This is a genomic window from Bacillus sp. EU55 (assembly GCF_038005925.1).
GTDB lineage: Bacteria > Bacillota > Bacilli > Bacillales > Bacillaceae > Bacillus > Bacillus velezensis.
Window position 1 is genome coordinate 4,186,993 of record NZ_JBBOUE010000001.1, and the last position, 57,671, is coordinate 4,244,663.

A 57,671-nucleotide genomic window follows, 5' to 3' on the forward strand; every position below is an offset into this window, starting at 1 on the left:
CCGCCCAAAATAATAAACAGCAGAATGACTAAAATTTTAATACCGGAAAACCAAAATTCCGACTCAGCGAACGCTTTTATGGTAATGGCGTTCAAAAGAAACATCAGTCCGACAAACACGAGGCACCACACCCATACGGGAACATGCGGAAACCAGCGGAGCATCAATTGTCCCGCAGATAAAAACTCAATGGCGCATGTCACCGCCCAGCCGAGCCAGTACAGCCAGCCGAATGCGAAACCGAAAGCGGGGCTGATGAATTTGGTTGCGTACGTCTGAAACGACCCTGATACGGGAAGGGCAACCGCAAGCTCGCCTAAGCAGAGCATTGTCAAAAACATAATAAAACCGCCGACCAGATAAGACAGAACCGCGCCCAGCGGTCCCGCCTGGTTAATTGTAAATCCGGTACTCAGGAAAAACCCGGTGCCGATCACTCCGCCCAAAGAAATCATAAACAAATGGCGTGATTTCATTGTGCGCTGAAGCTGATTCTCTTTTTGATTTGTATTCACTATTCTGCACCCCTTCAGCAACTTGTATTGGAACCAAGCCGGTGCTTTGAAACCGATTTGCTGTCCAAAGAGCCTCTATTTGTATATGAATGTTATATGAAATTCATTTTCGTACATAAAGATACATTATACTAAAATACTGTCGCCGCGCAAATAGAGTGTGCTGAATTTTTTATTTGTAAATTCCATACAAGCCGAGGGAAAGCATTGCCGCATCAAGGTTTTACGCGTTTTGAAGCACGTTTGTGATCTTTTGGATCGCCCAGTCCAAGTCTTCCTCGGAAATCATTAACGGCGGTGCAAAACGGATCACGGTATCATGTGTTTCTTTGCATAAAAGCCCTTCGCCTTTCAGCTTTTCACAATAAGGGCGGGCCGCTTCTGTCAGTTCAACGCCGATAAACAGGCCGCGACCGCGCACGTCTTTTATGATCGGGTTATCAATTTTCTCAAGCTCTTCTTTAAAATAACGGCCAAGCTGAAGGGAACGCTCTGCCAGCCCTTCTTCCTCAAGGACTTCAAGAGATGCGAGCGATACTGCGCAAGCGAGCGGGTTTCCGCCGAATGTCGAGCCGTGGGAACCCGGGTTAAACACGCCGAGAATGTCACGGTTCGCCGCAATGCACGAAATCGGGAAGACGCCCCCGCCGAGCGCTTTGCCTAAGATGAACATATCCGGTACGATATTTTCCCAGTCAACCGCGAATGTTTTCCCTGTGCGGCCGAGTCCCGTCTGAATTTCATCAGCGATCAGAAGTACATTTTCTTCCTTACAAATGGCTGCCGCTTCTTGTAAAAATCCTTCCGGCGGAATGACGATGCCCGCTTCACCCTGAATCGGTTCGAATAAGAAAGCGGCTGTGTTCGGCGTGATCGCCCGGCGCAGCGCTTCTGCGTCTCCGTATGGAATTAATTTTATACCCGGAAGCATAGGTCCGAAACCGCGTTTATACTCATCTTCTGAAGAAAGGGATACCGCAAGCATCGTTCTGCCGTGGAAGTTGCCGATACACGCAATGATTTCCGCCTGATTATCCGCTACTCCTTTGACCTCATATGCCCAGCGTCTCGCCGCTTTGACAGCGGATTCAACGGCTTCCGCCCCCGTATTCATCGGCAGAATCATATCTTTTCCGGTCAGCTTGGCTGTTTTCTCATAAAACGGACCGAGCTGATCATTATGGAACGCGCGTGACGTCAGAGTGATTTTATCCGCCTGATCCTTCAGCGCCTGAATGATCTTCGGATGTCTGTGCCCCTGGTTCACCGCAGAATAAGCACTCAGCATATCCATATATTGATTGCCTTCAGGGTCTTTTACCCAAACACCCTGCGCTTCGGAAATAACAATCGGCAGAGGATGATAGTTGTTCGCGCCGTAATGTGAAGTTTGGCTGATAATTTCTTGAGATTTTGTGAAAGCTGACATAATCTGATTCCCCCTTGTTTTGTAATCATTCAACATTAGATCTTGCTTTCCCTTTTTATAAAGCAAGTTCCGTGCCAATTCGAAAAAACGGGATGTTTCGCCAGCATTCTTTCTTTTCCCGCAAAATTTTCCGGCAGTTTGTGTGCAAACTTCAGCCAAGCGCAAAATTTTTTTGCGTTTCCCGTTCGATTTATTTTAAAATAATGAATGTTAAGACGATTGAGAGGGGGAATTGACCTGCACACAACCAGCGAATTTTACACACTCGTGTTACAAAGCATTCTGGAAGAGATTGATGTCGGGCTGCATGTGGTGGACGAAAAGGGCAGCACCGTCATTTACAATAAGAAAATGATGCAGATTGAAGATATGGATGAACGGGACGTCCTGCATAAAAACCTGACTGATGTATTTATGTTTTCCAATCAGCAGGACAGCACGCTCGTTCAGGCCCTTCAAGAAGGCAAAACGATTAAAAACGTGAAGCAAAGCTATTTCAATAACAAAGGCCAGGAAATCACGACGATCAACCACACCTTCCCGATTGTGCAAAACGGCGAGATCAAGGGAGCCGTGGAAATCGCCAAGGACGTCACCAAGCTCGAACGGCTGATCAGGGAGAACATGCACAGGAAAGAACAGAACAGCTACACGTTTGACAGTATTCTCGGCAACAGCCCGGTCATTCGGGAAGTCATCGAAAACGCGAAACGGGCAACCCGCACATCATCATCGGTGCTGTTGGCCGGCGAGACGGGAACGGGCAAGGAACTGTTCGCCCAAAGCATTCACAACGGCAGCCAGCGCTCAGGCGCCCCGTTCATCTCACAAAACTGCGCCGCCCTGCCGGATAGCCTGGTCGAAAGTATTTTATTCGGCACGAAAAAAGGCGCCTTTACCGGAGCCATCGACCAGCCCGGCTTATTTGAGCAGGCGCAGGGAGGCACCCTGCTCCTTGATGAGATCAACTCGCTCAATCTCAGCCTGCAGGCAAAACTGCTCCGCGCCCTTCAGGAAAAGAAAATCAGGCGCATCGGATCAGCGCAGGACAAACCGATTGACGTCCGCATCATCGCCACGATGAATGAAGACCCGATCACCGCCATTTCAGAAGAGCGGCTGCGCAAAGATTTATACTACCGCTTAAGCGTTGTCACGCTGATCATTCCCCCGCTCCGGGAGCGCAAGGAAGACATTCTGCCTCTGGCCGAAGTGTTTATCCAGAAAAACAACCACCTGTTCCAAATGCATGTCGATTCGATCAGTGACGATGTGCAGCGATTCTTCCTGGAATATGACTGGCCGGGCAACATTCGCGAGCTTGAACATATGATTGAAGGCGCCATGAACTTTATGACGGATGAAACGACGATTACGGCGGCCCACCTGCCTTACCAATACCGGATGAAAATCAAACCCGCTGACACGGAAAGCAAAGCCGCCGCAAGCACCCAGCCCGGCACCGATTTAAAAGACAAAATGGAAAACTTCGAAAAATACATGATCGAAAAAACCCTGAGAAAACACGGCAATAACATATCCAAAACGGCAAACGAGCTCGGAATCAGCAGACAGAGCCTGCAATACCGCCTGAAAAAATTCGGTCTGGACCGGATGAAATGAATCCATACAAAAAAAGGCTGAGATGCTCCTCAGCCTTTTTTCAGGTTATGTCTGATTGGCAAGCCTCTCTCCGGTAAACCAAAAGTTTTCGCTCACTGCCAATGTATGTTCCGTATTCTCGACTTGATGCCACCAATAGCGCGGCGCGTAAATGATTTCTCCCGCCTTTTGTCTGAAGCGGATCGGAGACGCCTTTTGCGCCAGCGGTTTTTGCTCTATATCTTTTTCATCAAAGACATTGATATTTCCTTCGTACAAATACGGAGAGTCGTCCGGATGATAGAAGATCCATTCCTTCTCTCCGAAAATGACGCCGTTCCACGCGTGCGTGCTGTTAAAATCCTGATGCAGCGGCGTGCCTGTCTGCTTAGAACCGAGAAAGAACCATTTCCAGTCCCGTCCCGTTTCTTCGTCCGCTCTCAATGTGTCTTTTGTAAAATACTCGGGTGCGGAATAGACAAGGTCTAAGTCATTTTGGTTCAGCTGCGTAAAATTCCAGTCACAGTACCATTTGTCATCATTCTGATCAATGTACTCGATATAGTTGGAAAGCTTTACTTGTTTAAACGTTTTGACCCCTTCGATATCTGATTTCCGGATGGTGACCATTCTGTCTCCATAGTGTTCGTCAATGTATTCAAGCGTCCACGGCCTGCATTCCCAGTGATCCATTGCCCCCGTCAAAATAAAAGGTTTCTTATCAGCATACTCGTTTACAAAAAGATCGTACGATAACTCATTGATTGTCAGTCTGTCAATGGTCATATCCATTCCCCTTTTATTCGGCAATCTGCCGTTTTTTTTGTTTGGCGTAACTGTATGGACCTGAAAAGATGGTGACGTTTTGATTCTCAAGCCAGAAAATCTTGTTGAACTTCTCCAGCAGGTTTCTGTCGTGAGAAACGCAGATAATGGTGCCTTGAAACTGCATCAGGCTGTTTTCGAGAATTTCCTGAGATTCAATGTCCAAGTGGTTGGTCGGCTCATCCAGGATCAGGACATTCAGTTTTTTTTCCATTAAGATGGACAGCTTCAGCCTGATTCTCTCACCGCCTGACAGGACAGAAAGTTTTTTAAAGACCGACGACCCGTAAAATCCGTACTTGGCCAGCATATTCCGGGCCATGCCCTCTTCAGTCAGCAGATTTTCTTTAAAGAATTGCAGAATCGTCTGGCTCGAATCTCCGACATGGCTCTTTTGATCAATGTAGCCTATCTTAAGATTTTCCCCCAATTTAATGGTGCCGTCCGACAGTTCTCTTTCCCCGATGATACAGCGGATCAGCGTTGTTTTGCCGACGCCGTTTCTGCCGACGACGCCGATTCTGTCTTTATGCTTTATTCGCAGATTCACATTATGATATAAAAGGGAAGATCCGTTGGCCACCTTTCCGTTTTCAATGAACACAATATCTTTTGAACCGGCGCCTGCTTCCTGAAATGCGTTTTTTAATTTTTGCTCCGTCCGGACCGGCTTATTGATCAGCTCGATCCTTTTCAGCGCCTTTTCCATATTATTCGCGCGTCTGTGCAGGCTGACAGACGGCGGATTCGAGCGGTTGGCCCAATCTCTCAGCTGGGCGATGGATTCCTTCATCTTCTGTATTTTTCTCTGCTGTTCTTCATATTTCTCAAACTGGGCGATAATGAATTCTTCCCGCTTTTTCAGGTATTCGCTGAAACCGTAAGGCCAGATCTTCACCTCGGTATCGTCAATCTCGAGCACCTTCATCGCCGTCTGGTCGGCAAACGTTTTATCGTGGGTCGTAAACAGAATGGTTTTGTTCGATTTTTTTATAAACCCTTCAAGCCACTCAATCGCGTGGACATCCAAATGGTTGGTCGGCTCGTCCAGCAGTATAATGTCGTCGTTGCGGATTAAAATTTCGGCAAGGCCGGCTTTTGTTTTTTCGCCGCCGCTCAGCTTTGAGAACGGCTGATCCTTTAATTCGCTGAGGCTGAGCCCGTTGCATACCTCGTCAATCATCGCATGCATCTTGTAGCCGTTGTTCCGCTCAAATGTTTCCGTGTATTGACTGTACTTTTCCAATAAAGCAGTCAGCTCGTCATCACTCATCGGTTCCGAAAGCTTCAGCTCAATGGCCTTCATTTCCTTCTGGATCGCCGCGAGAGCTTCAAACGATTTTTCCAGATATTGATACAACGTCAGATCCTCATGGGGATCAGCGATCTGCTTCAGCAAACCGACCTTCGCCCCTTTGTTGATCGCAATCGTTCCTTCATCCGCCTCAAGCTCTCCTGAAAGCACCCTGAACAGCGTGCTTTTGCCGGAACCGTTCGGCCCGGCCACAAGCACTTTTTCGCCTTCATTGATGAAGAAAGAAACTTGTTTGAAAATGGTATCTCCCGCTAAATTTACCGTAAGATTATGAATATTCAGCAATTCACATCATCCCTTTGTCTTTCTGATTCAAAGCTCGACTTTATTCTGGATGGCGACGCTCGCTTTCAGTTTGTAAAAGCTGAGCATCATAAACAGCGACAATAAGATGGATAATACCCCGATTGCGGTCAGCAGCAAAGCTGAATCAAAATAGTCCGTTAAGAATCCGATAAACGGAAAGGCAATGAACATGAAGAGCGAGGTCATCAAACTGATAATGGACAGCAGCGTGGCTCTCGTTCTTGACGGAATCTCATTATTCACCACCTGACTGGATACGGGTTCTATCACATCATAGAGCGCGTTAATGACGACAAAAGCTGCAATCGTCACGTACAGACTGCCCGAAGGTATAAACAGATAGGCCGCCCCGATGATGCAGAATGTTAGCAGAAGCACGCGCCTCGGCGTGAATTTTTCCGCCGGCTTTGAAGAAAAGATGGAGCACAGCGCCTGCAAGATGGACAGCCCCGCAAAAATAATGGATATATTGCGCACGGACAGCCCTTCCTGACTTAACAAATCTTGTCCGTACATATAAAAAACCGATGTAATCGCAAAGAAAACGGAGAGTGACAGCACCAGATATTTAAAGGCTTTGTTCAGCCTGAAGAAATCTTTGACTTCTTTTAAGATGTCCCCGACCGTCTGCGTTTCGTGTTCACTGTTTTCAAATTTGATTTCCGTCAGCTGTGTAATGACCGCCATCGCAATCAGCTGAGTGACAATCCCGGCGATAAACACATACGACCATGATATTTCCTGCAAGTAGCCGCCGATGCCCATGGCGATCGCAAGACCGAGTATGACAAGTCCGTTATAATTTCCGATGGATTTGCCGTACCATTTTTCTTTCCCTTGTTCTTTCAGTGAATCAAACAAAAAGGCGTGATCCGTTCCTGATATAAACGTCAGCCCGATACCGTATATCATATGGGCGATGAAGAGGGCGATGAAGTTATGGAAGCTCAGGAACATCACCAAATAGACAATGACCATAAAATGGCCAAGCAAGAGCGATTTTTTTCTCCCGATTCTGTCCGAGATGACGCCGCTCGGCACTTCCGCCAGAAACATCGCCAAATTCAGGACCGATTGCAGGATGCCTACAAGAAACAATGAATAATTCATGCTTGTTAAATATAAAATCCAAATTCCCCGTTCGAAAAAGAAGTTTCCGAAAAAACCGGAGAAATAAAGCAAATTTCGATTCCGCAAATGAATACCCCTTTCCAGCTATCTGCATTTAACATCATGAACAGAAAGGAGCCCGTCAGTCTTTACACTAAAACCCTCTATACATGGATCTTGCAGATACAGACTTTTCCCAAAACAAATTGGGTAATAATGAGTTGTATTCTCGAATAACGCAAAAAGTTCCTTCTTTTTTTCAGATCCTGCGGCATCAATGATCGTTTTTTTCTTCCCTGGATCGCTGATGTCGCGGATGAAATATTTGATATAGCTCAGCTCATGCATGTAAGCCGGCAGGAACAAATGGAGCTCAATATCAAACCCGCTTTTATCCATATGGTAATAATCATTGAAATGACTGACGCGGGAGACGGATACGTCCGCTCCGGCCCGCCGAAACAATTCAGCCAGCCTTTCAATGATCTCTCCGTTGGGATAATAATCGGCATAAACGATTCGGATCGGCTCTTCTTTTGTCAAAAGGGGCGGATCTTTCTGCGGTGTCCGCCCGCTTTCCCATATACCGATCAGTGAATCAGTCGGTGTGATGATATGCCCCAAATCCCCGGCCAGTTTTTGTTTATCAAAATAATGCTGAATGAAAGATCTCAGCATGACGTCCTTTACCTTGAAGGTAAATAACATCGGCAAATGATTTTCTTTAAAATCAGCATACTGCCGATACCTCATGTTGGAATGATGAAACTGGGTGTGGCAGGTCACGTCCGTTTGATTCGCTTCGTACAGCCCGATGCTTTTTTCCAGATCATCATTCAAAATAAATTGGATGATCTGAACGGTGCGGTCATCCGCGGGCGTCATTTTATATTGCGGATTCCGCTCAAATTCCAGCCCCTTCTCAAACGTACGCTTAAATCGGTACGGGCCGTTTTCCGGCACATCGCCCTCGGCGGTTCTCGGAATCAGAAAGCTGCTCTGCAAAACGGCTTCTATTTCATCAGATGGCTCGTCCAAGGTGACTTCAAAGCGTTTTTCGCCCGTTACGTTCACCCCGAGCTGATCGGATGAGACGAGGCCTTTTACATACGGAACGGCCTGTTTTATGTTCAGGAAACTGCCGAGATGGGGACTTTGATTTTCTTTCGTCAGATGATAGATGATCGTTTGAACCACACCCTCGGCGTCACCTAAATAGTCCGGGTGAATGTCCACCTGACAGGTGCGGCGATCTTTGCGGATGATTCGGCAGTTATAGCCGTCCTGCAGGCTTTCATACATAATGCTGCAAATCATCTTGCTTGTGTAATCCTGCGTATCTAATGGGTTCAAGCGTATCGGGCTTGTGTCGATTTCTATTTTCAGAGGGTCGCCCGGTTTTCTCGCCGTACGATGCATCGTCTTCATAAAGCGCTTTCCTTTTGAGAAAGCTTCGTTTCTGTAATATGAAGGCCGTCAAAGTCCAAGCCGATGCGGGTATTCAGGGATTTCGGGCTTCCGCCTGCAAGGTATGTGATAATGTCATGAGACATAAACGAGGATATAATACCGTTTGTCGCTCCTAAAGAACCTTTGATCGGTTCATCGGGGTAACAGTTCAGAAGTCCGGCCGGCATGTTTTTTTCATAGGTGACGCCGGATTGATAGGATTCAGGCGTGAGCAGAGGCCCCCATTGGCCGCTGAAGCTGCCGACACCCCCGGTCATAAACGCGATATTCCGCTGCTTACAATACTGATAAACCCATTCAGAAATGTTATGGGGTTTGTCAGCGGCATTTATGACGATATCAATTTCGTACGGATCTAACACACGCAGGTCCTGCGGCTGTGTAATTTCCTGATGGTAAAGTGCTGCGTCCGCATGGGGATTGATACCCGCAATATAATCTCTGCATTCTGAGATCTTTAATTTGCCTACAGAAGATTTATTATAGACGAATTGTCTGTTCAGGTTATGTACTGATACGGCATCGAAATCAATGAGAATAAAATGCTGCATGCCCGCCGCCAGAAGGTTTTGAAGAATGATCGTTCCGACGCCCCCCAGACCCACGATCGCTGCCCTGCTGCCGTCTAATCTGTTTTGGATCAGATTGGGGTTTTGGTTGTATTTCTCAAAATGGTACAGCTGCTTTTCAGTGATGCGGCCTTCACGGCCGTTTTGCCATGGCTCTATTAAAGCATCCAATTTCATTAACGCATCGAAAAACTGGTTTCCCGCTTCCTCTCCCAGAAGATCAGAAAGCTCTTGTTTTTCACAGCCGGTGATCAGCCGTTCAACCGCCTCTTTGATCTCACTCGTATGCGCAAGCTTAATCGCCTTTCGATATTGAATGATAATATGCGCCGTGTAGGTCAGCACCTGCACGCTGTCTTTAAACTTCCAGCGCTTACAGTCAGTTGACATCATGACATACCCCCTGAAAGATAATAACTCCCCAATGAGGGGAGTCACGGCTTTACTAGCAGCGATGCACCAAGCTTGCTGTTTCTGTATCAAGATCAAGTTCTTCAATCTTCATCAGTACACACCCCCTTTACCAATAACTAGATATTATCATCAATATTGGAAAAGGACAAGTTATTTTTTGAAAATTTAGAATTTATATATAAATTGTGATATTTCTTCCTGCTTCCCGGGTTATCCCGGCAGCCGGATGATGAACACGGAGCCTTTTCCCTGCTCACTTTTCACTTCAATTGTTCCGTTATGGCTGTCGATAATGGTTTTAGTAATGGCAAGACCCAGCCCCGCGCCGCCGGATTGACGGGATCGGGAGGTTTCCGCCCTGTAAAACCGGTCAAACAAATGAGGCACATGCTCCGGAGCGATTCCCGTTCCGTTATCCGCAATCATAAGCATGATTCCTCCGTCTTTCTGCAGGGAGACGGTGATGACACCCGTGTCTTCATCCGTATGCTGCACCGCATTGTAAAATAGATTGAGAATGACCTGCTTCATTTTGTCTTTGTCAAAAACGGCTTCTATCTTTTGATCGACAAAGAACTCGAGCTTCCGGTTTCTCGCGAGCAGCTTCAGCTGAGCCTCCATTTCCAAAATGACGTCTCCCAATGCGCCTTTTTTCATTTCAAAGCTCGGCACCCGGTCAATCTTCGCGAGAAACAGAAGATCCTCTATCAGCTTATTCGCCCTGGCGGATTCCGCGTACATGCTTTGAAGCGCTTTTTCTTTCTGCTCCGGCTTCTCCGCCGCTCCGCGCATTAAAATTTCGATAAAGCCGTGAATGGAGGTAAGCGGCGTTCTCAGCTCATGTGATGCGTCTGATACAAACTGCCGGATTCGTTCCTTCGCTTCTTTTTCCGCCTGAAAAGAGGTTTCAATCCGTTCCAGCATCTGATTGATGGAGATGCCCAATGACTCAATTTCGGCCTGCTTCCTATCGATCGGCAGCCGTTTATCGAGACTGCCGGCATTAATGTCACCCATCATACGCACAATGCGGGACAGCGGCTTGAGTGTGAGCCGGATCACCGGCAAGAAAACAAACAGTCCGATGACCAAAGCCGCAAAGGAAAGCACCGCGAAAATGCTGATCTGGCGGAAAAGCGAATCATTCAGAGGCTGCGTCAGCGTGCTCATCTGCACAACTCCCGCCTGCCTTCCGTCAACGGAAATCGCCTGAAACACGACGATGATTTCCTCACCCGCCTTATTGTGAGCCACCTGATAGTGAAGCGCCATTGTATCTGTCAGCGCATCCTGATACACTTTTTTCGGGAAAGAAGGAGCGGCCCCCGCGTGCGGGTCTTCTGATAAAACAGACATCTTGTATGATGGATTGATAAAAGCAACCGTCACCCCGGGGTAAATCAAATTCGGATGAGCCGATGTTTCGGAACGGGCAAGGGTTTTGATTGACCTCCATACGCTTTGATCCATTGAATTGATATAACTCTGAATGCTGATCGCCTGATTTTCATACATCGTCCGTGTCATAAACATGTACTGAGTGCCGCCGATGAAACATAACAGCAAGGCCAAAATCGCCAGTGACCTGAACAGGAGCTGGAATCGCAGGGTTCTGTACAGCCGTTTCATGCCAGATCCACCCTGTACCCGGCGCCCCGAACCGTGCGAATCACCTTGTGTTCTTTGTCCTTCAGCTTTTCGCGCAAAGAACGGATGTACACCTCGACGATATTGTCTTCCCCGTAAAAATCATAGCCCCATACCTGATCGAGAATCCTCGTTTTGCTGAGAACCGTTCCGTGGCGGAGCACTAAACATTTCAGCAGTTCATATTCGGTGGCGGACAGCTTCAAAGGCTGTTCATTGTAAAAAATCTCTCTGCTCCGGTCATCGATTCGGAAGGGGCCGAGCACCACCTCATCGAAAAGATGCGGAAACTGGTTGCGGATTCTTGCGTAAATTCTGGCAAGCAGCTCCTCAAAGCTGAACGGTTTGATCATGTAATCATCAGCGCCTTCAATCAGCGCCTTTACGCGAAACTCTACTTCATCCTTCGCGGTCAGCATGATGATGGCGGTATTGCTTGTTTTCTTAAGCATCCTTGACAGCTCAAGCCCATCCATTCCCGGCATCATCACGTCCAAAACGGCAATATGAGGCTGAAATGTTTTCACAAGATTCATCGCCGACATCCCGTCTGCCGCGGACATCACTTCAAACCCTTCATTGACAAGCCCCATCGTTAAAAAATCAATGATGGCGGGCTCGTCGTCTACAATCAGCACCTTGATGCCTTTCAACTTATCCATGATGCAGTCTCTCCTTAGATGTATCAGCCTGTGTTTATTTTTTTCGCTTCCCCTTCTATTATTCGCTTTTATCTGAAACAAAACTGAATCTAAGCTGAAAATCCGCTGAATTCAGGAAGTTTTCAGCTTAGATTCATGTTGTTTTCAGTTTGGGTCTTTACAATAAGCCTTAGTTGGGAAGCCAACAATGAAATGTTTAAGGAGGAATATATGATGGGAATTACAAAAGTTTTATCAGGAGCTGCACTGGGGACCATACTTTCAATCAGTTCTTTAACTTCAGCGCATGCGGCTGTCATTCATAAGGATGACGCAGCGCAGACGAAAGTGGAAACGAAACAGCAGGCTTCCGTTTCTATCTCTAAAGCGAAAGAGACCGCATTGAAAAACTGCAGCTGCAAAGGCGCCGTTCAATCAGCGCAAATGAAAAAAGTCAACGGCGCTTACGTATATGTTGTCAACGTCCTTGACGTAAAAGGAAAGCAGCACACCGTCAATGTCAACAGCTCCAGCGGAAAAGTCGTGAAACACCAAATTGAAAAGAAACAGCAATTCATCTCAAAATCCGGCGCTGAAAAAATCGCCGTGAAGAATTGCAAAGGAACAGTGAAGTCTTCTGAGCTGAAGACCGAACATAACGCTTTGGTTTACGTGGTTCAGGTGTCAGGACAAGACGGGAAGCTTCACACATTCCATATCAATTGTAAAAACAGCAAAATCGTCAAACATGATATAAAGAATAACCAGCAACACATGACCCGTGCAAAAGCGGAATCGTTCGCACTCAGCCATTGCAAAGGCGCTGTGAAATCCGCTCAAATGAAAAAAGAAAACGGCGTATCAGTCTATGTTGTCAGCATATTCGGCCAGGACGGCAAGCTTCATACGCTCCACATGGACGGCAAAAGCGGAAAAATCCTGAAAGAAGAAGTGCAGAAAAAACAAGTGATGATCGCTTCTAAAAAAGCGCATTCCATCGCGCTCAGCCATTGCAAAGGCGCTGTGAAATCGTCTGAAATGAAGAAAGAAAACGGCGTCTACAAGTACATCGTGAAAATCACTGCCCAAAACCATACGGAACAAACGGTTAAAATAAACGCTCAAAACGGAGCCATCTGTAAATAACAAAAAATAAGCTGCCGGCAGTTTCATCTGCCGCTTCAATTCAGCAGCACCAGTCTGTTTCAATCACAAAGTTCTAAGTTCATGTCTACCTTTTTCTAAATATACCCATTTTTAACTGAACGTGTTGTGACCCACGTTCAGTTCTTTTTTATGGATTCTGAAAAAAGGCATAAAAAAAGCGCCCTGAAAAAGGACGTTTGATATGACATGTTTCATTTTCTTAAATTCTGCATTCTAAAATAATTCTTCCTTCACATTCACCTTCAATTTCATTCAATACGATGATCACATCAGCTGTTTTCATGTGTTTCACCTCCCCGTTTTCATAATAGTATAATATTAACAAATAAATCAATAAAAAACAGCCCGGATGTCGGGACTGACCCCATAAGATGAGACAAACAAAAAACACCTTCAAGTTTGAAAACGGATGATTGTTAGCCGAAATTAGACTTGGAGGTGTTTTTTCTATGGGGACAAGAGTGAGTTATCCGGTTGAAGTGAAACAGAAGGCTGTAGAAATGAGATTGGCAGGCGTGCCTATGAAAGAGATCATGCAGGAATTGAATATTAAGAATAAGACACAGGTTCAGACATGGGTTAGATGGCATAAGACTGGGGATACACATCGATTCGAACAGCCTGTCGGAAAGCAATACACTTACGGAAAAGGCCCGGAGTATTCTTCCGAATTAGAGAAACTGCAGGCAGAAAATCGTTATCTGAGACAACAGAATGAAGTTTTAAAAAAGTGCAACGAATTGGAAAGGAAGCTGATAGCGAAACGCCAGTCGAGCTTGTAGAAGCATTGCGCGGCACAATGACCATACAGGATATCTGTATTCATTTAGGTATCTCACGAGCATCTTATTATCGTTGGAAGAAGAATCTGATGAAAGATAACCCTAAATACCATTTAGAAAAACAAATCGGCACGTTGTGCCGAGAACACAAGTTTCGATATGGCTATCGGAAAATCACAGCCATATTAAAAAAGGGAATGCGTGTGAATCATAAAACGGTTCAGCGCATTATGCAGAAGAATCAGTGGCAATGCCGGGTTAAGGTGAAAAAGCGCAAGAAAGATGGGCAGCCATATGCCGTGGCCGAGAATATATTGGATCGAAACTTTCAGTCTGAACGCCCTCTGGAAAAGCTAGTAACGGATATCACATATTTGCCTTATGGGCAGAAACAATTGTATCTTTCCAGTATATTGGATTTATACAATGGAGAAGTGATTGCTTTTACAATTGGCGATAGACAGGACACAGACTTTGTCTTACACACACTTGATCAGCTGCCCGCACTGCCAGAGAACTGCGTGTTACATAGTGACCAAGGTTCTGTTTATACATCTTATGAGTATCAGAAAGCTGTTAAAACAAAAGGCATTACCATGAGCATGTCCCGCAAAGGGACGCCCGCTGATAATGCCTCCATCGAATCGTTTCATTCCTCACTAAAGTCTGAAACGTTCTATCTTAACAGCATTGATCGAACTACGACGACCATCGTAGAACGCACTGCCATAGAATACATTCATTATTATAACAATATTCGTATTCAAACGAAACTAAACAGCCAATCGCCGATACAATATCGGCAATTGGCTGTATGAAGGTGTTTTGATCCCTGTCTCAAAAACAGGGGTCAGTCCCGTCCGGGCTGTTTTTTTATTTCTGTAATCGATCCGCTTCTGTCAGTTTGACTTCCGCTGTTTTTTTCTTTCCCGAACGGTAGAACGTGATGTTCACACGGTCGCCGATCTTTTTGCGATACAGGCGCTCACGGAGATCCACAACGTCATTGACCTTATGTCCGTCGAACCCGGTAATCACGTCGAGCTTTTTCAAACCCGCTTTTCCGGCCGGTGAAAACGCGTCGACACCCATAATGACCGCCCCGGTTTTAATGCCTTTCGGAAGTTTCAGCGTCTGGCTCCAATGGTAGCTCGCAATATCCGTTAAGGATTTCATCTCAATACCGAGGAAAGGCCGTCTGACTTCTCCGTATTTTTCTAAATCCTGAATAACGGGAATGACAAGCTTTGACGGGATGGACAGGCCGATGCCTTCAACGGCGGATTCAGCGATCTTCATTGAGTTGATGCCGACCACCTTGCCCGATATATCCATCAAAGCGCCTCCGCTGTTGCCGGGATTAATCGCGGCGTCGGTCTGCAGCACTTCCGCATTCCAATCCGGCTGTCCGTCGCCGTTTGAGTCAACGGGCACTGCCCTTTCCGTGCCTGAAATGATCCCCTGTGTCACTGATCCCGCAAATTCAAGCCCGAGCGGATTTCCGATCGCAATGACCGGTTCTCCGACTTTGACTTGATCAGAATTGCCGAACTGGGCGGCCGATTTGATTTTATCAGACTTCACCTTCAGCACGGCGAGATCCATCAGACGGTCGCTCCCGATCAGCTCAGCAGGCACGCGTGAGCCATCCTTCAGGCTGATCTCAATTTCAGTCGCACCTGCAATGACATGGTGATTGGTTACGATATAAGAAGTGTTTCCGTTCTTTTTGTAAATGACGCCCGACCCGCTTCCCGCTTCGCCGCCCTCTCCCCAAATATCGGTCTTTTGGATATTGAGAACGCCGACTACCGAATCTGATACACGGCTGACCATATTCGTGACAGCGTCATTGACATTTACGTTGACTGTTTTCACCTGTTCGCTGCCGAGACGCTGGCTGGTGCTTTTGCTGCTTTCTCCATGGTCTCCGCCTGTCCAGTACGGCAGCAGGAAAGCCATGAGCGCGGCCCCGACGATGACGCCGATCAGACTTGATAGAAAGTACCCTCTCTTGCTGCGGCGGGGCTGTTCGGAGGCGTACTGTTCATCATCGCGATTATAATCCACCCTATCTCAAATCCTTTCAAGAGTACTCGATTTGCTTATAGTGTGGGTCAGATCGCGGATTAATAATCATGATTCATTTGGAAAAATTACACGGCGCACAGCGGCGTCGGGATTTTCGGATCGGTATCAAATAACTGAAACGTTTCCCCGGCGACAAATCCTTTCGCAGCCAATGTCTGCTGCACGGACATTCTCGCCAGTTCCTTCATATTGTTGTCCTGGCTCAGATGCGCCAAATAGATGCGCGATGTGCCGTCGCCGATGACATCAGTCATGGCGAGCGCCGCGTCTTCATTCGAGACGTGGCCGACATCGCTTAAAATCCGCCGCTTAATGCTCCAAGGGTATCTGCCCATTTGCAGCATGCCGACATCATGGTTGCTTTCAAACACAAACACATTGGCCGAACGGATAATGCCTTTCATTCTGTCGCTCACATACCCGGTGTCCGTCATCAGCGCGAGCTTTCTGCCTTGGTAGTGGAAAACATAAAACATCGGCTCGGCCGCGTCATGAGAGACGCCGAATGACTCAACATCAAGCCCGCCGAAGGATTTCACGCTTTCCATCGGGAACAAAAACTTTTGTCCGGTATCCAGCTTGCCGATCTGATTCTCCATCGCTTTCCACGTCTTTTCATTCGCGTAGACGGGAAGACCGTACTTTCTCGCAATGACGCCGAGCCCTTTAATATGGTCGCTGTGCTCGTGAGTGACAAAGATGCCGTCGACGTCGTCTATCTTGCGGCCGATTTTCTCCATCAGCCCGTCCATCGCTTTACCGCTCAGGCCGGCATCCACCAGAAAAGAGTGCTCCTCTGTCTCCAGATAAAACGCGTTTCCGGTACTCCCGCTCGCAAGCACGCTAAATTGCAAGCCCATTGTGTCTCACTCCATTATTTATTTTGATTGTTATCAATGACTGTACTTTCCAATGCGTTCACAGTGTACGTTTGCAGTGTCTTTTTCTTCGTCCCTTTTGACTTATCTTCGATTGTAATTCTCCATACCGGCGCCAGCACCTGCGTACTTGTCAGCGGATATTGGGCAATATAGCCGAACTTAACGCTTTTAACGGCGCAATTCGCTTTTAAGTAATTTTGAGAATACAATAATTCGACCGCATCAAGCTCAGGAATCAGGCTCTCCGTCTGGATTCGTTTGAATGACTCCAGCATGGTCTGCTCGTAAGATACGACCTCATTTTTATCGTTCAGATGCAGAATCACCTGTCCGATCGCATCCGTGGACGAGTCAAAATCCTGATAAATAAACTGGCCGTCATACATCTGGTAAAAAATGATTTGTTTTTTATCCTTGTCGACTTTCCACAGTTTATATTTTTCACCGCCGGTTACTTTAGAGCTGACGAGCGATTCCGCATCCTCCTGCGTTTTTTGCTTCGATAAACCGACCGGATCGGTAAATTTCATTTTCAGCGTCGTAACCTTGTGATCATCCGCCGGCATCTCCATTAAAGGCTTTTGATCTTTCAAAGCATCAATATCTTCGGCGGTAAATACCTTTTGGCCCGCCGTCAGCCGGTAGCCCGTCGCGGAATCAGAAGACAGGTTGCCGAATGTGATATGATCCATTTCCATGTCTTTTTCCACGTTTGAATTTTTAATCACTTCGTATTCACTGCTCGAGCGTTTTTCAAAAAACTGATAGCCGAGAAAAATATCGAGGATGAGGAAGGCAATGATGAAGATCGTTTTTGTCTTATTCCACTCCATTATCGTCCTCCTCCTTCCCCAGCAGATCTTTCGTAATCGGGACGATCTTCCCGTTGATTTTCATACTCCAGACGGGTTCCAGTTCAACGAGATCATTCGTTGATGAAGAAACCATTTGATAGGACAGGAAGATCTGGTCGATTTTATTCACGTCGTATTTATCCTGCTGCTCCAGCAGAGACACAACCTCATTGCCGTTCATCATTTTTACGTCTTTTGTTTTAATCGGATTCGGTCCGAGAACATAGTTCGGCCGCTTGTAGCTGAGAACCTCGTCATTGGCCCATTGCAGGGTCAAAACAGGTCCGGAGCCGAAAGGCTTAGACGTGCTGTTGATCACGGGCATTTGATCTTTAAACATGTAGAAACTCAGCTGCTGGTTATCACTCACATTGAAAAATTGATAATGATCCGTCCAGCTTCCCGTATCCTCTAAATATTTATAACTTTTCTTAATCAGCTCGCCTGTTTGATAAGAAGCGCTTTGTGCCAGGTTCCGATGCTGGAATTGAATCTGCCGCTGTGTCGAATTGATTTCCAGACGGCTGATTCCGTCAGTCAGCACATTCCGATTGTAATTCGGGTCTTCTCTGACCGTGCTCGGATCATTAAAAAGCGTCTGCTTAAACAGGTTCGTCTTAATGGTTTCAGTGATAAATTCTTTTTCCTTCATATTAAACCGCGCATTCGGCATGAGAAATTCTTTGCTTTTTCCGACCGAATAGAGGTGGTATAACGGCATACTCGACTTTTTGCTGTACAGCTCATTCATCAGATTGCGGTAATTCGCCGATTCCACAGTCACTTCCAAAATCAGCTGCTTGCTGTATGAGACCATGTAAATCTTCTTATTTGTCTTATTCTCATTAAACGGAATGACAATATGGTCAAATGAGCTGTATTCCATTGACGGATTCGACCATTTAAACATCGTTTGGAAGAAATCAATCGGAATGGTGTCATTAAATTGCAGATCGAGCTTTGCCGAATTGCCGTTTCTGCCGTAAAGCCAATTTTTAAAACCGAGCTTGTCGTATTGATCGGAAATATCCTTCATCCCTTTTACTTCCCATTGCGGCAAATCCGCCCACAGGTCATTAAAGAGCGTCTCATCATTCACTTTGTAATGAGAGCCGTTTGTATGAATAAACATATCCCGGGGTTTTACCGTTTGCGCTACTTTTTGGCTCGTTTTATCAATTTTATGCTTTTCCCGGACAGTCGATTTGGTTGAGGCCGTGCCTTCTGAAAAATTGGGCTGGAATGTCCAAATTCCCCATGTTAAAACAAGACTAATGACGACCAGCACTGACAGTATGACTGTTTTTATATTTTCACGCCTCATCCCAATCATCCTCTTGCTCTTCTTTATATGGAAGAGTAAATGTAATCTTCGTTCCTTTGCCTTCTACACTGTCGGCCCAAATGTCTCCGCCGTGCGCCTGAACCATCTCTTTTGCAATCGCAAGGCCGAGCCCGGTGCCGCCGAGTTTTCTCGTGCGCGCTTTATCCACTCTGTAGAAACGGTCAAAGACTTTTTCCACATCTTTTTTCGGAATGCCGATACCTTCATCTTTTACGCTGATATAAAGCAGCTCTTCTTTCTCATTCACATCGACTGAGAAAGTGACATGTCCGCCTTCCGGTGAGTATTTCAGTGCGTTAGAAATGATATTATCGAGAACCTGCGTCACTTTATCCTGATCAATCTCCACGTACAGATTTCTGTCCGGAAGCTCGCGGATAAATTCGACATGCTGTTCTTTCGTCATTTCAAAACGATCGATAATCAGTGACATAAAGCGGATCATATGAATCCACTCCCGATTAAACTGATAATCTTTGCTGTCGAATTTAGAAAGCTGAAGCAGGTCGTTCACCAATCTGATCATGCGCTCAGTCTCATTTTGGGTCACCATTAAGAAACGCGGAGCGATATCTTTGTTTTCCCACGCGCCTTCTGCAAGCGCCTCTAAATAGCTTCGCATGGTCGTCAGCGGTGTCCGCAGCTCATGAGACACGTTGGCAACGAACTCTCTGCGCTCCCGATCGAGTTTTTCCTGTTCGGTGACATCATAAAGAACCGCGATTAAACCGTCGATTTTTCCGTGCTCTCTCTGAATAACGGAAAAATTCACCCGCAGTACAGTCGTTTCATCGTCACGTTCGATCTCCAGCAGCATGGAATCCTGCTGTTCTACTAAATCCTCAAATGTAAAGTTCTCTTTTATGCCCAATAAAGACGTAATCGGCATCTCTAAAGCCGTTTCACGTGAAACATTCAGCAGCTCAAGCGCAGGGCTGTTTAAAAGAATAATAGCCCCATTGCGATTCGTAGCAATGACACCGTCCGTCATATACGCGATGACGGAAGAAAGCTTTCTTCTCTCCCCTTCCGTCATGGCTTGGGCATCTTCAAGCTCTCTCGTCAGATGGTTGAATGTCGTTGCGAGCTGACCGATTTCATCATGCCCGTATTTCCGCACCTTTCTGGAGAAATTTCCTTTTGCCAGTTCCATCGCCTGCTTACGCATATCTGACAGCGGATGGGTAATGGTGCGGGCGAGAAAAATACCGAGAAGAGCCGTCAGAACAAGGGCTAAGCCTGTTCCTGAAGCAAGAATCGAGTTGACGGTTTTCATCTGGTTAAAGGTATCTTCCATACTGGCCACGACATAAATCGCGCCGACAACTTCCTGATTCTCTGTGACGACAGGTTTTGCTGAAATCAGCACTCTGTTTTTGCTTTTAGGATCATAATATTTTTTTGAATAGGCCTGTTTTGTTGAGAAAATCCGTTTAAAAATCGGGTCAGTCGTCTGTTTTCCCGCTATTTCCTCGCCATAAGGCCTCGAAGAACCGACGACCTCATAGCTTTTATCAACAAATGTAATCTCCCGTATTTCATTATTTTTCGTAAAATCATTCAAAATCCGTTTGACGTCATCTTTAATGACGGTGCTGTCATTGTCTCCTTTATATTCCTGCTCAATATAATAGGAAAGATTGTCAATCCGCTGATTTAACGATAATTCATAGGACTTGAGAAGAGAATTCTCCACCTGTTTCACAAAGTACACGCCGATAATCTGCATGGCGATGATAATGAGAAGCACATAGATCAGCGTGATCTTAAACTGAATCGACCGAAAAAAACCAACCTTATTCATCGCCGGTTAGTCCTGTTCAGGGTTTCTCAAGTAATAACCGACACCCCGTCTTGTGACGATCCAGTTCGGATGGCTCGGATTATCCTCGATTTTCTCACGAAGGCGGCGCACTGTTACATCCACCGTTCTCACATCACCGAAATAGTCATAGCCCCACACAGTCTGCAGCAGATGCTCACGCGTCATGACCTGTCCGATATGTTTGGCTAAGTAATGAAGCAATTCAAACTCACGATGAGTCAGCTCGATCGTTTCTTCTCTTTTTGATACGACATAAGCGTCAGGGAAGATGACGAGAGAACCGATATGAATGTCATTAGAAGCTGATTCTTCCTCAGCCGGCGCAACCGTAAGCTGGCGGCGCAGGTTCGCTTTGACGCGGGCCAGAAGCTCACGCGTGCTGAAAGGCTTCGTGACATAGTCATCCGCTCCGATTTCAAGCCCGATGACCTTGTCAATCTCCGAGTCTTTTGCCGTCAGCATAATAATCGGCATATCATATTTTTTCCGGACTTCCCGGCACACTTCAACTCCGTCTTTATTCGGAAGCATAATATCTAAAAGAATTAAATCTGGCTGAAGCTCCTCCACCATTTCCACGGCTTCGTTTCCGTCGTACGCACAATGCACGTCATAGCCTTCTTTTCTTAAATTAAACTCTAATATATCTGCAATCGGTTTTTCATCATCGACTACAAGGATTTTCTTATCCATCATCTTGATTTTCCTCCTGCCAGAATGACTTCATTTCATCTATTGATGTTTCATGATGATCACAATTCGGATCGTGAAAAACGTTCCCCGTCTATTATAACGGTTTCAGGTCAAAAGATAAAAAAATTAAAGAGAACAGCGCAAAAACGTATTGAACTGCCATCCTTTTGTCATGTTTTTTATTTTCTTTTAAAAAATAATATTTTTTTGAAACCTCACGAAAAAAAACGCCGTCTAGTGTTTGACGTCTTCTTCTGGGCCGGCTGAAAAGCCGGCTCTCCCTTTTTTTATAACAAAAGAAAAAACGCACCTACTATTGCAGATGCGTTTGGGTAAGTGGCTCGGGACGGAATCGAACCGCCGACACACGGATTTTCAGTCCGTTGCTCTACCAACTGAGCTACCGAGCCAGATGTTTCTTTTCTATACTATAAAGTAAAGTAAAATGGCGGTCCGGACGGGACTCGAACCCGCGACCTCCTGCGTGACAGGCAGGCATTCTAACCAACTGAACTACCGGACCTTACAGTAATTTGTCCGGAGAGCCGTATCGTGGCGGCCCTCCGAGGACAAATAAGGAGTTAGCAATAACGCTAAAGTAAATCAATGACCCGTACGGGATTCGAACCCGTGTTACCGCCGTGAAAGGGCGGTGTCTTAACCGCTTGACCAACGGGCCATAAAAAGTGGTGAGCCATGAAGGACTCGAACCTTCGACCCTCTGATTAAAAGTCAGATGCTCTACCAACTGAGCTAATGGCTCCTGATGTGTCGGATTATGTATCATAGAGCATTCAGACAAAAGCTTTCTTGCAGTACTCTATTGAAGCTGTTCCGTAACAACGAGATTTATAATATCATAGAATATTCGAAAGTGGCAACTACTTTTTTGAAAAAAATCTATTATTTTTTTCCTACATGAAAAAACAAGCCTCCGGTCACGGAGGCTTGTCTGCTGCAAATGCTTAGTTAGCACGGTATACACTGCGAATGACGTTCGTTTGTGAACGGTCAGGACCGACAGAGAAAATAGAAAGCGGAATACCTGTCAGCTGAGACACGCGTTCCAGATAATGGCGCGCGTTTTCAGGAAGGTCGCTTAACGTTTTTGCGCCTGTAATATCTTCCGTCCAGCCAGGCATTTCTTCATAGACCGGTTCACACTCAGCGAGAGCTTTCAGGCTTGCCGGGAATTCTTCAATCACTTCACCTTTATAGCGGTAAGCGACACAGATCTTCAGCGTTTCAATGCCAGTCAGCACATCAATTGAGTTCAGAGAAAGATCTGTGATTCCGCTGACGCGGCGGGCGTGGCGGACAACAACGCTGTCAAACCAGCCGACTCGGCGAGGGCGTCCTGTCGTTGTGCCGTATTCGCGTCCGACTTCACGGATTTGATCTCCGATTTCGTCTTTCAGCTCAGTCGGGAAAGGACCATCACCGACACGGGTTGTGTACGCTTTCGATACACCGACGACGTGCTGAATTTTTGTCGGGCCTACGCCTGAACCGATCGTCACCCCTCCGGCGACCGGGTTAGATGAAGTGACAAACGGGTATGTCCCTTGGTCAATATCAAGCATAACCCCTTGAGCGCCTTCAAATAAGACGCGGCGGCCTTCATCCAGCGCGTCATTTAAGACGACGGATGTATCGCATACATACTTTTTAATCTGCTGGCCGTATTCATAATACTCATCCAGAATATCTTCAATTTTGAAGCCGTCCGTTTCATACATTTTTTCAAGAAGACGGTTCTTCTCTTCAAGGTTCCGCTCAAGCTTTTCTGCAAACACGTCGCGATCTAGCAGGTCTGCGATCCGAATGCCGACACGCGCCGCTTTGTCCATATAAGCAGGTCCGATGCCTTTTTTCGTTGTGCCGATCTTATTGGCCCCTTTGCGTTCTTCCTCTACTTCATCCAGTTTCAGATGATACGGAAGAATCACGTGGGCTCTGTTGCTGATTCTCAAGTTATCCGTGCTCACATTGCGTTCATGAAGATACGCAAGCTCCGTTACGAGCGCTTTCGGATCAACAACCATTCCGTTCCCGATGACACACGCTTTTTCTTTATAAAAAATTCCTGATGGGATTAAATGAAGCTTGTATGTGACGCCATCAAACTTGATGGTATGTCCTGCATTGTTTCCGCCTTGATAACGTGCGATCACTTCTGCATTTTCTGATAGGAAATCTGTAATTTTACCTTTTCCTTCATCGCCCCACTGCGTACCTACTACGACTACTGAAGACATATATCCGTGCACCTCCGTTAACCTTTCAAAACGATATCTCATTCAAACAAATTAAGTGTATCAGTGCCGAAACAGAAAGTCAATCGTAAATCCGAACATTAAAATCTTATCATTCTATATTTGTTCGCCTTAACTATGTTTAAAAGCGTTTTCTCTTTCATTTGTTATCTATTACTCCTGAAACTTTCATACTTTAACATGAAAAAGAACCCGTACCCCGGGTTCTTCAGACAGTCATTTATATGCCGCTTGTATTCATCAGAACGATCCGCCAGCCGTCAGGATCTTCGATGGTCACGCCTTTTTCTTCCCAGTACGGATTTTCGGATTTTTTCTCTTCATATCCCATCTGTTTTAACCTCGTGCTGATGCGAATGACCTCCTGAGAATCCGGGATGTAAAAGACAAGCAGGCTGTCGCCGTGCGGAACGGGCGCCGGCTGAGACGCGCCCGTTTCTTCGGTAAATTCTAAATGATGTTGCGTATGAGGCAGGCCGAACATGACGCCGCTGTAGCCTCTATGTCCGGAAAAGCTGCCGACCCTCTTCAGTCCGAGGCCCTCTTCATAAAACCTGATGATTTCTTTGAGCTGTCCGGTCGGCCGGGCAATCCGGATTTGCGCCGCTTGGAATTGCGGAAATTCAATTGTCATCATCATTCCTCCCTTGATGCCATTATATAAAAGCGCTTTCTTTTTATCGACTGCAGAACGGACGGCATTCTCTCATTCTTTCGGATGAAAAAAAGCCTCAAGACATTGCTTGAGGCTTTACGCACCTGCCGGAACACCGCCGTCATCAAAGCGTCTTTCCAGGTTTACGAACTTATTGTATTCCTTCACAAAAGCCAGTGAGACGGTGCCCACCGGACCGTTACGCTGTTTGGCGATAATGATTTCGATGATGTTTTTGTTTTCCGATTCTTTATCATAGTAATCATCACGATACAGGAAGGCGACGATGTCGGCATCCTGCTCAATACTTCCTGACTCACGGATATCTGACATCATCGGACGTTTATCCTGCCGCTGCTCAACACCCCGGGAGAGCTGAGACAGGGCGATGACCGGAACTTCAAGCTCCCGTGCCAGCGATTTTAGCGCCCGTGAAATTTCCGATACCTCTTGCTGGCGGTTGTCGCTTGAACGGCCGCTTCCCTGAATGAGCTGCAAGTAGTCAATTAAAATCATGCCCAATCCGTTTTCCTGCTTCAGCCGGCGGCATTTTGAACGGATTTCGCTGACGCGGATGCCTGGGGTGTCATCTATAAAGATACCGCTGTTTGACAGGCTTCCCATCGCCATCGTCAGCTTGCCCCAATCTTCTTCCGTCAGATTTCCCGTTCTGAGATTTTGGGCGTTAATATTCCCTTCGGCGCAGAGCATACGCATGACAAGCTGCTCGGCTCCCATCTCAAGACTGAAAATCGCGACGCTCTCATCCGTTTTGGTGGCCACGTTTTGCGCAATATTTAAGGCGAACGCCGTTTTCCCCACGGATGGACGGGCTGCGACAATGATGAGATCATTTCGCTGGAAACCCGCCGTCATCCGGTCAAGCTCAATAAAGCCGGTCGGAATCCCGGTAATATCGCCTTTCCGGTTGTGAAGCTGCTCAATATTGTCATATGTTTGCACAAGCACATCTTTAATATTTTGGAAGGCACCCGAATTTTTTCGCTGCGCGACCTCCATAATCGTTTTTTCCGCATCGCTTAATAGATCTTCAACTTCATCCTCGCGCGTATACCCGTCTTGGGCGATCGAGGTCGCCGTTCTGATTAAACGGCGGAGAATGGATTTTTCCTCAACGATTTTCGCGTAATATTCTATATTAGCCGCTGTCGGAACGGAATTCGCGATATCCGTCAGGTAAGAAACGCCTCCCACCTCTTCTAACAAATCGGTATTCGCAAGCTCTGACGTTACCGTGATCAAATCAACCGGTTCGCCGCGGTCTCCGAGCACGAGCATGGCATTGTAAATTTTTTGATGTGACATTCTGTAGAAATCATCCGGAATCAACACTTCAGAAGCCAGTGTCAACGCAGACGGCTGTAAAAAAACAGCACCTAACACGGCCTGCTCAGCTTCTATGTTTTGCGGCGGCAGCCGATCATTCAGAAGGTCTGTCATGCTAAGCACCGTCCTCTCCTTAAAAAATATCCAAACTCCATTTTACCATTTCTCATGAAAAAGAATAGAAAAATATCACTTTCCCTGTATTTCTCAGGAGAGGGTTATGTGTTTTGCCGTTCCGAATGCCGGGAAACAAATAAACAAACCAAACCCAGGAGGGAAGAAGGATGAAGACATATGCAGTAACACCAAGTATTGATGCAGACGGATGGTTTGTGAAGGCAGAAAATGTGGCGCCGACGGCTCTTTGTACATCAAAGGACGCGGCAATCGAAAAAGCGGAGCAGACGGCGAAAGAGAACAGCCCGGCTAAGCTTGTCATTTATGATCAGCATAAAAACATTGAAGAGGAACGTTCCTTTTAAGAAAAGCCTTCGCCCGCGCGAGGGCTTTTCTTATTCGATGAAGCGGATATGCAGCACCGTCTGCGCCATGAGATCAGCCGTTTTTTGATACAGATCCCATTCTTCACAGGCGGCAAATACTTTCATCATGTCCTGCAATGTCTGTTTAAGTATGATAAATTCGTCAATTGTCCGCAGTTCTGCGGCCTTTTTCTGATAATCAGCCAGCTTCAGCTGTAATAACATCAATGGCGATTGCATAAAAAACCTCCCCCATTCTGTTATAAAGCCAGGCTTATCAAACCTCCATTTCTTTGTCATATCCTCTTACGATAGAATTTTGATTTTAGTACAATAAAGAAACGGAAGGAGTGATCACATGAAACCGCTGCAAATTTCCGCCGAAACGGCGCAAAAACTCGCAGAATCACTGAATATGCCGCTTGAAAGAATCATGCACATGCCTCAGCACATTCTGCTTGCCAAATTAGCTGAAATCCAAAAAGAGAACGATCACAAATAAAGGCTGCTCTCTCATATATATGTGCGGGAGGCGGAAGCGATGGCTTTCCGCCTCTTTTTTTCGTGAAGAAAATTTTGGTAAAACATTCTTTGAATCGTTATCATTTATTCATAACTTTTTCATATTTATTTTTTACAATGGGGTCACAAAAGAGGTGAAACCATTGAAAACAAAACGACTGGACATCGTTCTTATCGGTATTTTATCAGCAGCGGCGGCTTTGAATATGTACGGCATTTGGCAGGATGATGCCGCCAACCAGTATTATTTGGCTGCCGTCAAAAGCATGACGCAAAGCTTTCACAACTTCTTCTACGCATCCTTTGACCCGTCCGGCTTTGTCACGGTAGACAAACCGCCTGTCGCTTTATGGATTCAAACGATTTTCGCTTTGGTCTTCGGCGTACATACATGGAGCGTGATTCTTCCTCAGGCCTTGGCGGGGCTCGGTTCCGTTCTGCTGCTGTATTTCATGATAAAGCCTTCGTTCGGCACGGGCGCGGCCAGAATCGCCGCTTTTGTCATGGCGCTGACGCCGATTGCGGCGGCCGTCAGCCGGACGAATAATCTCGACAGCATGCTCGTCTTTACACTGCTTCTCGGTTCCTGGTGTTTGATGCGCGCGGTGAAACGCGGCAAAATCATTTGGCTCTTATCTGCATTCGCCCTTGTCGGTCTTGCTTTTAATATGAAAATGATGCAGGCCTACATCGTGCTTCCGGCTTTTCTGCTTTTTTATCTCATTGCATCACACACATCCATTAAGAAAAAACTGATCTCACTTCTCGCTTCTTCAGCCGTTCTCCTGGCGCTCTCCGTCTCATGGGCGGCAGCCGTTGATTCCATTTCCGCATCAAGCCGTCCCTATATCGGCAGCAGCCAGACAAACTCCGTGCTGGAGCTGGCATTCGGATATAACGGAACGGCTGCTCGGGCAGACGACGGGCCTTTCTCACGGCAGCATGACCGGCGGAAAAAGCGTGATGCAGGAAGGGATGGGCATGCAGCCTCCGGGAACGAACAGCCCGGCAATGGGCGGCAGCGCTCCTCAGGGAAAAAACGGGCAGGTTCAAATGCCCCGGCAGCCATCCGGACAGAACGCGGCCTTACCGCAAGGAAGCGGAACTCCTCCAGCACAAAACGGCGGCTCACAAGGCCCCGGCGGCGGCAAAAGCATGAGTATGAACATGTACGGCAACGGTACCCCGGGTGCGCTCAGGCTTTTCCAATCTGAATTATCGGGGCAAATCAGCTGGATGCTGCCTTTTGCGCTCACCGGTTTGTTCGGCGCCGTCATCAGCTGGTACAGAAACCGCCGGGAAAAAGCGGAGGAAATGAAAGAAACGATGTTTTGGACAGCATGGCTTGTGCCTGCCGCCGGTTTCTTCAGCATCGCAAGCTTTTTCCATCCGTACTACTTAATCATGCTGGCGCCTCCGATCGCAGCCCTTTCCGGAATCGGCTGGCGGGCCTTATATGATTTATACAAGCATGATAAAGGCTGGACGGGCTGGCTGCTGCCTGCGGGTGTCTTTCTCACCGCCGGTTTTCAAGTCTTCATCGTAAGCGGGTATACAAACCAGATCGGCAGCGCTTGGATGTACATCCTCGGACTGTTGGGGCTCGGCACTGTCATTGCCCTCATTGTGATGAAACACAAGCCGTTCGGCAGACAACTGACCGTGATCACCATGTGTGTGTTGATGCTCACGCCGCTGTACTGGTCAGCCACGCCGATCCTTTACGGCGGAAACAGCGTCATACCTGAATCCGGCCCGCAGCTGAAAAGCTCAAACGGCGTCAATATGTTCACCTCTGAAGTGGATACAGGCCTGCTGTCTTATTTGAAAAAACATCAGACCGGTGAGGAATATCTGTTTGCAACGCTCACCACGGTGACTGCGGCGCCTTATATCATCCATACGAATGAATCAGTCATGGCACTCGGAGGCTTTAACGGAACCGATCCGATTTTAACCGTCTCACAGCTGAAAAAACTTGTTGATGATGGAAAAGTGAAGTATTTCTTATTATCCGGAAACAGTTCAGGCAACACGAAGCTTGTCTCATGGATTAAAAAGAACGGCACAAAAATCTCAGCTGACCAATACAGCACCGGAAAAACAACCTCAGCCCGGCAAGGAATGACAGGCGGCCCGGGCGGACAAAGTCAGCAGACTCTGTATGAGATGAAAAAATAGTTCGCAAAGAGGCTGGATAGTTAAACGCCGGCCTCTTTATTTTGCTCTTGGAAGCACCTGCCATGCGGCGCCGGTATCATTCAGAAAAATGATTGATAAATACTTTCTATTTTTGAAACCATCAGTTCCTGACGCAGATGCCGGCCGGCATAGGAGCGCGCTTCTTTTCCAAGCCGTTCCCTGAGAGACTGATCCGTAATCAGCATTACGAGAGCATCAGCAAGTTCGCGGCTGTTGCCGGGCTGACAGATAAGCCCTGTGTCCTCATGCCGGATCATCTCAGGGATTCCTCCGCAGTCAGTTGCGACAATGGCTTGACCTGAGAACATCGCTTCGATGATCGCTATAGGGAAATTATCATTCAATGTCGGCAGGACAAATATAGATGATTCAGCCAAAAGCGCCGGCACATCACGTCGTTTTCCGAAGAAAAACACATTTGTGAGACCCAGTTTCCGTCTCTTCTCTTCCAGAAACCCTCTCATGTTTCCGTCTCCGATGATCCATATATCAACTCCGGATAAATGGTGCCGGATGCGGGCGAGAGCGTCCAGCATCACATCATGTCCTTTTCGCTCGGTCAGACGGGAAACGCACGCAATCACGAGCTTTTCAGCACGTTTGGACTCAGGGGCATCCTGAATATCAATGCCGGTATGAACAGTCGTCAGCTGAGCCTCCTTCGCTCCGTACTCCAGCAAGGGCTCGTGAAAGGAGTCGCTGATTGTAATGATTTTATCCGAAGCCCGAATACCCTGCCTTTCTATTTCACTGAAATATGCCTCTTCTATTGAACCCTTTTGGATTTTATGAAACTTCATCCGGCTTTTCGTAAAATGTCCGTGCGGCGTGAAAAAAAGAGGACGCTGATACGTTTGATTAAGGTATCCCAGCAAAAATACCGCAAATAAATCCTGCGCGTGAAACAGGTCATATTGTTCTAAGTCTTTCTCCTTCAAAAATCTTTGAAAGACATGTAAATAGCTGAGATTCTTCACAAACTTTTCGTTTGCGGCGCCGTATCTGCCAACAAGAAACGCTCTGATCTCGTCAGCGGCCCGCGGGATATCTTCCTGAAAAAAAGATGGCGGCATTTGGAGCGGCGAGATGACATCCGCCTGATGACCGATGCGCTCAAAACCCGTCTTAATTGATGTGATATAGCTCGCCAACCCTCCGACATTCGGGTAACGGAGAAAGGTTGCGTACAGAATACGCAATGGCTTTTTTCGTTTGGGGGAGCTTTTTCCTTCCGCACAGAACGAATACAGCATCTCTGGCTCACTTTGATGTTCGATCCCGTAAAATTGATCCATGGCGCGCAATAAGGCTAGAGGCACCAGACCGTTCGGCTTGCCGATCTCTTCTTTCACATCCGCTCCCCCTCTCTCAAACTTATAATCCTAATTCCCGTCCCCATTTTGACACTTTGTCAACATGATACGGCAGCAGTTCTCCTCCCCGATTGTCGAAGATTCTCCGCAATTGGGTATGAAGCCCTTTCTCAAGTGTTCTCTGCAAATAAGCCATTTTATAAAGCGTCATAGGAGGGGTCTGAAAATGAATGCCCCGCTTTTTCATTTCTTTCGTATACACTTTTACGCAAGACGTACGAATATCTTCTGCGTGCCGGCTCCAATCTTTTCTGAAGCCAAGCAGAATTTCAACCAGCACCGTCATATCAAACCAAACCGGCGCGTATTTTGCTGATTCCCAATCGATGAATTGAATATCCCACGGTTCATGTCCGGACGCATCGTGGGTGCAGATATTTTGCATATGAAGATCACCGTGTGTGATGGCTGAGCCGTTTTGTATCAATTCAGGGGAAAAATTCGGCTCCTCCTGCTCAAGCAAGTTTGTGATTTGCCGATAATGAGGCTTCACGATATCTTTTGTGCGCTCATCTTTAAGCGCTCTATCCAATAATTCCGCTGTCTTTTTGATCTGCTTTTTACGCCCTTTTCTCATGGTTTCCGATTCATATACCGGCAGCCACGACCGCCATTTACCGTCAGAAATATTCTTGTTTTCAAAGGTGCGGCTGTGCAGTTCTGCGACAGACGGAATAATATACTTGAAATGCTTCGGGTGAAATGTAAGCTGTCCCCTGATCTGGCTGACAAACTCCATAAATATCCACGTTTCATGGTCACTTTCTTCTATAAGATAGATATCCGGCAGCAAATCCCCTAAAACAGAACGGGCTTTCCCGTATATATTAATCTCGATCTTGTTTTTTTCACGGGAAGATTTATACACCTTCAATATCAGCGGAACAGTTCCGGATTTTTTCTTTACAAACAGTTTATAAATGGAGCTTCTGTCTGTTGATTTCAGACAAGTGATGTCATCCGGATTCACCGCAGCCCTTTCACCGAACGAATACGACAGTTTTTCGTCAATTCTCAGTTTTTGAAATGCGCCATACAAAATCTCCTTTTCATACATGCCGATCTTCCTTCCGCTTCCGTTTCCAGCTGTTTTTGAGATGAGACCAAGTGTTTCTGATAAATGGCATCGGGTCATTCCAAGCAAAAAGAGCGTACTCTTTTTTTCCTTTACACCCTTTCCAAAAATCCCGGAACGTCATTTCTCCTCTTTTTCGTTTCTTCAAAAACGTTAAGAAATAACGCACCTCATAAATCCAATTGATTCCGTCTTTTTGTTCGAGCTGGGGCTTCACATGCTGCCCGGTCAAATACAGATAGTACATGTAAACGAAATGAACGCCTGCCGGTTCTGTCAGGCTATGGCTGAGCCAAAAGCGCGGATTAATTTCGATAAACTTGTAAACATTGTCCCGGGGATCCTTTTTAAATTCCGCCATGCCTACTCCCTTCAGCTGAATCGCTTCAAAAAACGGCAGGGTTTTCTCGATTAAATCAGGAAGCCGTTTGCTGACGACGTGGGCCCCCGCGCCAAAATCAGCAGGGAATTGATGGTTCTTTTGCAGAGAGAATAGGCCCATTAATTTCATTTGGTCATCATAAAAAGTGGCGACTTTATAAAAACACTGGTTGTCTCCGGGGATGATCTCCTGCACGAGCAGTTCTCCATTTTCTCTGTAGGAGCTGAACTCCTTGCGCAATTGTGCTGCATCCTTCATTACAATTGCTTTTTTGTTTACTTTTTTTCTGTATTCATGGCCGGCCACCGGTTTTAAAATACACGGGAAGTCAATATTGGCGATGGCTTCTTCCAGCTCATCCTGGTTGTTCGGAAAAAAGGTTTTCGGGCAGGGGATGTGATGCTTGACCGCTAATTCATATGCTTTGCTTTTATCTAAGACCGTTTCTAACAGAGAGTGGCTCGGGAGCAAAAATAAAAAAAAACCGGCTAATGTCTCGCGGAATTTAGATATAAATCCCGCATAATCATCAGATCCTGCGTACAGAACCGGCTTTGCTTGGAATCGCTTCCCGAAATCAGTCAGAAATGTCAGCAGTTCTTCCTCTTGTGTTAAAGGGCTGGGACATATCCCGCAATCTGCCAATCTTGATTTTCCGATACGATAAGGTCCCTCCGTGTCAAACGCGTAAACATCGATTCCTCTTCGGGCCAGACTGCGAATGATCCCAATCCCGTTTGCACTGAAATCAAGTACAACGGCTGCATGTTCATGTTTCATGTTCTCCCTCCGAGCTGTTGGTATTTTGATAAATCGATTCGATATTTTTTATCATCGTCTCACTGCTTAAATATTTCTCCGCGTAGGCCTTTGCGTTTGAAGCAGCCTTCTCCCGCGCAGATTTGTTAGAGATAAAAAACGCTAAAGCCCGGGCAAGAACCTTTGCATTTCCGGGCTCGACAATAAGTCCCGTTTTGTTATGACGGATCAGATCCGGAATACCCCCGCAATCGGTCGCGATGATAGCCGAGCCGCTGAACATCGCTTCAATAATCGAGATGGGCAGACTATCATTAATGGTCGGCAGTACGAATATATCCGTCATATTCAAAATAGCGGGAACATCATCTCTTTTTCCTAAAAAGGAGACCATAGATAGATTCAGTTTTCGAGCCTGTTCCTCTAAGGCGCTCCTCATCTCTCCGTCGCCCGCGATCAGCACTTGAACATGTTCAAGCACATCAGACGGAATTCGTGAAAGTGCGTCAAGCAAATGATTATGTCCTTTTCTCGGGCCTAATCTTGCAATACACGAGATGATGATCTTATTTTTCGGCAGCGGGATTTTTCTTTTCCCGCCTGTTTTTGCATCGTAATCGATTCCTGTGATCACCGTTGTCATGTCTTCCTGTTCGGCTCCGAGCTTCATGAGCGGGCTGCGGAACGTATCGCTGATAATAATCAGGCGATCTGCGTATTCAATGGCTTTCATCTCTAGTTTTTTATAATAAAACTCTTCTACCGATCCTTTTTTAAAGATGTGAAATTTAAGTCTGTTGAAAGTAAACATGCCATGCGGTGTGAAAAATAAAGGTTTCTTATAGATTTGATTGAATCTGCCTAATATATTGGCTGTAAATAAATCTTGAGCATGAAACACATCATATCTTTCCAAATGAATCTTTTGAAGCATTTGCTCGTATATAAACATCAGCCGATTATTTTTCAAAATATGATTGTTATAATCCCCATATCTGTCCTTAAAGAAATCTTTTAATTTCGGAACAACAGCCGCCCGCAGTTCTTTTACCTGTGCGGACGGAAACAGATTAGGGGAGATGACATCCACCTTATGACCCCTCTTCTTCAGGCCTTCACTAAGCGTTTTAATATAGTTTGATAAACCGCCCGTGTGCGGGTAGTCCCAAAACGTGGCAATCAAAATGGATAACTTCTTTTTTTTCCTGTATAACCGCGGAATATGATGTTCATGTTTCAACTGTGTCTTTACTGCCGCCTTTTTTTGCGGGCGCGTTTTGACCCCGTAGTAGCGGTCAAGCGTCTGAACCATATACGGATACGGGACGGAAAATGTCTTGATCATTTCCAGATCCTCCGCACGACTTCAAAAGCTTCAGCGTATTCTACACCCGCCGTCATCCCTCTGACTCTTCCTAAATGTTTAACGCCTTCATATGAACGGGGATGAGGGTAATCCCTCATTTCTACGTCATAGTGGTGAAGCGCCGCGAGTTTGGCATCCATTGTGTCTGTGATGTTAACGAAGTAATTAGGTTTGAAGAGTTTATCAGCCGTATTCCTCTCCCACTCGCTTGAAGATAGCGTTTCGAACGTAAGCAGTTCGATAGGCTTTTGATTCGGAAGCGGTCTGGCGGCTGTTAAAACTGCTTGGAATGTTCTCTGGTGGTCCATATTGATATCGCCGTAATGATGTGTAAAGATTTTATCAGGCTGATAGACGCGAATGAGCTGCTCTAATTCTTTGACAAGCTTATGAAGCGGGATACATTCCAGCTCTAAATTCGTATGCTCCAAAAAGATGACTTTCTCAATTCCAAGCTCTTGATTCGCGCGTTCGCCTAATTGTTTAATATGATGAGCTTCTTCTTTTCTTCCTAATGCCGTAATAATGGAAATCACTTTATATCCTTCATTGATCAGCCGTTTTATGGTGCCCGCTGCTCCCAAAAGTTCATCATCGGGATGAGCGCCGATAACCATAATGTATTCTGCCATTTTTTCCACACTCCACCAAACAAATGTTACAAATATCATATGACGACCCTAAAAAAAGGAAACTTACATATGCGGATTTTCAGAAACTTACATGTGCGGCTGCCATTCCAGGTAACGTGACGGATTTAATTTTTTTATAGTGTTCAAAAACTCATCCGCCAAGCCGTATTTGTCCAGTCCTTTTAATAGTTTTACGGGAAACCGGGTAATGGCGGAAAAAGCTCTTTTATGGTCGATGACCTTAAGATTTCCGTATTCATTGATCAGAATGTGCCTGATTTCGGCATCCCATCTGGTAAAACCGATTCTTTTTAATTCATCCAGCATATTTAAAATATCAGCAGTCAGTTTGACGGACAGGGATTTTTCTTGTTTGATATGGCGGGCAAGAGAGGTGCCTTGGATGTATTCCATCACAATATAACGATCTCCGTATTCATACAGTCTTGGAATCACCGGGGAACCTTGTCCGGTCTTTAAAGCTGCCAATTCCTTCTTGCATGTCCCTTTTTCAAAGAAGTACTTTACGCATTTGTTGTGTGTTAAACGATAGACTTCCCCGTCTTTTCCGTCACCGATCAGCGGATAGTGCTCCAGCGCCTTTTTATTCTCCGGATGATTAAAATATGTTTCAGAAAAAAATCGTTTCATACCGACACATCCTTCGTTATGATGTAATATAATATGCAATCTGGTAACGATCGGAAATGAAACAATCTCATCATTTTCTTGCGCTGCGCCGTCTGCTGACATGAAAAAAACCCGCCGGATCGGCGGGTTTTTCATTGTATTTTACGCTTCTTCTTTTACGTGAACCTTCAGCACAGCCTGAACTTCAGGGTGCAGCTTTACAGGAACGTTTGTATATCCCAGTGTGCGGATACCGTCTTGGAGCTCCAGTTTCCGTTTATCCACTTTAATCTTATGCGTTTTTTGCAGCGCTTCTGCAATCTGTTTGCTTGTGACAGATCCGAATAGACGGCCGCCTTCACCGGATTTGGCACTCAGCTCAACAGTCAGCTGTTCAAGCGTTTCTTTCAAATCTTTCGCTCTTTCAAGCTCGGCAATCGCTTCTTTTTTCTCTTTTTCTTTCTGTCCTTTCAATGCACTGATGTTTGTCGCATTTGCTTCGACAGCGAGGCCTTTTTTAATGAGAAAGTTATGTGCATAACCGTCTGCTACGTTTTTCATTTCGCCTTTTTTTCCTTTACCTTTTACATCTTGTAAGAAAATAACCTTCATCTCTGAACGCCTCCCTCAAAATATTCATCAATGGCTTCCTTCAGCCGGACGAGCGCTTCTGAGACAGAAATGCCCGATAACTGGGTTGCCGCATTGGTTAAATGCCCTCCGCCATCCAGCGCTTCCATAATAATCTGCACATTGACCTCGCCCAGCGATCTCGCACTGATGCACACCGTATGCTCATCCCGTCTGGCTACCGCAAATGAAGCTTCCACTTCACTCATCGATAAGAGGGAATCAGCCGCCTGCGCAATCAGCACCTGGTCAAAGTACTCCTCTTCGTTCTCAGGAAGAGAAGCAATCGCGATATGTTCTTTATAAAGAGACGTATGCTGGATCAGTTTCGCCCGCTTGATATAAGAACCGACGGATTCTTTGAGAACTTTCTGCACCAGAACCGTATCTGCGCCTTTCGCTCTCAAATAAGAAGCGGCGTCGAACGTCCGCGAGCCCGTGCGAAGGGAAAAGCTCTTCGTATCCACTATTATACCAGCTAACAGGGCCGTCGCTTCAATCATATTGATTTTGAGCCGCTTCGGCTGGTATTCAAGCAGCTCCGTCACGAGTTCTGCGGTGGATGAAGCGTATGGCTCCATATAAACGAGCAGCGGATCTTTAATAAATTCCTCGCCTCTGCGGTGGTGGTCAATCACAACGATGTGCTCGATTTTGTTCACGAGACGCTCTTCCATCACAAGGGACGGTTTATGTGTATCAACGACGACAAGCAGCGTGTCATCATTTGAAATTTCCATCGCCTCTTCCGGCGTGATGAACCGCGACCACAGCTCTTCATATTTTTTAATTTCTTCAATCAGGCGCTGAACGCTTGATCCGATCTGGTTCGGATCAATGACGATGTAGCCTTCTTTGCCGTTGGCCTGCGCCACCTTCAATATTCCGATTGCGGCTCCGACCGCGTCCATATCAGGAAATTTGTGCCCCATGATAATGACATTGCTGCTTTCTGAGACAATCTCCTTGAGCGCGTGAGAAATCACCCGGGCGCGCACCCTTGTGCGCTTCTCCATCGGATTTGTTTTGCCGCCGTAAAATTTCACCTTGCCGTTCGGCATTTTGATCGCCACTTGGTCGCCTCCGCGGCCGAGAGCCAAATCGAGGCTGGACTGCGCCAGATCTCCAAGCTCCTTCAAGGAAGAAACCGATGCGCCGATCCCGATGCTGAGGGTCAAAGATACAGTGTGAACGGATGTTTTTTCTCGGATTTCATCCAAAATCGAAAATTTCGCGTTTTCAAGCTCCGTTAAAATGTGTTCATTTAACACCGCGATAAACCGCTCCGAGGACGTCCGTTTCAGGAAAATGCCGTACTCCTGCGCCCACGCATTTAATAATGAGGTGACCTGGCTGTTCATCGTGCTTCTCGTTTGGTCGTCCAGCCCCTGTGTGACGTCATCATAGTTATCTAAGAAGATATATGCCAGCACGGTTCTCTCATTTTCGTACTGCTTTTCAATCTGAATCTGTTCTGTCACATCAAAGAAATAAAGCAGGCGCTCATCTCTTTTAATCACTACTTTAAACTTCCGCTCATTCAAGGTGATCGTTTCCGAATCGACCTCCTGCTTGATCAGCGGCACGACGGCCTCGCATGTGTCATACAGCGAGCGTCCGACGAGCGTGCTTTCATTAAAACAGGAAGACAAAAACGGATTCGCCCACTCAATGTAATATTGGTCATTAAACAGCATAATCCCGATAGGCATTTCCATTAATGCCTCTTCGCCTACTTTTTTCAATCTATACGATAACGTGGAGATATAATCGTCAATTTCTTTTCTGATCAGAGAATCCGCACGCTTAATGAAAAACAAGATCACGGCGAGCAGCACAACGCCGATAGCTCCTATCAGCCAGTTAAAGTAAATGCTGATGAGGATTATGATGATTGACAATGCAATCAATGCATAGATGGGATACCGAAACAACGGTTTTTCATAAAAACTAGGCATTTCTATCAACTCCCCACCTGTAAGTCACACTCAATTTCGCGTCACCTTATTTCTTATGTTAAAGCCTATGTCAATGATGCCTAAGAGGAGATACACGGACAAGATGAGCGGAAAAAGCACCCCCAGCACAATTGCTAATACAGGAACGGCTTTCGGCATCTCCATTTCGCGGCAATAGAAAAAAATAAACGCTAATCCTTGAATACAAATCAGCAAGCTGAGAATAAATCCCCCATTCAATGAAACCGAATACAGCATATGCCCTTTTTCTAAAGGCAGAAACCCTAATATCGTCACAATAAAATACAGAATGACAACGCTTTGCGGGAGTTTGAGCTCTCTAAAAGGCTTCATCTTCGGAAGATCAGGGAAAAATCGCCGTAAAAGCGGCCTTGCCATCGCATAACTGAGGAAAGAAAAAACGATGCCGGTCAATACGAGCACTGTCGGAAAAAGATATTGAACCGTGCTCAGCTGACTTTCCATCAGCTTGATCTGCTTCCCGAACTGGTCTCCGTAACCGAGCTGTTTTGACATGGTTTCTGCTAAAGACAGCGACTCCCGAAGCTGGGACATGGCGGTATCAACCACATTCATATTAAGAAACACGATGCTGACCACAAAAAAAACGACGCCGCACAACACATACGCCATAGCGCCGGCAGCAACCGCATAGCCGGGCTGTTTCTTTTTAAAATAATATCCCATGGCGATTCCCATACAGGCCGCCGTAAAAGCGCCTGTAAGCCCGGTAAACGAACCTACAATAAAGCTGACAGGAAGGCTGGCAAGCCCCATCCATACCCCGGACTTCAGACCGTGCCGAATGGTGTAAAGAATGATCGGCAGCGGCAAAGCAAAGAGAAGAATTGCCCCCAGTAAAGGGAGGTACACGACCAAAAGGGAAATGATTGCAAAAATACTGATCAAAATGGCGCCTTCTATTAGAGCCCTTGTATTTTTCACTTACTCACCTCAAACCTTGTATCATTCGAACATACGAATAGAAAAGAGCAGCTTAGACGACTGCTCTTTTGACGCCGCAATGTCTCTTTCAAGACCTGAATTTTCCATAAACTCTCCAAAATACACGTATATATTTTAACATAAGTCGAAATCGCAAGTAAAATGAGCGCGGACAGCCGCAATGTTCCATGTGAAACATGAAAACAGACAAACGGACATCCCAGTGAAAGAATGCCCGTTGTATCAGTGATCCTGATCATCCATGAAACCAGAAGTATCTCTGTTTTTCTTTTTGGTTTTTCGTACATATAACAAGACGATAACGATAAGTAAGAGAGTGGTCGCCTGCAAAACCCCGCTGCTGAAAAGGAAGAAGTTCTTTATCATGTCCCACATATAGTTTCACCTCTATTTCGTATTTCCTTTACATTGAGTTTCCCTTTCTGGAAACTTCAAAACATCAGGAACAACATCGGGACCGGGGCATATGCTGAAAGTGAAAATGAAGGATAAAGGAGATTCTTACACCATGACTGAGCGGAGAACATTAGCATGGCATGAAACGTTAGAACTGCATGAGTTAGTGGCTTTCCAGGCAAACGGACTTGTGAAATTAAAAAGAACAGAGCGGGACGTAAGCGATGCCAGATTAAAACAGCTTTACAGATTTTCCATCCATTCGCTGGAACAAAATCTGCGTGAACTGCTTCCTTTTTTCCCTGAAGCTCCCGCTTTTCGTGAGGATGAAACAGAAGAGCGCGCTGATTCCTCCTTTTACAGCGGCGGCCTGCTCATTCTGGCCAAAACATCTGTCCGCAATTATGCCGGAGCCATTACAGAGACGGCCACACCTCAATTAAGACACGTCTTCGTCAAGCACTTAAACGCGGCCATCAAGTGGCATCAAATGGTCTTTGAGTATATGGAAGAACGCGGTCAATATCCGGCTTACAACCTGAGCGAATTGCTGAAGAATGACGTGCGCAACGCCAGAAAGGCCATCGCGATGAAATAAAAAAAAGCAGCAAGGAATTTAATCCTTTGCTGCTTCTTATTTTTGAGCGGACTGATCTTGAGGAGACGTTTTTTCCCGGTATGCCTCGAGAAACTCCCTGTTGGCATCTCCCCATTTCTTCATTTGCAAAACGATCGGTTCCAGCGACCTGCCGAATTCGGTAAGAGAATACTCCACCTTTGGAGGCACCTGCTGATATACCTCGCGATGCACGATGCCGTCCGCCTCAAGCTCGCGAAGCTGAAGCGTCAGCATACGCTGCGTAATGCTGGGGCAAATGCGCCGAAACTCATTAAACCGCTTTTTTCCGCCGATCATATGATAAAACAAAATACCCTTCCACTTTCCGCCGATAACGGAAAGCGTCAGTTCAACCGGACAACCTTCTTTATTCGGATATATGTTCATTTTTCATCCTCCATAGTACCTTTTTTGATACTATATGCTGATTAGCATCTGACTTACCCAGTATTTTACTCGCAACCCTCCCCACCTCTCAACAAAAATGCTTCTTTTTCACATCAATTTTTAAGGTTTTGAAGATTACACCCTCCTCAAGACGTGTTAAACTATAAAAAGATTGTTTACACTACAAAAAAGGACAAGGAGTTATCATGGAAAAAATTCTTATTTTCGGACATCAAAACCCAGACACAGATACCATTTGCTCTGCCATTGCCTACGCTGATCTAAAAAATAAACTCGGCTTCAATGCTGAGCCCGTCCGCCTTGGACAAGTCAACGGCGAAACACAATACGCGCTTGATTATTTCAAGCAGGAAAGCCCGCGTTTGGTGGAAACAGCCGCAAACGAAGTAAACGGCGTCATCCTTGTTGACCACAATGAACGCCAGCAAAGCATCAAGGATATCGAAGACGTTCAGGTTCTTGAAGTTATCGACCACCACCGTATCGCCAACTTCGAAACAGCGGAACCTCTTTACTACCGTGCTGAGCCGGTCGGCTGTACGGCTACGATCTTAAACAAAATGTACAAAGAAAATAACGTGAAAATCGAGAAAGAAATTGCAGGCCTCATGCTGTCAGCAATCATTTCCGACTCTCTGTTATTTAAATCTCCGACTTGCACGGAGCAAGATATCGCAGCGGCAAAAGAGCTTGCTGAAATTGCCGGCGTAGATGCGGAAGAGTACGGCTTAAACATGCTGAAAGCGGGCGCCGACTTAAGCAAAAAAACTGTGGAAGAACTGATTTCTCTTGATGCGAAAGAGTTCACGCTCGGCAGCAAAAAAGTCGAAATCGCCCAAGTCAACACAGTTGATATTGAAGATGTTAAAAAGCGTCAGCCGGAATTAGAAGCGGCTCTTTCAAAAGTAATTGCTGAGAAGAACCTTGACCTGTTCCTTCTCGTGATTACGGATATTCTGGAAAACGATTCCCTTGCGCTTGCCATCGGTGATCAAGCGCCAAAAGTGGAAAAAGCATTCAACGTGACTTTAGAAAACAACACGGCTCTTTTAAAAGGCGTCGTATCCAGAAAGAAACAAGTCGTCCCTGTTTTAACAGACGCGATTGCAGAATAACCAACACACCCCGGAAACCCGCCGGGGTGTTTTTTTATTGCTCATTCATCAGATGGCCGTTTCGTAAGCGCTTTTCCCCGAAAATCATTTTGACGGAATTTAATATACAATATATAATATATCACATGGAAGACGTTCATTTTCCTAATTATTGTTAGTTAATATCACAACGTCAGAATCGGGGGTGTCTATCCTGGAAAAACACGCTGCTCTTTCTTATTCACGAACAACAGGCATTTGGCTTGTGCTGACAGGAGCTATCTTATGGGGGGTCTCAGGAACGGTTGCCCAGTATCTGTTCCAGCACCGCCATTTTAATACAGAATGGCTGACTTCGGTGCGCCTTCTGGCGTCAGGGGCGCTTCTGCTCGGCATCGCGTACCGCAAAGAAAAAGGACGGATATGGGCTGTTTGGAAAGACAGACGGGACAGAATTCCCCTTCTTTTATTCGGGGTTTTCGGAATGTTAGGCGTTCAATACACCTACTTCGCGGCAATTGAGTACGGCAACGCGGCCGCTGCTACCGTTCTTCAGTATTTAGGGCCAGCGATCATTACATGCTTTTTAGCGATTCGCGCAAAGAGAATACCTTCAGCAAAAGAGCTTCTCGCCGTCTTATTGGCGGTTGCCGGCACATTCATTTTGGTCACGCACGGGAATGTCGGAAGCCTGTCCATATCCGGTCTGGCTGTCTTTTGGGGCATCAGTTCGGCGTTTGCACTGGCGTTTTACACCCTTCAGCCGCATCGTCTGCTGAAGAAATGGGGATCGGCCATTATTGTCGGATGGGGCATGCTGATCGGCGGAGCCGCCCTCAGCTTGATCCGCCCGCCCTGGAAATTTGAAGGCGAGTGGTCCTTGCCGGCATATGCTGCGATTGTGTTTATCATCATTTTCGGGACGCTCATCGCTTTTTATTGCTACTTGGAAAGCCTGAAATATCTGAGTGCCTCTGAAACCAGCCTGCTCGCCTGTGCGGAGCCGCTGTCGGCAGCTTTTTTAGCTGTTATCTGGCTGCATGTTCCCTTCGGAATATCAGAATGGCTGGGTACTTTGCTGATTTTAGCCACCATCGCTTTATTATCTATCAAGAAAAAATAGCCTCTCTTTTTTAGAGAGGTTTTTTCCTAGGCTCAGAGCACACCTTAGTCTCAATTACCCATAAATTAAAAGGTCTTTTTTCATTTTACTATCATCCAAAAGAGGAAAATAGACCAGTTGTCAATAGAATCAGACTCTAATAGAATGATGTCGACAAGTAAATCATGCAGGATTGTTACTGATAAAGCAGGCAAGACCTAAAATGTGTTAAGGGCAAAGTGTATTCTTTGGCGTCACCCCTTACATATTTTAGGTCTTTTTTCTGTAACAAACCTGCCATCCATGGATGCAGGAGGATCGAATCGGCAGATCGCAAAAAAAGGTACATACAAAAGGAGACATGAACATGAACATCAAAAAATTTGCAAAACAAGCCACAGTTCTAACTTTTACGACTGCACTTCTGGCAGGGGGAGCGACTCAAGCCTTCGCGAAAGAAAATACCCAAAAACCTTACAAAGAAACGTACGGCGTCTCTCATATCACACGCCATGATATGCTGCAGATCCCTAAACAGCAGCAAAGTGAAAAATACCAAGTGCCTCAATTCGACCAATCAACCATTAAAAATATCGAGTCCGCAAAAGGACTGGATGTGTGGGACAGCTGGCCGCTCCAAAACGCTGACGGAACAGTAGCTGAATACAACGGCTATCACGTCGTGTTTGCTTTAGCGGGAAGCCCGAAAGACGCTGATGACACATCCATCTACATGTTTTATCAAAAAGTCGGCGACAACTCGATCGACAGCTGGAAAAACGCGGGCCGTGTCTTTAAAGACAGCGATAAGTTCGACGCCAACGATGAAATCCTGAAAGAACAGACACAAGAATGGTCCGGTTCTGCAACCTTTACATCTGACGGAAAAATCCGTTTATTCTACACTGACTTTTCCGGTACACATTACGGTAAACAAAGCCTGACAACGGCACAGGTAAATGTGTCAAAATCTGATGACACGCTCAAGATCAACGGAGTGGAAGATCATAAAACGATTTTTGACGGCGACGGAAAAACATACCAGAACGTTCAGCAGTTTATCGATGAAGGGAACTATACATCCGGCGACAACCACACGCTGAGAGACCCGCACTACGTTGAAGACAAAGGCCATAAATACCTTGTATTCGAAGCCAACACGGGAACAGATAACGGATACCAAGGCGAAGAATCTTTATTTAACAAAGCGTACTACGGCGGCAGCACAAACTTCTTCCGTAAAGAAAGTCAGAAGCTTCAGCAAAGTGCTAAAAAACGCGATGCTGAATTAGCGAACGGCGCCCTCGGTATCGTAGAGTTAAACGATGACTACACATTGAAAAAAGTCATGAAGCCGCTGATCACTTCAAACACGGTAACTGATGAAATCGAGCGCGCGAATGTTTTCAAAATGAACGGCAAATGGTACCTGTTCACTGATTCACGCGGTTCAAAAATGACGATCGCCGGTATTAACTCAAACGATATTTACATGCTTGGTTATGTATCAAACTCTTTAACAGGTCCTTACAAGCCGCTGAACAAAACTGGTCTTGTACTGCAAATGGGTCTTGATCCTAACGATGTGACGTTCACTTACTCTCACTTCGCAGTGCCGCAAGCCAAAGGCAACAATGTCGTGATCACAAGCTACATGACAAACAGAGGCTTCTTTGAGGATAAAAAGGCAACATTTGCGCCAAGCTTCTTATTGAACATCAAAAACAAGAAAACATCCGTTGTCAAAAACAGCATCCTTGAACAAGGACAGCTTACGGTTAACAACTAATAACAACAAAAAGAAAATGCCGATACTTCATTGGCATTTTCTTTTATTTCTCAACAAGATGGTGAATTCAATCATGGTACGAAAATGGCCCATTGCAATATTGATCTTTTTGGGTGCGTTCCTGTTTGTCGGCTTACTGCCGAACAAAACCCACAATTCCTCTGACACAAACACGGAGCATAAGAAGAATTACCGGGCGGCGTATCATTTTACGACCCCGGACAAATGGAAAAACGACCCTCAAAAGCCCATTTTTTTCGAGGGGAAATATCATTACTACTATCTTTATAATCGGGATTACCCGAACGGCAACGGCACAGAATGGCGGCACGCCGTATCAGAGGACTTGGTGCACTGGACGGACGAAGGCACGGCTATTCCGAAATACACCAACGAAAACGGCGATATATGGTCCGGTTCTGTCGTCATTGACAAGCACAACACGGCGGGCTTCGGCAAAAACGCGCTGGTCGCCGTCACAACGCAGCCGACAGCCAAAACAAAAGCCCAGGAACAATATTTATGGTACAGCACGGATAAAGGAAAAACGTTTACTTCCTATAGTGATCAGCCCGTGATGAAAAACCCGGGAACTAAGGATTTCCGGGACCCGAAAGTGATCTGGGATGAACAGGATGACAAATGGGTGATGGCCATGGCCGAAGGCGAAAAAATCGGTTTTTATGAATCACCCGATTTAAAAAATTGGAAATACACGGGCGGTTTTATCACTCAGCAGATCGGCCTCGTCGAATGCCCCGACCTTTATATGATGCGTGCAGATGACGGAACAGCCAAGTGGGTTCTGGGCGCAAGCGCAAACGGCAAACCCGCAGGCAAACCGAATACGTACGCGTATTGGACCGGAAACTTTGACGGGAAGGAATTTTCCGCCGATCAAGAAGAACCGCAATGGCTCGATTACGGCTTTGACTGGTACGGCGGCGTCACATTTGAGGACGGTAATAGCGAAGATCCGCTGACAAAACGCTATGCGCTGGCATGGATGAACAATTGGGATTATCCGAATGAAACACCGACACTAAAAAACGGCTTTAACGGTACGGATTCTATCGTCCGTGAAATCCGCCTTCAGCAGCAGGATGGCGGCACATACAGCCTTGTGTCAGAACCGGTTGAAGCATTGAACCAATTAACCTCTTCAACTGACAGCATAGAACACAAACAGGTGAACGGTTCAGAAACACTGCCGATCAAAGGTGATACATATCAGCTTGATATGGATATCGCTTGGTCAGATATCAAAAATGCAGGCGTCAGACTCAGAGAATCAGCAGACCAAAGTCGGCATATCGATGTCGGTATTTCGGCAGAAGATGGCTATGCCTATGTGAACAGATCGTTTACAGACCAGCCTGATAAAACCGGTGCATACGCCGAAAGCAAAGCCCCATTTGACGGAAACAAAGGGCGCGTCCATCTGAAAATTCTCGTGGATAAAACAAGTATTGAAGTATTTGCAGACGACGGAAAAACCGTTTTGACAAATGAAGTGTTCCCAAAACATGAAGATCAGGGAATCACGCTCTTTTCTGAAGGCGGATCCGCTGACTTTCAGCATATTGAGATGAAGCATCTCGGTTCGATTCATTCTTAGACGTCCCTCTTCATTTCTAACCAGCGGCCGGACTGTGGTAAAATGCAAATATGTATACTACGATTCATGAGGTGTTCCATTGGATAATCAAAACAAAGAACCTGTGCTGAAAAGAACCATCATGCGGGACGAAGTGTATCGCACACTCAGAAACTGGATCATAACGGGCAAGCTCAAACCGGAAACAAAGTTAAAGGACAAGGATTTGTCGGAAACATTGGGAATCAGCCGCACCCCGATACGGGAAGCCTTATTGCGGCTGGAAGATGACGGCTTGGTGATAACAAAAGCGAACAGATGGACGCTTGTCGCTCCGATTGAGTTAAAAGAAGCGGAAAACTTGTATTCCATCGTCTGGACGCTTGAAAAACTCGCATTGCAGCAAGCTCTCCCGCATGTGGACGATGCCGTGATTCAGGAATTGAAACAGCTGAATGAAAATCTTCTTCAAATGATGAAAGACGGCGATAAACCGGCCATCCTGGAAGCGGACAATGCATTTCACCATCGCATCATTCTGCTTGCGGACAACGCCGAACTTCACAAATTGCTAGTAAGCCTGAAAGTCAAAATTCAGAGAATGGAAATCCGCTATTTCAGTGAAAACGACGCTTTAAACAGATCATATAATGAACACTCTGATATCATTCACGCATTAGAAAAGCAAGATGCCGCCGCTGCTTTTACAGCGCTTGAAGCGAATTGGAAAAACAGTTTAGAACGGCTGCAGAACATGGCATAGCAAACGAAAAAGCCAAATCACTCATATGATTTGGCTTTTTTACTGATATCACAAGACAGCCGCATTGGCTGTCTTGTTTACTTTTTGTTTATATATAAATAAATACCGTAATCCGTCGGCACAGAAGCATACCCCATCTGTCTGAGCATGGCTGTTATATTCCCGCGATGATACGTTCCGTGGTTCACAACATGGAGGATCATATCGGCCGCTGCGGTTTTCATGATGTCACCTGACGGATGCTCTATTTCAAGGGGGAGACTGATATTTTCTTCCTTTTGCAAAAATAATTGATACCGGTCTGATAATTCCGAGAACATATCTTCCAGCTCTTCTATCTCTTTAGACAAGATGTCCTCTTTTTGCTGTTCAGCTGATTTCAGCGTATCCTCCAGACGCTCTCCGGAGAACACATCAAACCACCCCTTATCCGACAGATACACATGAGTCAATACACCGGCTATCGACGGAAAGACACTTTGAATCTCCTTACGGTACACATCCTCCGGAAGCTCTTTAAGCCGGGTGAATATTTGCTGATTTGCCCAAAGATGATAATCATACAATTGCAGTGCCAGATGTCCCACATTACCCTCTCCTCTCTCGATAAAGAACGTACGTTCCTAATTAAACTAAACTACATGCGGCTTTGTACCATCTTCTTCATTCGCAGCTGAGAAAATCCGATAAAAGCCGAAATTAATAAGAGGAGGCCTGCGCCAATATAAATAAACCGCACGCCGAATACATCCGAGATAACCCCCGTTCCGATAATGGAAAACATAAAAATGAACTGAACTAAAGCTGATCTCGCCGCTAATATATTGACCCGTGTCTTTTCGGTCGTGATGTTTTGAAGTAATGTTTCCTGCGTGAGATCTCGTAATACACAAGCCGGCCCCATACACAGCACCAGAAAAAGGGCCGCAACGGCGCTTGTGATCAACCCATAAATAAACGTGAACATTCCATATGCCAACGCTCCCGTCAGCATAAGCGGAATGAGATGATGCTGAAACTTACCGGATAACTTATAGATGATCAGTCCGCCGATCATCGTCCCCGCATAATAGACTCCGTTGACATACCCCCACCAAGCCTCTCCTTTATGAAGGACGTCATGCACATAAGTTAAGGACACAGACCCGATCCATATCATGCCTGCCCACGATTCGATCACATCCATCACAATGAGAACCCTGAGCTGTTTTTGCTGAAATAAATACACCCAGCCGCTTGCCGCATCTGCAAAAAGGGAACGTTCCCTGACTGCTGCCGGCGCACACATGCGTACTTGAAGAAACAGAATGATGCCCAAAACCGAAGAAACCAATAACATGACAGTGACGATCATTGTATCGCTCTCTCCCAAGAACGCTATGATGACGCCGCCGAGAGACCACCCCGCAAACTGAACGGTTTGATCCGCCGCAGATAATAAACCGTTCGCTTTCGCCCTTCGATCAGGAGGAATGATTTCCCCAATCAGCGCGCTTTTTATCGGAGCAAACCATCCGTTGCAAAAAGAAATGCCTCCGATCAGACAAAACAGCAGAAAAAAGAATGCAGATGAACCGGTTTGGATGACAAAAAACAAACAGACTAACAGTGTGATCTGTATCAATTGAGAACTGATTAACAAAGACCGAAGCGTGAACCGGCCGGTGACCAGCGGCAAAACGGCGCTGCCCAATACACGACATACAATGCTGACGAACGTCATAAGAGAGGCCATCGCCGTCGAACCGGTTTTTGTAAACAAAAACAAGATAACAGCCATCGTATAAAGTGAGAACCCCAAGTTGATAGCGGTCTGGCTGTATAAAATAGCATAATATGCCCTCTTCATATTCATCTTCTCACTCCCTGATTATGTAAATCATACCATATTTGCTGATCAGCTCTCTTTTTTTTAAAAAAGATAGGTATGGAGTCAAAGCTGGCTGACATCGAAAATGTCATTAAGATTCCGGACAAAAACAAAAGCCGATGCGCGCAGGCATCGGCTTTCAAATTAACCTAAACATTATTTATCACAAAACGACTCAAGAACAAGCGACACAAAAGCTTCAGCGGCCGGAAGCTGCCATTTTTTCTTTTTGACCAGCATATGAGAATAAAGCCGCTCGAACGGCTCAGACTGCTGAAGAATTTTCAGCTTCCCCGCTTTTACCTCTTCTTTTACCGTAATATAAGGTAAAACGGAGAAACCGAGTCCGCTCATCACCGTCTGCTTAATGGCTTCTATACTCCACAATTCCATTGTTTGTAAATGACTGATATCATGTTTGACGAGAAATCGTTCAAACATAGTCCGATAGCTGCATCCTTCTTCATTTGTAATAAAAAAGTGCTTGCCGCTTTGTTGATAGTCGTCAAAATGTTCCGGTGCGTCACTGCCCGCCACGAGGACGATGCGTTCCTCCAATAAAGAATGATGTATGCATTTTTCCATTTGTATCTCCGGATACACCATAAATGCGATATCCACGCGGCCGCTTACTAATTCCACCTGATTCTGCCCGCATGTTCCGTTGCTCAATATGATATTGACGTTCGGATACTTCATGGAATATTCTCTGATAATCGGCCCCAGTCTGGAAATGGTCAAAGACTCCGGCGCAGCAATTTTTAAAACGCCCTTCACCTCGTGAATGCTTTGCATATTTTTGATCTTGTCATGGGCGGAAAGTAAATCCTCGGCTAACGGTATCAGCTCTCTCCCTAAAGGCGTCAGTTTCAGACGCCTTTTTTCGTACGTAAATAATGCGCCGCCGATCTCCTGTTCAAGCGCCTGAATATGAGTCGTAATCGTCGACTGCGTATATCCCAGCTTCGCCGCGGCCCCTGTATAGCTTCCCTTATCTACAATGGCCTGAAATGTAATAAGATGTCTGATCTCCATATGAATTCACCTCTAAGATGTATCGAAAAAATCAATAATGCGATTTTATTTTTCAATTTTATTTATAACTATTCTTATCATACAATAAAAAACGGTTCCATCACATTAGCAAATGAAGGTGATTTAATGAGTATCATAGCTTTTCTTTCTTATGTCCTGATGACATCTATTACACCCGGACCGAGCAATATTTTAATGATGAATGAAGCGCGCAGAGCCGGCTTTATCGGTTCATGGCGTTTTAACGGCGGCATCCTGACGGGATTTGCAGTGCTCGGCATTCTCAGCGGTCTGTTCACAATGAGTGTTTATCATTGGATTCCCGTCGTGGAACCTTACTTTAAAATTGCCGGAGCCGTCTATTTGCTCTATTTGGCTTGGCAGATCTCGCTGCCCAAAGCATCAAAAGGCGATTCTGAAAAAACCCGATCGTCTTTTCTATCGGGATTTCTGTTTCAAATGATCAATATAAAGAGTATTTTATTCTTTTTAACCTTAATGAGCGCTTTTATATTGCCATTTCAGCACACGTATCCATTGATTGCGTTCTGGCTCGCGTCGGCTATTCTCCTGGGCTGGGCGGCTTTACTGCTGTGGTCGGCGTTCGGCTCTGTTTTTAAACATCTCTTTGAGAAACACGATAAAGCGTTTCGCATCGTGATGTGTCTGCTGCTCATCTATTCTGCGGTAAGCATTTATCTGTAATTCAAAAAAGATAAACGCCTATTGGTGTTTATCTTTTTTTCGTTTCGTCAATAATCCCAGCCAGACTGAAACGGCTGCTGAAACGGCAGAAAGCGCCGTAATCATGACGGCAATGCCGCCCCAGCCGAATTGGTGATAGAAAGCGCCGCTTGCAGTCCCCCCGATGCTCCCTCCCACATAATAGGAAAACAAATATAAGGCCGCGGCCTGTGCCTTATCGCGGACGGCCAGTTCGCCAACCCAGCTGCTGGAGATCGAATGGCCCGCAAAAAAGCCGAATGTGAAAATCGCAACTCCTAAAATCATGATCCCTATATCAGCAGATAAAGTAATGCAGACACCAATCATGACAATCACCAATGAGAATGGCAGGATTTTTCTTTTGCCGTATTTGTCTGCTAACATGCCCATCCACGTTGAACTGAACGTTCCGACAAGGTATACGAGAAAAATAAACCCGACTGCCGTTTGGCCTAGTGAATAAGGCGGCTTCATCAATTGAAAACCGATATAGTTATATAAAGATACAAAGCCGGCTTCCAATAAAAAACCGATGATCAAAAGGCAGCCGAAACCGGGCGTCCTGTATTGACGGTAAAATGAGGTGAAAATGTCGTTTCTTTTATATGTCCGGGGCGTAAAATGAGAAGAGGCAGGAAGGATCGTCCAGAAGATAATGCTTGCCAGCAAACTGATGAGGCCGATCGTCAGCAAAGCCGAATGCCAGCTGAAGGAATCCGTCAGAAAGCCGCTGATGATGCGTCCCGTCATGCCGCCAATCGAGTTTCCGCTGATATAAAGCCCCATTGCCATTCCCAAGCTGTCCGGCTCAATTTCTTCAGCTAAATAAGCCATTGCCGCGGCGGGAAGCCCCGCTAATGCGGCTCCCTGCAGCGCCCTGCAAACGACGAGCAGCTGAAAGTCCGAAACAAACCCTGTGAGAACGGCTAGGATGGATGCAGCAAATAATGACACGCCCATTATCTGCTTCCGCCCGTACATTTCTGATAAAAAACCGGCGAATACCAGACTGATGGCTAAAGCAATCGTTGCCGCTGATTGGCTTAAGCTTGAAACCGCCGGTGACAGGTGAAAATCGTTTGCGATATCAGGCAGCAGCGGCTGCGTTCCCCAAAGGATGGCAAACGTGCAAAATCCGCCAGCAAACAAAGCGAAGTTTACCTTTTTGAATTGAAGTGTGCCGCGGCGAATGTAAGTCATTTATCTTCCCCCTTTTCTGTTAAGCCGGGTTTGAATAAACGCTATAAAATTCTCTGCTGCCGGCGATAAATAGCCGTCTTTCCTCCAAGCCAAACCAATCTCTCTTTCACAGATCGGATTGGTGACACTGAGAAGTTTGACCTTTGTTTTATCAAAAACGTGCAAGTCAGGGATAAGAGACACCCCCAGTTTAGCGCCGACTAACCCGGAAGCTGTCACAATATCTTCTCCCTCAAATACGACATCCGGTGAAAATCCCGCTTTTTCACACAACTCTTTAATCATGCCGTGAAGAACATTTGTATCTTTAAAAGAGATAAACGGTTCACGCTCCGCCATTTTCAAATCAATTTCATCATATGAGGCGAGCGGATGTTCAGCAGAAACGGCTAAATATAACTCTTCTGTTAAAAGCGGCTGGCAGATCACCTCATCGTTTTCATCACGAAGCGAAGTCAATGCGATGTCCACTTCTCTTGACGTTAATTGCTCGATAATCTGCTGATTTGATGCTTGGGTCAACTGAAAATTGACATGAGGATACATGTGTTGAAACGAGCTGATCACATCCGGAACCATACTCATGCCAAGCGACGGCAAAAAAGACAATAAAATTGTGCCGCTGTTGGGATGGATTTCATTCCACACTTCCTGCTTACCGATTTCAATTTGTCTGATAGATTGTTCCACACGATGCAAAAACATTTTCCCGTACCGATTCAAATAAATATTCCTGCCTTTGCGATCAAAAAGCTGAACGCCCAGCTCGTCTTCAAGCTTTGAAATCGAACGGCTGAGAGCGGGCTGAGATATGGACAGCTGTTTTGCTGCCTGTGTAATATGCTGCACTTGCGCCACTGTCTGAAAATAATTAATCTGATGCCAATCCATTGATTGCCTCCGCGATTTGTTATTTTCACTTATCATACGTTACCCGATCTATAACTTCTAATTGTTAGTTTGCATGAAACTGATGCATATAAGGAATGATTTTCAAAACAGAATAAAAAAAGAGGGCTTCCTTTCCGGAAGCCCTCACTCCGTCTGCTACGCCGCTAAAAGAAAAATAAGCGCTAAAACAGCCGGAAGTCCTTGTTTTACGATAATTGATTTGTTTGAAGTAAAGCCTCCGAAAATGGCCGCGATGACCACACAGATGACGAAAAACAATTGAATCATATAGCCCATCGGATCAGCTCCGAGGATCAGCCCCCAAATGAGACCGGCAGCCAGAAATCCATTATACAGACCTTGATTTGCAAACATGACCGCCACATTCCGATCACCTTCTAAATGCTTCGGCAATTTGAAGGACCGCTTAGCTGCCTTCGAATTGATAAAAAACATTTCAAGTATCATGATAAATATATGTTCTAAAGCTACAATTCCGACGAAAACAGCCGCAATTATGTCCACTGTCCCTCTCCTCTCAGCTTCACTTCAACCTTATTTCCATTGTGCGATTGTTTCGATAGGAAGACGGTAGGAAGCATATCCTTCGTCTGCCGCTTTTCCGATTGATAACAGCATGACCGGTACATAACGCTCTTTATCCATTCCGAAAACCTCGGCGATCTTTTCTTTATCGTAGCCGCCGATCGGGTTTGTGTCATAGCCGTGCGCGCGTGCCGTAAGCATCAGCTGCATGGAAACGAGTCCTCCGTCAATCAGAATCGTTTCACGGTTCACTTGCTCCGGAAGTTTTTCAAAGTGCGCCGTCAACGCAGCGATTTGTCTGTCTTTTACTTCCTGCGGCATGTAGCCCAGTTCGACCGCTTTCGAATAAATTTCTTCTAAATAGTCATCATTGTTCATATCTGCGAAAACCGCGATCACCGCAGATGATGTGCTGACTTGTGTTTGGTTAAAGCTGGCAAGCGGCGCGAGTTTTTCTTTTCCTTCAGGGCTGTCAATGACGAGAAAACGCCACGGCTGCGCGTTGACTGAAGACGGTGCTGTCGTTGCTTCTTCCAGGATTTGAGTCATTTCTTCTTTGCTGATTTTTACGGCCGGATCGTAATTCCGAATGGAACGGCGCCCTTTCATAATGTCCATAAAGTCGTTTGTTTTCAGTTCTGTTTTCATGTGTAAAACACTCCTATGCTTTCATATTTTCTATATTATTCTGCATCTGTGACAATACGTTTTTTAACATACTGCGTTCTTCCTCGCTGACACCGGCAAGCATTTCCTTTATGAAACGCTCCTTCTCCTTTTTGGAAGCCTCGATTCTCTCCCGCCCCTGTTCAGTAAGCCGGACAAGTATAATTCGGTTGTCCTCGGGCTTCCGCCTTCTTGTGACCATTTCTTTGGCTTCAAGCTGTTTCAAGTGTCTGGTCACGGCTGCGCCATCAATATTCACCTTTTTCTGAAGATCGCTTTGGCTGATCTCATCGACGTAAAAAAGCACGGCGAGAAGCTCAAGGCGGGATTGGCTGATTCCGGTGCACGCTTCAAACTTCGTGCCGATCACTTTGTGCAGTGATTGGAGCTGATATAAAATCTCGCCTTCCTCTGAACAACATGCTGTCAAAACCCATCCCCACTTTCTTTTGCGCAATTAATTGACTAGTCAATGTTTGATATATCAATAATATACAGCCGTCATTCTATTTTTGCAAGTTTTTTCTCCTTTATCAAAAAAAGCTGCCGATTAACGGCAGCTCGCTTCTTAATGATTATGGACTTTTCTGAAATTACTGCCTTTTACTTCTGCGACATCATATACCGTCACAAAGGCTTGTTTATCAATGTCATTAATAATTTCTTTCAGTTTGGTTTCTTCCAAACGGTTGATGACACATGTGATTTCTTGGAATTTTTCATGAGAAAAACCGCCGTATGCTTCTTTATAAGTAGCGCTCCGGCCCAATTCTTCACGAATGGTCTCTACCATTAATGCAGGCTCATTGGTGATAATCTGAAATGTTTTAGAGCCGCTTAAGCCTTCCTCAACCACATGAATCACCTTAGATGCAATGTAGTAAGCAATGACGGAAAGCAATGCGCCTTGCAGCCCGAATACAAAAGAAACAAAAATAAACACAAACATGTTTAAAAATAAAATGAGGTCGCTCGTGCCAAACGGCAATTTCCGTGACAGAAGCACAGCCAGCATATCAATTCCATCTAAGGCGCCGCCGTTGCGCAATGCCAATCCCATTCCAAAGCCGAGAATAATCCCGCCGACAACGGTGATTAACAGGGTGTCTCCCTCAATGATAGCCGGTGTGTGGTGGAAAAAACTCGTGCCCGCGGCAAGTGAGACAATACCGATAATTGATAGAAACGCAAAACCTTTCCCGATTTGCTTATATCCTAACCAGACAAACGGTATATTGATCACCGCAATTAAGATCCCAAGAGGCAAATGAAACAGCTGTGAACCGACAATGCTGAGTCCGGTTACACCGCCGTCAGATACACTATTCGGAATCAATACGGTTTCCAGTCCATACGCGGCAATAATTCCGCCGATGATGACCATGATGGCCCGTACGATTGATTTCGCTCTGAATTTCTTACGTCTTTGTTTTTCGATTGTACTCATATCATTCCCCGCTTCAATTATTTTTTCTTATTTAAATATACCATAATTGATACTTTTCGTTAAAAATAAGCCTATCGGCTATGTTGAAGCAGGAACCGAGGAAGGAGATGTCACAGATAACGTATCCATTTATGACTTTAATCATTCACCAAAAGGAATTAATAACCATCAATAATCTCTTTTATTCCCCTTCTTCACATATTCCCAATCATGTTCTATATTTTTTCTCACCCGCTGAAGAAGTCCGAAAATGGTTTCTTTTTCCTCAGATGTAAAGCCGGACAGGGCTACCTCCGCAGAATGCTCTCCTTCTCTTTGCAATAACGGATAAACCTTTCTCCCTTTTTCAGTCGGGAACAGTTTTTTTATTTTTTTATTTTGATCATCAGGACGCTTTTCAATAAACCCTTGTATTTCCAATTTTTTGATTGCCCTCGCCGCTGTTGTTCGGTCAACTTTAATCATTTCCGCCACTTTTTCCTGTATCACTCCCGGGTTTTCACATATACGCACAAGATAGAGATACTGCCCTTTTGTTAAGTCTAATTCCTTAAATTCAATATTGCTGATGGAATCCAATGCCCGTGCGATCATGCCGATTTCCCGCAAAATATCAGTCATATCTTTTCAAACCCTTCATGTTTTTGTTGCATTTGCAATATAATTGTTTTATCGTTACTTCTATAAGAACACAAGCAAGCCGTGCAGTCCAGACTAACATGTGAAAAGGATTGGTTGATCATGCAGATAAAAAGGATAACAAATGAAATTGATTTACAAGCAGCGCTTGAGATTAGAAAAGCAGTATTCATTGAGGAACAGCAAGTACCTGAATCCGATGAATTTGATCAGTTCGATACGCTTGAGGATCAGTGCGGGCATGTCTTGGTTTATCATGAAAATCAGCCTGCCGGCACAGGACGCGTCCGCATCGTAAACCATACAGGCAAGCTCGAACGAATCTGCATCCTGAAGCCTTACCGCAAATACGGGTTGGGCAAAGTCATCATAAGCGAATTAGAAAACATGGTAAAAGAAAAAGGCATCACCCAATGTAAACTGCATGGACAAACACATGCGGAAGGCTTTTATCACAAACTGGGCTATCAGACAGATTCACCGGAATTTATGGAAGACGGCATCCCGCATGTCTTGATGACAAAAGAGCTGTGAGCTGTCACTGAATGAGCAGCCAAACGGCTGTATGAATTATTTACCGAAAGCCTTGTATAAAGGCTTTTTTTCTTAGCCTGAAACTCAAATTAAAAGGTATGTGTGCGCAGCCGGTGCTTGTCACAAATGGCCGCCACAAAAAAATCAAAGCCGGAATAAAACTACCAATTTATAACGTTTTCATTTCTTAAAATAGTCCGATCAAAAGCTTTTAATCTATTAAAAATTAACAGTTAAAGAGGTTATAAAAAGGGAATGAAATCCTGAATTATGCAAGAAAGGCTGATTCTCTCTAATATGGACTGCTGACGCGTTACATTTTTTCTATCTTCACATATCTTTAATACTAAGTACGTTATAAATAGATTCCCAGGAGGAGATATGAAGTGGAAGAAACGAGTATGGAGCCATCACGGCTCTGCAAAGAATTTGCTAGAATTCTCAATTCAACGCCCAGTGTCGTAAATGGCGTATGTACGGCGACAAGATTTCGAAGCAACATTCATCCGGTGGTACTCGGAAGAAGAGCCGAGGCATTTCCTTTTATTCCTCAGGCCTTTTCATTTGAAAGCATGGATCGGGAAGGCAGAGCTTTATGTTTAGGTGAGACTGTTTTACTGCAAGAAGAAGTGAACCCGTTAATGAGTGAGCTGCGCAAATTCGGTATCATCGTAACTGCCGTTCATAACCATTGGCTGTTTGATAAACCGCGTCTGATGTTTATGCATTTTGAATCAATTGATAAACCTCTCAATTTTGCAAGAAAAGTGAGAGAGGCCCTGAGAGTTCTAACTACTAAAACTGTGCGTGCGGTACCAAAAACTGACGGGGAAATGATTGAACGGCATGGTCTTTGTGACGAATTCAACGATATTCTAGGCGGAACCATGCATACGTTTTAAAATGGAATTTGTACAGTAATGAGATCCCGAACGAATATAAAACCGGTTGTACTGGGACGGCCCGGAAGATCATTTTTGCTCATTCCGCAAATGTTTTCATTTGAATCAATGACAAAAGACGGCCGTGCTCTTTGCAGCGGAGAAACTGTCATTCTGCAAAAAGAAATCAATCCATTTATCAGCGTCCTTCGGAAACATGATCTGACTGTAACGTCACTTCACAATCACTGGCTGTTTGATAAACCGAGACTGATGTATATTCATTTCGAATCGATTGATAAACCTGTCAACTTCGCCTTAAAAGTGAGAGATGCTTTAAGAGTGCTTACTGATAAAGAGGTCAAAGCTTAGCATGTTTTGAAGTATCAAAAAGCGATTAAAATAATCGCTTTTACATATGATCAACCGAAAACAAAAAAGATTTACTCTTCAAAAACCAAGCCTATGTGCCTCTAGGAAAGACATAGCCATACAGATTGAAGTTTGAATAAAACAAGGAGAGCAGAGGTTAGCCTTTTTTTATATTTGGCATCTTAACTTAAGAAAAGCCGCTTTGTCGGCGGCTTTTTTATCCTGAATCCTTTAATGTGAGAATGTTAAAAAGCAGCGGAATAGTTGTTGTCTTGCAGAATGCGAAGAAGTTGTTGGGGCTCTTTTACAAAGTATGTCGGTGAAGCTGCAGATAAGTGT

At 45.5% G+C, this 57,671-nt stretch carries 54 protein-coding genes, 4 tRNA genes and 2 pseudogenes (2 of these 60 only partly in view); 15 read left to right on the forward strand and 45 right to left on the reverse strand.

Translation table 11 applies throughout. The features are described 5' to 3' along the window. Window positions 1-515, reverse strand: partial view of an amino acid permease gene (locus NYE50_RS21325; RefSeq protein WP_159353647.1) — the start only. Its footprint begins 886 nt before the window's first position; the window shows 515 of its 1,401 coding nt (coding positions 1-515); it begins with the start codon at window positions 513-515; its stop codon lies beyond the left edge, outside the window. 223 nt (window positions 516-738) lie between these two features. After that, the gene (locus tag NYE50_RS21330; protein ID WP_159353648.1) at window positions 739-1,944 is read right to left on the reverse strand and encodes an ornithine--oxo-acid transaminase; all 1,206 of its coding nucleotides are present in this window, start codon (window positions 1,942-1,944) and stop codon (window positions 739-741) included. A 207-nt stretch (window positions 1,945-2,151) separates the two neighbouring features. Here NYE50_RS21330 and NYE50_RS21335 point away from each other — a divergent pair, with 207 nt between their 5' ends. After that, window positions 2,152-3,567, forward strand: a complete 1,416-nt coding sequence (locus NYE50_RS21335) for a sigma-54 interaction domain-containing protein (RefSeq protein ID WP_053285281.1) — start codon at window positions 2,152-2,154, stop codon at window positions 3,565-3,567. Between the two features lie 45 nt (window positions 3,568-3,612). On the opposite strand, the gene NYE50_RS21340 is transcribed toward NYE50_RS21335, so the two are convergent. From NYE50_RS21340 to NYE50_RS21370, 7 genes are all read right to left on the reverse strand, one after another. Continuing rightward, window positions 3,613-4,332 carry a cupin-like domain-containing protein gene (locus NYE50_RS21340; RefSeq protein ID WP_159353650.1) on the reverse strand — a complete coding sequence of 240 codons (720 nt, stop codon included), beginning with the start codon at window positions 4,330-4,332 and terminating at the stop codon, window positions 3,613-3,615. Between the two features lie 13 nt (window positions 4,333-4,345). Beyond that, complete coding sequence (locus tag NYE50_RS21345) at window positions 4,346-5,971, reverse strand: ABC-F family ATP-binding cassette domain-containing protein (RefSeq protein ID WP_159353651.1); 1,626 nt, start codon at window positions 5,969-5,971, stop codon at window positions 4,346-4,348. A gap of 27 nt (window positions 5,972-5,998) precedes the next feature. Next, the gene (locus tag NYE50_RS21350) at window positions 5,999-7,189 is read right to left on the reverse strand and encodes an MFS transporter (RefSeq protein WP_159353652.1); all 1,191 of its coding nucleotides are present in this window, start codon (window positions 7,187-7,189) and stop codon (window positions 5,999-6,001) included. A gap of 18 nt (window positions 7,190-7,207) precedes the next feature. Continuing rightward, entirely contained in the window at window positions 7,208-8,530 is a 1,323-nt protein-coding gene (locus tag NYE50_RS21355) for an ABC transporter substrate-binding protein (protein WP_159353653.1), read from the reverse strand. Further along, complete coding sequence (locus NYE50_RS21360; protein ID WP_159353654.1) at window positions 8,527-9,534, reverse strand: ThiF family adenylyltransferase; 1,008 nt, start codon at window positions 9,532-9,534, stop codon at window positions 8,527-8,529. The genes NYE50_RS21355 and NYE50_RS21360 overlap by 4 nt, the downstream gene beginning before the upstream one ends. Window positions 9,535-9,765: 231 nt before the next feature. Then, complete coding sequence (locus NYE50_RS21365; protein WP_159353655.1) at window positions 9,766-11,184, reverse strand: sensor histidine kinase; 1,419 nt, start codon at window positions 11,182-11,184, stop codon at window positions 9,766-9,768. Then, a complete protein-coding gene (locus tag NYE50_RS21370) occupies window positions 11,181-11,864 on the reverse strand; it encodes a response regulator transcription factor (RefSeq protein WP_095060437.1) in 684 nt (227 codons plus the stop codon). The genes NYE50_RS21365 and NYE50_RS21370 overlap by 4 nt, the downstream gene beginning before the upstream one ends. Window positions 11,865-12,077: 213 nt before the next feature. Between NYE50_RS21370 and NYE50_RS21375 the strand changes: the two genes are divergently transcribed. After that, window positions 12,078-12,989 carry a PepSY domain-containing protein gene (locus NYE50_RS21375; protein WP_094296163.1) on the forward strand — a complete coding sequence of 304 codons (912 nt, stop codon included), beginning with the start codon at window positions 12,078-12,080 and terminating at the stop codon, window positions 12,987-12,989. Between the two features lie 470 nt (window positions 12,990-13,459). Beyond that, a protein-coding gene (locus tag NYE50_RS21380) for an IS3 family transposase (protein WP_099721935.1) occupies window positions 13,460-14,610 on the forward strand; the annotation gives its coding sequence in 2 pieces (ribosomal slippage) (window positions 13,460-13,733 and window positions 13,733-14,610; 1,152 coding nt in all). Window positions 14,611-14,665: 55 nt separating this feature from the next. Here NYE50_RS21380 and NYE50_RS21385 read toward each other — a convergent pair. The 13 genes from NYE50_RS21385 to dnaB all read right to left on the reverse strand — a co-directional run bounded on the left by NYE50_RS21385 (window position 14,666) and on the right by dnaB (window position 25,873). Then, the gene (locus NYE50_RS21385) at window positions 14,666-15,862 is read right to left on the reverse strand and encodes a S1C family serine protease (RefSeq protein ID WP_022554034.1); all 1,197 of its coding nucleotides are present in this window, start codon (window positions 15,860-15,862) and stop codon (window positions 14,666-14,668) included. A gap of 86 nt (window positions 15,863-15,948) precedes the next feature. Further along, the gene (locus tag NYE50_RS21390) at window positions 15,949-16,743 is read right to left on the reverse strand and encodes an MBL fold metallo-hydrolase (protein WP_007407895.1); all 795 of its coding nucleotides are present in this window, start codon (window positions 16,741-16,743) and stop codon (window positions 15,949-15,951) included. A 14-nt stretch (window positions 16,744-16,757) separates the two neighbouring features. Next, entirely contained in the window at window positions 16,758-17,597 is an 840-nt protein-coding gene (locus tag NYE50_RS21395; RefSeq protein ID WP_014419340.1) for a two-component system regulatory protein YycI, read from the reverse strand. Beyond that, entirely contained in the window at window positions 17,584-18,942 is a 1,359-nt protein-coding gene (gene yycH, locus NYE50_RS21400) for a two-component system activity regulator YycH (RefSeq protein WP_224988726.1), read from the reverse strand. Before yycH ends, NYE50_RS21395 begins: the two co-directional genes overlap by 14 nt. Then, the gene (gene walK, locus NYE50_RS21405) at window positions 18,932-20,767 is read right to left on the reverse strand and encodes a cell wall metabolism sensor histidine kinase WalK (protein ID WP_004393106.1); all 1,836 of its coding nucleotides are present in this window, start codon (window positions 20,765-20,767) and stop codon (window positions 18,932-18,934) included. Before walK ends, yycH begins: the two co-directional genes overlap by 11 nt. A gap of 6 nt (window positions 20,768-20,773) precedes the next feature. Next, window positions 20,774-21,481 carry a cell wall metabolism DNA-binding response regulator WalR gene (walR, locus tag NYE50_RS21410; RefSeq protein WP_004393104.1) on the reverse strand — a complete coding sequence of 236 codons (708 nt, stop codon included), beginning with the start codon at window positions 21,479-21,481 and terminating at the stop codon, window positions 20,774-20,776. 337 nt (window positions 21,482-21,818) lie between these two features. Then, window positions 21,819-21,891 (reverse strand) — tRNA-Phe (locus tag NYE50_RS21415). Window positions 21,892-21,927: 36 nt separating this feature from the next. Then, window positions 21,928-22,004, reverse strand: a tRNA-Asp gene (locus NYE50_RS21420). A gap of 84 nt (window positions 22,005-22,088) precedes the next feature. Next, window positions 22,089-22,160 (reverse strand) — tRNA-Glu (locus NYE50_RS21425). 8 nt (window positions 22,161-22,168) lie between these two features. Next, window positions 22,169-22,244: transfer RNA gene (locus tag NYE50_RS21430), tRNA-Lys, on the reverse strand. A 202-nt stretch (window positions 22,245-22,446) separates the two neighbouring features. Beyond that, the gene (locus NYE50_RS21435) at window positions 22,447-23,739 is read right to left on the reverse strand and encodes an adenylosuccinate synthase (RefSeq protein ID WP_159353659.1); all 1,293 of its coding nucleotides are present in this window, start codon (window positions 23,737-23,739) and stop codon (window positions 22,447-22,449) included. A 238-nt stretch (window positions 23,740-23,977) separates the two neighbouring features. Continuing rightward, the gene (locus NYE50_RS21440) at window positions 23,978-24,391 is read right to left on the reverse strand and encodes a VOC family protein (RefSeq protein WP_159353660.1); all 414 of its coding nucleotides are present in this window, start codon (window positions 24,389-24,391) and stop codon (window positions 23,978-23,980) included. A 117-nt stretch (window positions 24,392-24,508) separates the two neighbouring features. Continuing rightward, window positions 24,509-25,873 (reverse strand): replicative DNA helicase, encoded by a 1,365-nt coding sequence (gene dnaB, locus NYE50_RS21445; protein WP_016937368.1) that lies wholly within the window; start codon window positions 25,871-25,873, stop codon window positions 24,509-24,511. A 170-nt stretch (window positions 25,874-26,043) separates the two neighbouring features. Here dnaB and NYE50_RS21450 point away from each other — a divergent pair, with 170 nt between their 5' ends. Then, window positions 26,044-26,241 carry a DUF2188 domain-containing protein gene (locus NYE50_RS21450; protein WP_224988725.1) on the forward strand — a complete coding sequence of 66 codons (198 nt, stop codon included), beginning with the start codon at window positions 26,044-26,046 and terminating at the stop codon, window positions 26,239-26,241. A gap of 30 nt (window positions 26,242-26,271) precedes the next feature. On the opposite strand, the gene NYE50_RS21455 is transcribed toward NYE50_RS21450, so the two are convergent. Then, window positions 26,272-26,481 (reverse strand): hypothetical protein, encoded by a 210-nt coding sequence (locus tag NYE50_RS21455; protein ID WP_224988724.1) that lies wholly within the window; start codon window positions 26,479-26,481, stop codon window positions 26,272-26,274. A 118-nt stretch (window positions 26,482-26,599) separates the two neighbouring features. On the opposite strand from NYE50_RS21455, the gene NYE50_RS21460 reads away from it, so the two are divergent. Together NYE50_RS21460 and NYE50_RS21465 are read left to right on the forward strand one after the other, a co-directional pair. Next, window positions 26,600-26,743, forward strand: coding sequence for a YycC family protein (locus NYE50_RS21460; protein WP_014306172.1), 144 nt, complete (start codon window positions 26,600-26,602; stop codon window positions 26,741-26,743). A 163-nt stretch (window positions 26,744-26,906) separates the two neighbouring features. Beyond that, window positions 26,907-28,944, forward strand: a pseudogene (locus tag NYE50_RS21465) (glycosyltransferase family 39 protein). An 80-nt stretch (window positions 28,945-29,024) separates the two neighbouring features. Here NYE50_RS21465 and NYE50_RS21470 read toward each other — a convergent pair. The 10 genes from NYE50_RS21470 to NYE50_RS21515 form a co-directional block, all read right to left on the reverse strand. Beyond that, entirely contained in the window at window positions 29,025-30,317 is a 1,293-nt protein-coding gene (locus NYE50_RS21470) for a glycosyltransferase family 4 protein (protein WP_029973026.1), read from the reverse strand. Between the two features lie 22 nt (window positions 30,318-30,339). Continuing rightward, window positions 30,340-31,395: a phosphotransferase gene (locus tag NYE50_RS21475; protein ID WP_159353663.1), complete on the reverse strand. Its 1,056-nt coding sequence runs from the start codon at window positions 31,393-31,395 to the stop codon at window positions 30,340-30,342. Continuing rightward, entirely contained in the window at window positions 31,388-32,575 is a 1,188-nt protein-coding gene (locus NYE50_RS21480; RefSeq protein WP_025285573.1) for a carboxylate--amine ligase, read from the reverse strand. Before NYE50_RS21480 ends, NYE50_RS21475 begins: the two co-directional genes overlap by 8 nt. After that, complete coding sequence (locus tag NYE50_RS21485) at window positions 32,565-33,899, reverse strand: glycosyltransferase family 4 protein (protein WP_159353664.1); 1,335 nt, start codon at window positions 33,897-33,899, stop codon at window positions 32,565-32,567. Before NYE50_RS21485 ends, NYE50_RS21480 begins: the two co-directional genes overlap by 11 nt. Continuing rightward, complete coding sequence (locus NYE50_RS21490; RefSeq protein ID WP_004393067.1) at window positions 33,896-34,552, reverse strand: PIG-L deacetylase family protein; 657 nt, start codon at window positions 34,550-34,552, stop codon at window positions 33,896-33,898. The genes NYE50_RS21485 and NYE50_RS21490 overlap by 4 nt, the downstream gene beginning before the upstream one ends. A gap of 87 nt (window positions 34,553-34,639) precedes the next feature. Next, window positions 34,640-35,338: a kinase gene (locus tag NYE50_RS21495; RefSeq protein ID WP_159353665.1), complete on the reverse strand. Its 699-nt coding sequence runs from the start codon at window positions 35,336-35,338 to the stop codon at window positions 34,640-34,642. A 6-nt stretch (window positions 35,339-35,344) separates the two neighbouring features. Further along, window positions 35,345-35,794, reverse strand: coding sequence for a 50S ribosomal protein L9 (rplI, locus tag NYE50_RS21500; protein WP_004393063.1), 450 nt, complete (start codon window positions 35,792-35,794; stop codon window positions 35,345-35,347). Beyond that, complete coding sequence (locus NYE50_RS21505; RefSeq protein WP_007407911.1) at window positions 35,791-37,770, reverse strand: DHH family phosphoesterase; 1,980 nt, start codon at window positions 37,768-37,770, stop codon at window positions 35,791-35,793. Before NYE50_RS21505 ends, rplI begins: the two co-directional genes overlap by 4 nt. A gap of 30 nt (window positions 37,771-37,800) precedes the next feature. Then, window positions 37,801-38,736, reverse strand: coding sequence for a YybS family protein (locus NYE50_RS21510; protein WP_159353666.1), 936 nt, complete (start codon window positions 38,734-38,736; stop codon window positions 37,801-37,803). Window positions 38,737-38,979: 243 nt separating this feature from the next. Beyond that, entirely contained in the window at window positions 38,980-39,132 is a 153-nt protein-coding gene (locus NYE50_RS21515) for a hypothetical protein (RefSeq protein WP_004393059.1), read from the reverse strand. 133 nt (window positions 39,133-39,265) lie between these two features. Between NYE50_RS21515 and NYE50_RS21520 the strand changes: the two genes are divergently transcribed. After that, window positions 39,266-39,751: a spore coat protein gene (locus NYE50_RS21520; protein WP_007407913.1), complete on the forward strand. Its 486-nt coding sequence runs from the start codon at window positions 39,266-39,268 to the stop codon at window positions 39,749-39,751. A 36-nt stretch (window positions 39,752-39,787) separates the two neighbouring features. Here the strand turns inward: NYE50_RS21520 and NYE50_RS21525 are convergent, their stop codons facing one another. Beyond that, window positions 39,788-40,159: a winged helix-turn-helix transcriptional regulator gene (locus NYE50_RS21525; RefSeq protein WP_007615010.1), complete on the reverse strand. Its 372-nt coding sequence runs from the start codon at window positions 40,157-40,159 to the stop codon at window positions 39,788-39,790. Window positions 40,160-40,365: 206 nt separating this feature from the next. On the opposite strand from NYE50_RS21525, the gene NYE50_RS21530 reads away from it, so the two are divergent. From NYE50_RS21530 to NYE50_RS21550, 5 genes are all read left to right on the forward strand, one after another. Continuing rightward, window positions 40,366-41,295: a manganese-dependent inorganic pyrophosphatase gene (locus tag NYE50_RS21530; protein ID WP_159353667.1), complete on the forward strand. Its 930-nt coding sequence runs from the start codon at window positions 40,366-40,368 to the stop codon at window positions 41,293-41,295. Between the two features lie 184 nt (window positions 41,296-41,479). Further along, window positions 41,480-42,397, forward strand: a complete 918-nt coding sequence (locus NYE50_RS21535; RefSeq protein ID WP_318248548.1) for a DMT family transporter — start codon at window positions 41,480-41,482, stop codon at window positions 42,395-42,397. Window positions 42,398-42,743: 346 nt separating this feature from the next. Then, window positions 42,744-44,165 carry a glycoside hydrolase family 68 protein gene (locus NYE50_RS21540; protein ID WP_159353669.1) on the forward strand — a complete coding sequence of 474 codons (1,422 nt, stop codon included), beginning with the start codon at window positions 42,744-42,746 and terminating at the stop codon, window positions 44,163-44,165. Between the two features lie 73 nt (window positions 44,166-44,238). Continuing rightward, window positions 44,239-45,783, forward strand: coding sequence for a glycoside hydrolase family 32 protein (locus NYE50_RS21545; protein ID WP_159353670.1), 1,545 nt, complete (start codon window positions 44,239-44,241; stop codon window positions 45,781-45,783). Window positions 45,784-45,862: 79 nt separating this feature from the next. Then, the gene (locus tag NYE50_RS21550; protein WP_159353671.1) at window positions 45,863-46,525 is read left to right on the forward strand and encodes a GntR family transcriptional regulator; all 663 of its coding nucleotides are present in this window, start codon (window positions 45,863-45,865) and stop codon (window positions 46,523-46,525) included. Between the two features lie 77 nt (window positions 46,526-46,602). Here NYE50_RS21550 and NYE50_RS21555 read toward each other — a convergent pair whose 3' ends face one another. From NYE50_RS21555 to NYE50_RS21565, 3 genes are all read right to left on the reverse strand, one after another. Then, entirely contained in the window at window positions 46,603-47,112 is a 510-nt protein-coding gene (locus NYE50_RS21555) for a DinB family protein (RefSeq protein ID WP_021494616.1), read from the reverse strand. A gap of 50 nt (window positions 47,113-47,162) precedes the next feature. Beyond that, on the reverse strand, window positions 47,163-48,380 hold the full coding sequence (locus tag NYE50_RS21560) for an MFS transporter (RefSeq protein WP_159353672.1): 1,218 nt from the start codon (window positions 48,378-48,380) through the stop codon (window positions 47,163-47,165). Between the two features lie 171 nt (window positions 48,381-48,551). Next, a complete protein-coding gene (locus NYE50_RS21565; RefSeq protein WP_159353673.1) occupies window positions 48,552-49,430 on the reverse strand; it encodes a LysR family transcriptional regulator in 879 nt (292 codons plus the stop codon). Window positions 49,431-49,556: 126 nt separating this feature from the next. Here NYE50_RS21565 and NYE50_RS21570 point away from each other — a divergent pair, with 126 nt between their 5' ends. After that, window positions 49,557-50,135 carry a LysE family translocator gene (locus tag NYE50_RS21570; protein WP_080131007.1) on the forward strand — a complete coding sequence of 193 codons (579 nt, stop codon included), beginning with the start codon at window positions 49,557-49,559 and terminating at the stop codon, window positions 50,133-50,135. An 18-nt stretch (window positions 50,136-50,153) separates the two neighbouring features. Here NYE50_RS21570 and NYE50_RS21575 read toward each other — a convergent pair whose 3' ends face one another. From NYE50_RS21575 to NYE50_RS21605, 7 genes are all read right to left on the reverse strand, one after another. After that, a complete protein-coding gene (locus NYE50_RS21575) occupies window positions 50,154-51,356 on the reverse strand; it encodes an MFS transporter (protein ID WP_060562279.1) in 1,203 nt (400 codons plus the stop codon). Further along, entirely contained in the window at window positions 51,357-52,247 is an 891-nt protein-coding gene (locus tag NYE50_RS21580; protein ID WP_060562278.1) for a LysR family transcriptional regulator, read from the reverse strand. Window positions 52,248-52,403: 156 nt separating this feature from the next. Beyond that, on the reverse strand, window positions 52,404-52,772 hold the full coding sequence (locus NYE50_RS21585) for a DUF1304 domain-containing protein (protein WP_224988722.1): 369 nt from the start codon (window positions 52,770-52,772) through the stop codon (window positions 52,404-52,406). A 30-nt stretch (window positions 52,773-52,802) separates the two neighbouring features. Then, window positions 52,803-53,441, reverse strand: coding sequence for a nitroreductase family protein (locus NYE50_RS21590; RefSeq protein WP_014419365.1), 639 nt, complete (start codon window positions 53,439-53,441; stop codon window positions 52,803-52,805). 13 nt (window positions 53,442-53,454) lie between these two features. Then, window positions 53,455-53,916 carry a MarR family winged helix-turn-helix transcriptional regulator gene (locus tag NYE50_RS21595; protein WP_169510223.1) on the reverse strand — a complete coding sequence of 154 codons (462 nt, stop codon included), beginning with the start codon at window positions 53,914-53,916 and terminating at the stop codon, window positions 53,455-53,457. A 111-nt stretch (window positions 53,917-54,027) separates the two neighbouring features. Further along, complete coding sequence (locus NYE50_RS21600; protein ID WP_032870851.1) at window positions 54,028-54,906, reverse strand: YitT family protein; 879 nt, start codon at window positions 54,904-54,906, stop codon at window positions 54,028-54,030. A gap of 168 nt (window positions 54,907-55,074) precedes the next feature. Further along, complete coding sequence (locus NYE50_RS21605; RefSeq protein WP_029973037.1) at window positions 55,075-55,527, reverse strand: MarR family winged helix-turn-helix transcriptional regulator; 453 nt, start codon at window positions 55,525-55,527, stop codon at window positions 55,075-55,077. 120 nt (window positions 55,528-55,647) lie between these two features. Between NYE50_RS21605 and NYE50_RS21610 the strand changes: the two genes are divergently transcribed. After that, on the forward strand, window positions 55,648-56,079 hold the full coding sequence (locus NYE50_RS21610) for a GNAT family N-acetyltransferase (RefSeq protein ID WP_159353674.1): 432 nt from the start codon (window positions 55,648-55,650) through the stop codon (window positions 56,077-56,079). Window positions 56,080-56,465: 386 nt separating this feature from the next. Beyond that, window positions 56,466-57,332: pseudogene (locus NYE50_RS21615) on the forward strand (DUF1259 domain-containing protein). A 245-nt stretch (window positions 57,333-57,577) separates the two neighbouring features. Here NYE50_RS21615 and NYE50_RS21620 read toward each other — a convergent pair. Further along, on the reverse strand, window positions 57,578-57,671 hold the 3' portion of the coding sequence (locus tag NYE50_RS21620) for an HAD family hydrolase (RefSeq protein WP_094296156.1). 554 nt of this gene lie beyond the right edge of the window; only the last 94 of its 648 coding nucleotides appear in the window; the start codon falls outside the window, past its right edge — the gene reads right to left on this strand; it ends in the stop codon at window positions 57,578-57,580.

Coding starts and splice junctions, on each gene's coding strand:
- NYE50_RS21340 (WP_159353650.1), bottom strand. CDS start 4,332: ATGACCATTGACAGACTGACAATCAATGAGTTATCGTACGATCTTTTT.
- NYE50_RS21505 (WP_007407911.1), bottom strand. CDS start 37,770: ATGCCTAGTTTTTATGAAAAACCGTTGTTTCGGTATCCCATCTATGCA.
- NYE50_RS21545 (WP_159353670.1), top strand. CDS start 44,239: ATGGTACGAAAATGGCCCATTGCAATATTGATCTTTTTGGGTGCGTTC.
- NYE50_RS21355 (WP_159353653.1), bottom strand. CDS start 8,530: ATGAAGACGATGCATCGTACGGCGAGAAAACCGGGCGACCCTCTGAAA.
- NYE50_RS21360 (WP_159353654.1), bottom strand. CDS start 9,534: ATGATGTCAACTGACTGTAAGCGCTGGAAGTTTAAAGACAGCGTGCAG.
- walR (WP_004393104.1), bottom strand. CDS start 21,481: ATGGATAAGAAAATCCTTGTAGTCGATGATGAAAAACCGATTGCAGAT.
- NYE50_RS21515 (WP_004393059.1), bottom strand. CDS start 39,132: ATGTGGGACATGATAAAGAACTTCTTCCTTTTCAGCAGCGGGGTTTTG.
- NYE50_RS21485 (WP_159353664.1), bottom strand. CDS start 33,899: ATGATCAAGACATTTTCCGTCCCGTATCCGTATATGGTTCAGACGCTT.
- NYE50_RS21330 (WP_159353648.1), bottom strand. CDS start 1,944: ATGTCAGCTTTCACAAAATCTCAAGAAATTATCAGCCAAACTTCACAT.
- NYE50_RS21530 (WP_159353667.1), top strand. CDS start 40,366: ATGGAAAAAATTCTTATTTTCGGACATCAAAACCCAGACACAGATACC.
- NYE50_RS21450 (WP_224988725.1), top strand. CDS start 26,044: ATGAAGACATATGCAGTAACACCAAGTATTGATGCAGACGGATGGTTT.
- NYE50_RS21395 (WP_014419340.1), bottom strand. CDS start 17,597: ATGGAGTGGAATAAGACAAAAACGATCTTCATCATTGCCTTCCTCATC.
- NYE50_RS21390 (WP_007407895.1), bottom strand. CDS start 16,743: ATGGGCTTGCAATTTAGCGTGCTTGCGAGCGGGAGTACCGGAAACGCG.
- NYE50_RS21580 (WP_060562278.1), bottom strand. CDS start 52,247: ATGGATTGGCATCAGATTAATTATTTTCAGACAGTGGCGCAAGTGCAG.
- NYE50_RS21365 (WP_159353655.1), bottom strand. CDS start 11,184: ATGAAACGGCTGTACAGAACCCTGCGATTCCAGCTCCTGTTCAGGTCA.
- NYE50_RS21605 (WP_029973037.1), bottom strand. CDS start 55,527: ATGACTGATATTTTGCGGGAAATCGGCATGATCGCACGGGCATTGGAT.
- dnaB (WP_016937368.1), bottom strand. CDS start 25,873: ATGACAGACCTTCTGAATGATCGGCTGCCGCCGCAAAACATAGAAGCT.
- NYE50_RS21590 (WP_014419365.1), bottom strand. CDS start 53,441: ATGAAAACAGAACTGAAAACAAACGACTTTATGGACATTATGAAAGGG.
- NYE50_RS21490 (WP_004393067.1), bottom strand. CDS start 34,552: ATGGCAGAATACATTATGGTTATCGGCGCTCATCCCGATGATGAACTT.
- NYE50_RS21575 (WP_060562279.1), bottom strand. CDS start 51,356: ATGACTTACATTCGCCGCGGCACACTTCAATTCAAAAAGGTAAACTTC.
- NYE50_RS21455 (WP_224988724.1), bottom strand. CDS start 26,481: ATGCAATCGCCATTGATGTTATTACAGCTGAAGCTGGCTGATTATCAG.
- NYE50_RS21565 (WP_159353673.1), bottom strand. CDS start 49,430: ATGGAGATCAGACATCTTATTACATTTCAGGCCATTGTAGATAAGGGA.
- NYE50_RS21435 (WP_159353659.1), bottom strand. CDS start 23,739: ATGTCTTCAGTAGTCGTAGTAGGTACGCAGTGGGGCGATGAAGGAAAA.
- NYE50_RS21370 (WP_095060437.1), bottom strand. CDS start 11,864: ATGGATAAGTTGAAAGGCATCAAGGTGCTGATTGTAGACGACGAGCCC.
- NYE50_RS21335 (WP_053285281.1), top strand. CDS start 2,152: ATGTTAAGACGATTGAGAGGGGGAATTGACCTGCACACAACCAGCGAA.
- NYE50_RS21520 (WP_007407913.1), top strand. CDS start 39,266: ATGACTGAGCGGAGAACATTAGCATGGCATGAAACGTTAGAACTGCAT.
- NYE50_RS21475 (WP_159353663.1), bottom strand. CDS start 31,395: ATGTATGAAAAGGAGATTTTGTATGGCGCATTTCAAAAACTGAGAATT.
- NYE50_RS21570 (WP_080131007.1), top strand. CDS start 49,557: ATGAGTATCATAGCTTTTCTTTCTTATGTCCTGATGACATCTATTACA.
- NYE50_RS21495 (WP_159353665.1), bottom strand. CDS start 35,338: ATGAAAAACCCGCCGATCCGGCGGGTTTTTTTCATGTCAGCAGACGGC.
- NYE50_RS21375 (WP_094296163.1), top strand. CDS start 12,078: ATGGGAATTACAAAAGTTTTATCAGGAGCTGCACTGGGGACCATACTT.
- yycH (WP_224988726.1), bottom strand. CDS start 18,942: ATGAGGCGTGAAAATATAAAAACAGTCATACTGTCAGTGCTGGTCGTC.
- rplI (WP_004393063.1), bottom strand. CDS start 35,794: ATGAAGGTTATTTTCTTACAAGATGTAAAAGGTAAAGGAAAAAAAGGC.
- NYE50_RS21560 (WP_159353672.1), bottom strand. CDS start 48,380: ATGAATATGAAGAGGGCATATTATGCTATTTTATACAGCCAGACCGCT.
- NYE50_RS21610 (WP_159353674.1), top strand. CDS start 55,648: ATGCAGATAAAAAGGATAACAAATGAAATTGATTTACAAGCAGCGCTT.
- NYE50_RS21600 (WP_032870851.1), bottom strand. CDS start 54,906: ATGAGTACAATCGAAAAACAAAGACGTAAGAAATTCAGAGCGAAATCA.
- walK (WP_004393106.1), bottom strand. CDS start 20,767: ATGAATAAGGTTGGTTTTTTTCGGTCGATTCAGTTTAAGATCACGCTG.
- NYE50_RS21460 (WP_014306172.1), top strand. CDS start 26,600: ATGAAACCGCTGCAAATTTCCGCCGAAACGGCGCAAAAACTCGCAGAA.
- NYE50_RS21540 (WP_159353669.1), top strand. CDS start 42,744: ATGAACATCAAAAAATTTGCAAAACAAGCCACAGTTCTAACTTTTACG.
- NYE50_RS21480 (WP_025285573.1), bottom strand. CDS start 32,575: ATGAAACATGAACATGCAGCCGTTGTACTTGATTTCAGTGCAAACGGG.
- NYE50_RS21440 (WP_159353660.1), bottom strand. CDS start 24,391: ATGACAATTGAATTTCCGCAATTCCAAGCGGCGCAAATCCGGATTGCC.
- NYE50_RS21525 (WP_007615010.1), bottom strand. CDS start 40,159: ATGAACATATATCCGAATAAAGAAGGTTGTCCGGTTGAACTGACGCTT.